Annotated in this window: 56 protein-coding genes, 2 tRNA genes and 1 pseudogene (1 of these 59 running past the window's edge); 32 read left to right on the plus strand and 27 right to left on the minus strand. The window is 71.4% G+C overall.

The features are described 5' to 3' along the window. A pseudogene (locus tag VEA98_RS08200) lies at positions 1-195 on the minus strand (cell envelope biogenesis protein OmpA); the annotation flags it as partial. 205 nt (positions 196-400) lie between these two features. After that, the gene (locus VEA98_RS08205) at positions 401-586 is read right to left on the minus strand and encodes a hypothetical protein (protein WP_324812821.1); all 186 of its coding nucleotides are present in this window, start codon (positions 584-586) and stop codon (positions 401-403) included. A 75-nt stretch (positions 587-661) separates the two neighbouring features. Here VEA98_RS08205 and argB point away from each other — a divergent pair, with 75 nt between their 5' ends. From argB to VEA98_RS08225, 4 genes are read left to right on the plus strand one after another with little or no spacing between them, the layout of a single operon-like run. Then, positions 662-1,600, plus strand: a complete 939-nt coding sequence (gene argB / locus VEA98_RS08210) for an acetylglutamate kinase (RefSeq protein WP_324812823.1) — start codon at positions 662-664, stop codon at positions 1,598-1,600. Beyond that, positions 1,597-2,292, plus strand: a complete 696-nt coding sequence (locus VEA98_RS08215; RefSeq protein WP_324812826.1) for a pyrimidine 5'-nucleotidase — start codon at positions 1,597-1,599, stop codon at positions 2,290-2,292. Before argB ends, VEA98_RS08215 begins: the two co-directional genes overlap by 4 nt. Then, complete coding sequence (dapD, locus tag VEA98_RS08220; protein ID WP_324812828.1) at positions 2,289-3,146, plus strand: 2,3,4,5-tetrahydropyridine-2,6-dicarboxylate N-succinyltransferase; 858 nt, start codon at positions 2,289-2,291, stop codon at positions 3,144-3,146. Before VEA98_RS08215 ends, dapD begins: the two co-directional genes overlap by 4 nt. A 2-nt stretch (positions 3,147-3,148) precedes the next feature. After that, positions 3,149-3,520 (plus strand): hypothetical protein, encoded by a 372-nt coding sequence (locus VEA98_RS08225; RefSeq protein WP_324812830.1) that lies wholly within the window; start codon positions 3,149-3,151, stop codon positions 3,518-3,520. Here the strand turns inward: VEA98_RS08225 and VEA98_RS08230 are convergent. Next, a complete protein-coding gene (locus VEA98_RS08230; RefSeq protein ID WP_324812832.1) occupies positions 3,517-4,746 on the minus strand; it encodes a PQQ-dependent sugar dehydrogenase in 1,230 nt (409 codons plus the stop codon). The genes VEA98_RS08225 and VEA98_RS08230 overlap by 4 nt on opposite strands. Positions 4,747-4,929: 183 nt before the next feature. Here VEA98_RS08230 and VEA98_RS08235 point away from each other — a divergent pair. Both VEA98_RS08235 and VEA98_RS08240 read left to right on the plus strand, forming a co-directional pair. Then, a tRNA-Met gene (locus VEA98_RS08235) sits at positions 4,930-5,006 on the plus strand. Between the two features lie 63 nt (positions 5,007-5,069). Further along, the gene (locus tag VEA98_RS08240; RefSeq protein ID WP_324812834.1) at positions 5,070-5,345 is read left to right on the plus strand and encodes a hypothetical protein; all 276 of its coding nucleotides are present in this window, start codon (positions 5,070-5,072) and stop codon (positions 5,343-5,345) included. Here VEA98_RS08240 and VEA98_RS08245 read toward each other — a convergent pair. Next, positions 5,342-5,980: a TlpA disulfide reductase family protein gene (locus VEA98_RS08245; protein ID WP_324812836.1), complete on the minus strand. Its 639-nt coding sequence runs from the start codon at positions 5,978-5,980 to the stop codon at positions 5,342-5,344. The genes VEA98_RS08240 and VEA98_RS08245 overlap by 4 nt on opposite strands. A 61-nt stretch (positions 5,981-6,041) precedes the next feature. On the opposite strand from VEA98_RS08245, the gene argH reads away from it, so the two are divergent. From argH to lysA, 3 genes are read left to right on the plus strand one after another with little or no spacing between them, the layout of a single operon-like run. Beyond that, positions 6,042-7,409: an argininosuccinate lyase gene (argH, locus tag VEA98_RS08250; RefSeq protein WP_324812837.1), complete on the plus strand. Its 1,368-nt coding sequence runs from the start codon at positions 6,042-6,044 to the stop codon at positions 7,407-7,409. 5 nt (positions 7,410-7,414) lie between these two features. Beyond that, positions 7,415-7,651 (plus strand): hypothetical protein, encoded by a 237-nt coding sequence (locus VEA98_RS08255; RefSeq protein ID WP_324812839.1) that lies wholly within the window; start codon positions 7,415-7,417, stop codon positions 7,649-7,651. A 4-nt stretch (positions 7,652-7,655) separates the two neighbouring features. Continuing rightward, positions 7,656-8,933 (plus strand): diaminopimelate decarboxylase, encoded by a 1,278-nt coding sequence (gene lysA / locus VEA98_RS08260; RefSeq protein ID WP_324812841.1) that lies wholly within the window; start codon positions 7,656-7,658, stop codon positions 8,931-8,933. 398 nt (positions 8,934-9,331) lie between these two features. Here lysA and VEA98_RS08265 read toward each other — a convergent pair whose 3' ends face one another. Together VEA98_RS08265 and VEA98_RS08270 are read right to left on the minus strand one after the other, a co-directional pair. Then, on the minus strand, positions 9,332-9,862 hold the full coding sequence (locus VEA98_RS08265) for a phosphoribosyltransferase (protein WP_324812843.1): 531 nt from the start codon (positions 9,860-9,862) through the stop codon (positions 9,332-9,334). Continuing rightward, positions 9,855-10,784, minus strand: coding sequence for an MJ0042-type zinc finger domain-containing protein (locus tag VEA98_RS08270; protein WP_324812844.1), 930 nt, complete (start codon positions 10,782-10,784; stop codon positions 9,855-9,857). Before VEA98_RS08270 ends, VEA98_RS08265 begins: the two co-directional genes overlap by 8 nt. A gap of 69 nt (positions 10,785-10,853) precedes the next feature. On the opposite strand from VEA98_RS08270, the gene VEA98_RS08275 reads away from it, so the two are divergent. The 5 genes from VEA98_RS08275 to VEA98_RS08295 are packed head-to-tail and all read left to right on the plus strand — an operon-like array spanning position 10,854 to position 14,411. After that, positions 10,854-11,564, plus strand: coding sequence for a cell division ATP-binding protein FtsE (locus tag VEA98_RS08275; RefSeq protein ID WP_324812846.1), 711 nt, complete (start codon positions 10,854-10,856; stop codon positions 11,562-11,564). Next, positions 11,564-12,442 carry an ABC transporter permease gene (locus VEA98_RS08280; RefSeq protein ID WP_324812849.1) on the plus strand — a complete coding sequence of 293 codons (879 nt, stop codon included), beginning with the start codon at positions 11,564-11,566 and terminating at the stop codon, positions 12,440-12,442. The genes VEA98_RS08275 and VEA98_RS08280 overlap by 1 nt, the downstream gene beginning before the upstream one ends. Before the next feature lie 9 nt (positions 12,443-12,451). Beyond that, complete coding sequence (locus VEA98_RS08285; RefSeq protein WP_324812852.1) at positions 12,452-13,078, plus strand: YdcF family protein; 627 nt, start codon at positions 12,452-12,454, stop codon at positions 13,076-13,078. Position 13,079: 1 nt separating this feature from the next. Further along, positions 13,080-13,832, plus strand: coding sequence for a lysophospholipid acyltransferase family protein (locus tag VEA98_RS08290; RefSeq protein WP_324812855.1), 753 nt, complete (start codon positions 13,080-13,082; stop codon positions 13,830-13,832). A gap of 51 nt (positions 13,833-13,883) precedes the next feature. Continuing rightward, positions 13,884-14,411 carry a hypothetical protein gene (locus VEA98_RS08295; RefSeq protein ID WP_324812858.1) on the plus strand — a complete coding sequence of 176 codons (528 nt, stop codon included), beginning with the start codon at positions 13,884-13,886 and terminating at the stop codon, positions 14,409-14,411. A gap of 8 nt (positions 14,412-14,419) precedes the next feature. Here the strand turns inward: VEA98_RS08295 and pdeM are convergent, their stop codons facing one another. Continuing rightward, positions 14,420-15,151 (minus strand): ligase-associated DNA damage response endonuclease PdeM, encoded by a 732-nt coding sequence (gene pdeM, locus VEA98_RS08300; RefSeq protein WP_324812860.1) that lies wholly within the window; start codon positions 15,149-15,151, stop codon positions 14,420-14,422. Continuing rightward, positions 15,148-17,715: a ligase-associated DNA damage response DEXH box helicase gene (locus VEA98_RS08305; protein ID WP_414642169.1), complete on the minus strand. Its 2,568-nt coding sequence runs from the start codon at positions 17,713-17,715 to the stop codon at positions 15,148-15,150. The genes pdeM and VEA98_RS08305 overlap by 4 nt, the downstream gene beginning before the upstream one ends. A 188-nt stretch (positions 17,716-17,903) precedes the next feature. Here VEA98_RS08305 and VEA98_RS08310 point away from each other — a divergent pair, with 188 nt between their 5' ends. Continuing rightward, positions 17,904-18,710 carry an MBL fold metallo-hydrolase gene (locus VEA98_RS08310; RefSeq protein WP_324812865.1) on the plus strand — a complete coding sequence of 269 codons (807 nt, stop codon included), beginning with the start codon at positions 17,904-17,906 and terminating at the stop codon, positions 18,708-18,710. A gap of 12 nt (positions 18,711-18,722) precedes the next feature. Here the strand turns inward: VEA98_RS08310 and VEA98_RS08315 are convergent, their stop codons facing one another. The 3 genes from VEA98_RS08315 to VEA98_RS08325 are packed head-to-tail and all read right to left on the minus strand — an operon-like array spanning position 18,723 to position 19,551. Beyond that, the gene (locus VEA98_RS08315; protein WP_324812869.1) at positions 18,723-18,881 is read right to left on the minus strand and encodes a hypothetical protein; all 159 of its coding nucleotides are present in this window, start codon (positions 18,879-18,881) and stop codon (positions 18,723-18,725) included. Then, positions 18,878-19,300, minus strand: coding sequence for a type II toxin-antitoxin system VapC family toxin (locus VEA98_RS08320; RefSeq protein ID WP_324812871.1), 423 nt, complete (start codon positions 19,298-19,300; stop codon positions 18,878-18,880). The genes VEA98_RS08315 and VEA98_RS08320 overlap by 4 nt, the downstream gene beginning before the upstream one ends. After that, entirely contained in the window at positions 19,300-19,551 is a 252-nt protein-coding gene (locus VEA98_RS08325) for a type II toxin-antitoxin system Phd/YefM family antitoxin (RefSeq protein WP_324812874.1), read from the minus strand. The genes VEA98_RS08320 and VEA98_RS08325 overlap by 1 nt, the downstream gene beginning before the upstream one ends. A 106-nt stretch (positions 19,552-19,657) precedes the next feature. Between VEA98_RS08325 and VEA98_RS08330 the strand changes: the two genes are divergently transcribed. Continuing rightward, positions 19,658-22,516, plus strand: a complete 2,859-nt coding sequence (locus tag VEA98_RS08330; protein ID WP_324812877.1) for an ATP-dependent DNA helicase — start codon at positions 19,658-19,660, stop codon at positions 22,514-22,516. A 4-nt stretch (positions 22,517-22,520) separates the two neighbouring features. Here VEA98_RS08330 and VEA98_RS08335 read toward each other — a convergent pair whose 3' ends face one another. Beyond that, the gene (locus tag VEA98_RS08335; protein ID WP_324812880.1) at positions 22,521-22,955 is read right to left on the minus strand and encodes a VOC family protein; all 435 of its coding nucleotides are present in this window, start codon (positions 22,953-22,955) and stop codon (positions 22,521-22,523) included. Between the two features lie 122 nt (positions 22,956-23,077). On the opposite strand from VEA98_RS08335, the gene VEA98_RS08340 reads away from it, so the two are divergent. Genes VEA98_RS08340 through hisC form a run of 3 tightly spaced genes read left to right on the plus strand, consistent with a single transcriptional unit; the run spans position 23,078 to position 25,898 of the window. Beyond that, a complete protein-coding gene (locus VEA98_RS08340) occupies positions 23,078-24,112 on the plus strand; it encodes a DUF2125 domain-containing protein (protein WP_324812884.1) in 1,035 nt (344 codons plus the stop codon). Next, positions 24,112-24,795, plus strand: a complete 684-nt coding sequence (locus tag VEA98_RS08345) for a hypothetical protein (protein WP_324812887.1) — start codon at positions 24,112-24,114, stop codon at positions 24,793-24,795. The genes VEA98_RS08340 and VEA98_RS08345 overlap by 1 nt, the downstream gene beginning before the upstream one ends. A gap of 14 nt (positions 24,796-24,809) precedes the next feature. Further along, positions 24,810-25,898 carry a histidinol-phosphate transaminase gene (gene hisC / locus VEA98_RS08350; protein WP_324812890.1) on the plus strand — a complete coding sequence of 363 codons (1,089 nt, stop codon included), beginning with the start codon at positions 24,810-24,812 and terminating at the stop codon, positions 25,896-25,898. A gap of 6 nt (positions 25,899-25,904) precedes the next feature. Here the strand turns inward: hisC and VEA98_RS08355 are convergent, their stop codons facing one another. From VEA98_RS08355 to VEA98_RS08370, 4 genes are all read right to left on the minus strand, one after another. Then, positions 25,905-26,108 (minus strand): hypothetical protein, encoded by a 204-nt coding sequence (locus tag VEA98_RS08355; RefSeq protein ID WP_324812893.1) that lies wholly within the window; start codon positions 26,106-26,108, stop codon positions 25,905-25,907. Positions 26,109-26,177: 69 nt separating this feature from the next. After that, positions 26,178-26,987: a TIGR02186 family protein gene (locus VEA98_RS08360; RefSeq protein ID WP_324812894.1), complete on the minus strand. Its 810-nt coding sequence runs from the start codon at positions 26,985-26,987 to the stop codon at positions 26,178-26,180. Next, positions 26,984-27,907 (minus strand): sulfite exporter TauE/SafE family protein, encoded by a 924-nt coding sequence (locus VEA98_RS08365; protein WP_324812898.1) that lies wholly within the window; start codon positions 27,905-27,907, stop codon positions 26,984-26,986. The genes VEA98_RS08360 and VEA98_RS08365 overlap by 4 nt, the downstream gene beginning before the upstream one ends. Before the next feature lie 116 nt (positions 27,908-28,023). Then, positions 28,024-30,882: a hypothetical protein gene (locus tag VEA98_RS08370; RefSeq protein ID WP_324812900.1), complete on the minus strand. Its 2,859-nt coding sequence runs from the start codon at positions 30,880-30,882 to the stop codon at positions 28,024-28,026. Between the two features lie 217 nt (positions 30,883-31,099). On the opposite strand from VEA98_RS08370, the gene VEA98_RS08375 reads away from it, so the two are divergent. Together VEA98_RS08375 and VEA98_RS08380 are read left to right on the plus strand one after the other, a co-directional pair. After that, positions 31,100-31,309, plus strand: coding sequence for a hypothetical protein (locus VEA98_RS08375; protein WP_324812903.1), 210 nt, complete (start codon positions 31,100-31,102; stop codon positions 31,307-31,309). Between the two features lie 61 nt (positions 31,310-31,370). After that, complete coding sequence (locus tag VEA98_RS08380; protein WP_324812906.1) at positions 31,371-31,880, plus strand: pyridoxamine 5'-phosphate oxidase family protein; 510 nt, start codon at positions 31,371-31,373, stop codon at positions 31,878-31,880. An 80-nt stretch (positions 31,881-31,960) separates the two neighbouring features. Here the strand turns inward: VEA98_RS08380 and argF are convergent, their stop codons facing one another. After that, a complete protein-coding gene (gene argF, locus VEA98_RS08385; RefSeq protein ID WP_324812909.1) occupies positions 31,961-32,875 on the minus strand; it encodes an ornithine carbamoyltransferase in 915 nt (304 codons plus the stop codon). A 17-nt stretch (positions 32,876-32,892) separates the two neighbouring features. Continuing rightward, entirely contained in the window at positions 32,893-34,089 is a 1,197-nt protein-coding gene (locus VEA98_RS08390; RefSeq protein ID WP_324812913.1) for an aspartate aminotransferase family protein, read from the minus strand. 159 nt (positions 34,090-34,248) lie between these two features. On the opposite strand from VEA98_RS08390, the gene VEA98_RS08395 reads away from it, so the two are divergent. Continuing rightward, a complete protein-coding gene (locus VEA98_RS08395) occupies positions 34,249-34,458 on the plus strand; it encodes a hypothetical protein (RefSeq protein ID WP_324812915.1) in 210 nt (69 codons plus the stop codon). Positions 34,459-34,463: 5 nt separating this feature from the next. Here the strand turns inward: VEA98_RS08395 and VEA98_RS08400 are convergent, their stop codons facing one another. Then, positions 34,464-35,285 (minus strand): ABC transporter permease, encoded by an 822-nt coding sequence (locus VEA98_RS08400; protein ID WP_324812918.1) that lies wholly within the window; start codon positions 35,283-35,285, stop codon positions 34,464-34,466. A 298-nt stretch (positions 35,286-35,583) separates the two neighbouring features. Between VEA98_RS08400 and VEA98_RS08405 the strand changes: the two genes are divergently transcribed. Further along, a complete protein-coding gene (locus VEA98_RS08405; RefSeq protein WP_168045880.1) occupies positions 35,584-36,102 on the plus strand; it encodes a GcrA family cell cycle regulator in 519 nt (172 codons plus the stop codon). Between the two features lie 389 nt (positions 36,103-36,491). On the opposite strand, the gene apaG is transcribed toward VEA98_RS08405, so the two are convergent. Next, on the minus strand, positions 36,492-36,899 hold the full coding sequence (gene apaG / locus VEA98_RS08410; protein ID WP_324774060.1) for a Co2+/Mg2+ efflux protein ApaG: 408 nt from the start codon (positions 36,897-36,899) through the stop codon (positions 36,492-36,494). A gap of 93 nt (positions 36,900-36,992) precedes the next feature. Here apaG and VEA98_RS08415 point away from each other — a divergent pair, with 93 nt between their 5' ends. Both VEA98_RS08415 and VEA98_RS08420 read left to right on the plus strand, forming a co-directional pair. Further along, positions 36,993-38,024 carry a 2'-deoxycytidine 5'-triphosphate deaminase gene (locus tag VEA98_RS08415; protein WP_324812923.1) on the plus strand — a complete coding sequence of 344 codons (1,032 nt, stop codon included), beginning with the start codon at positions 36,993-36,995 and terminating at the stop codon, positions 38,022-38,024. Positions 38,025-38,134: 110 nt separating this feature from the next. Next, complete coding sequence (locus VEA98_RS08420; RefSeq protein ID WP_324812926.1) at positions 38,135-39,007, plus strand: lipid A-modifier LpxR family protein; 873 nt, start codon at positions 38,135-38,137, stop codon at positions 39,005-39,007. An 83-nt stretch (positions 39,008-39,090) separates the two neighbouring features. Here the strand turns inward: VEA98_RS08420 and VEA98_RS08425 are convergent, their stop codons facing one another. After that, positions 39,091-40,872 carry a gamma-glutamyltransferase family protein gene (locus VEA98_RS08425; RefSeq protein ID WP_324812928.1) on the minus strand — a complete coding sequence of 594 codons (1,782 nt, stop codon included), beginning with the start codon at positions 40,870-40,872 and terminating at the stop codon, positions 39,091-39,093. Positions 40,873-41,035: 163 nt separating this feature from the next. Between VEA98_RS08425 and VEA98_RS08430 the strand changes: the two genes are divergently transcribed. Continuing rightward, positions 41,036-41,112 (plus strand) — tRNA-Arg (locus VEA98_RS08430). A 42-nt stretch (positions 41,113-41,154) separates the two neighbouring features. Here VEA98_RS08430 and VEA98_RS08435 read toward each other — a convergent pair. The 3 genes from VEA98_RS08435 to VEA98_RS08445 are packed head-to-tail and all read right to left on the minus strand — an operon-like array spanning position 41,155 to position 44,931. Then, positions 41,155-41,985 (minus strand): cyanophycinase, encoded by an 831-nt coding sequence (locus tag VEA98_RS08435; protein WP_324812931.1) that lies wholly within the window; start codon positions 41,983-41,985, stop codon positions 41,155-41,157. Then, on the minus strand, positions 41,978-44,740 hold the full coding sequence (cphA, locus tag VEA98_RS08440) for a cyanophycin synthetase (RefSeq protein ID WP_324812934.1): 2,763 nt from the start codon (positions 44,738-44,740) through the stop codon (positions 41,978-41,980). The genes VEA98_RS08435 and cphA overlap by 8 nt, the downstream gene beginning before the upstream one ends. Next, complete coding sequence (locus VEA98_RS08445) at positions 44,737-44,931, minus strand: hypothetical protein (RefSeq protein WP_324812937.1); 195 nt, start codon at positions 44,929-44,931, stop codon at positions 44,737-44,739. The genes cphA and VEA98_RS08445 overlap by 4 nt, the downstream gene beginning before the upstream one ends. 178 nt (positions 44,932-45,109) lie before the next feature. Between VEA98_RS08445 and VEA98_RS08450 the strand changes: the two genes are divergently transcribed. Both VEA98_RS08450 and VEA98_RS08455 read left to right on the plus strand, forming a co-directional pair. After that, positions 45,110-46,009, plus strand: a complete 900-nt coding sequence (locus VEA98_RS08450) for an iron-containing redox enzyme family protein (protein WP_324812940.1) — start codon at positions 45,110-45,112, stop codon at positions 46,007-46,009. Further along, positions 46,009-46,959 carry a class I SAM-dependent methyltransferase gene (locus VEA98_RS08455; protein WP_324812943.1) on the plus strand — a complete coding sequence of 317 codons (951 nt, stop codon included), beginning with the start codon at positions 46,009-46,011 and terminating at the stop codon, positions 46,957-46,959. The genes VEA98_RS08450 and VEA98_RS08455 overlap by 1 nt, the downstream gene beginning before the upstream one ends. On the opposite strand, the gene VEA98_RS08460 is transcribed toward VEA98_RS08455, so the two are convergent. Both VEA98_RS08460 and VEA98_RS08465 read right to left on the minus strand, forming a co-directional pair. Beyond that, a complete protein-coding gene (locus VEA98_RS08460) occupies positions 46,956-47,147 on the minus strand; it encodes a hypothetical protein (protein WP_324812945.1) in 192 nt (63 codons plus the stop codon). The two genes, VEA98_RS08455 and VEA98_RS08460, sit on opposite strands and share 4 nt — an antisense overlap. Positions 47,148-47,201: 54 nt before the next feature. Then, the gene (locus VEA98_RS08465) at positions 47,202-48,644 is read right to left on the minus strand and encodes an aldehyde dehydrogenase family protein (protein ID WP_324812948.1); all 1,443 of its coding nucleotides are present in this window, start codon (positions 48,642-48,644) and stop codon (positions 47,202-47,204) included. Positions 48,645-48,767: 123 nt separating this feature from the next. Between VEA98_RS08465 and VEA98_RS08470 the strand changes: the two genes are divergently transcribed. Continuing rightward, entirely contained in the window at positions 48,768-49,076 is a 309-nt protein-coding gene (locus tag VEA98_RS08470) for a hypothetical protein (protein ID WP_324812951.1), read from the plus strand. A gap of 14 nt (positions 49,077-49,090) precedes the next feature. Then, positions 49,091-50,431, plus strand: coding sequence for an erythromycin esterase family protein (locus VEA98_RS08475; protein ID WP_324812954.1), 1,341 nt, complete (start codon positions 49,091-49,093; stop codon positions 50,429-50,431). Positions 50,432-50,434: 3 nt separating this feature from the next. Here the strand turns inward: VEA98_RS08475 and VEA98_RS08480 are convergent, their stop codons facing one another. Beyond that, positions 50,435-50,821, minus strand: a complete 387-nt coding sequence (locus tag VEA98_RS08480) for a hypothetical protein (protein WP_324812957.1) — start codon at positions 50,819-50,821, stop codon at positions 50,435-50,437. 165 nt (positions 50,822-50,986) lie between these two features. Here VEA98_RS08480 and VEA98_RS08485 point away from each other — a divergent pair, with 165 nt between their 5' ends. Together VEA98_RS08485 and VEA98_RS08490 are read left to right on the plus strand one after the other, a co-directional pair. Then, positions 50,987-52,264, plus strand: a complete 1,278-nt coding sequence (locus VEA98_RS08485; RefSeq protein WP_324812960.1) for a cyclopropane-fatty-acyl-phospholipid synthase family protein — start codon at positions 50,987-50,989, stop codon at positions 52,262-52,264. A gap of 111 nt (positions 52,265-52,375) precedes the next feature. Further along, a protein-coding gene (locus VEA98_RS08490; protein ID WP_324812963.1) for an amidohydrolase family protein crosses the window boundary here: on the plus strand, positions 52,376-54,179 show its 5' portion. It continues 1,493 nt past the right edge of the window; the window shows 1,804 of its 3,297 coding nt (coding positions 1-1,804); the start codon lies at positions 52,376-52,378; its stop codon lies beyond the right edge, outside the window.

Raw genomic sequence — 54,179 nt, forward strand, 5'->3', positions numbered from 1 at the left:
GAGACGGGCGAACCCGGCCCAGTCATCGTCGACCTCGATCTCGTCGACGATCGAACGGTTGGTTTCGACTTCCGTCGTATGCCAGCCGGCGTCAATCGCGCCGTACCAGCCGTTCGGATCGGCAGACGCAGCGCCGGCCGACAGGGCCAGAGCCCCGACGGCGCTGGTCGCCAGAATGAGTGTTTTAACGCGCATGGGTGGATGCCCTCCGCAGCCCAGGTGAATTTTCTCAAGGCGGCGCACGAGCCGCCGCTTGCACCCTCATAACAGCCCCGCTGGCTCAGGTCGAGATGAAGAACCCCCGAACAGGAGCAAGCGTGGCCATTCCGCTACAGCGGCCGCTCAGCAGCGGGCTCCCAGGCGAACCGCTGCGAGGCGGCCGTCACGACGAGAATGGCGGTCATCCGCCGCCGGTGCGGTTGGTCGCCTTGCCCTTCCCCTCGCAGACCGGGCAGATCTCGCCGGAGGTCAGGGCTCCGGCGCCCAGGCATTCGGGACAGAGCGTCGGATCCGGGTGCTGCTGCGAGGCGGGATCGACCGGATCGGAAGGGGTCAGATCCCGGTCGTCGATTTCGTGCTCGTTCATCCGGACGGAACGGCCGGACGAAGGTCCGGTTTCATGATGACACGACGCTGGCTTGGCATTACGGACCCGCTGGTAATGGACGAGACACAAACCGGAGATCGCGCCGCGGATGCGCAGGGCTGGGACACGGCGAAGACGCTGGCCGAAGCCCTGCCGTACATCCAGATCTACGATCGCAAGACCGTCGTCATCAAGTACGGCGGCCACGCCATGGGCGAGAGCGCGGTGGCGAAGCAGTTCGCCGCCGACGTGGTGCTGCTGAAGCTGATGGGGGTGAACCCCGTGGTGGTTCACGGCGGCGGGCCGCAGATCAGCGCCATGCTTGAAAAGGCCGGGGTCAAGTCCAGCTTTGTCGACGGGCTGCGGGTCACCGACGCCGACACCATGCAGGTGGCCGAGATGGTCCTGTCCGGCGCGGTCAACAAGGAGATCGCCCACTGGATCACCATGGCCGGGCGCAAGGCGGACGTCCGCGGCATCGGCCTGTCCGGCAAGGACGCCGGCCTCCTGACGGTCGAGAAGACCCGCCGGACCAAGCGCGATCCCGACAGCATGATCGAGCACGAGGTCGATCTCGGCTTCGTTGGCGAACCGACCCGGGTCGATCCCAAGCTGGTCACCCGGCTGCTCGAATCCGACGCCGACTGGGTGCCGGTCATCGCCCCGATCGGGGTGGCCGAGGACGGCCAGACCTTCAATGTCAACGCCGACACCGTGGCGGGAGCGCTGGCCGGGTCGCTGAGCGCCAAGCGCATGCTGCTGCTGACCGACGTGGCCGGGGTCAGGGGGCCAGACGGCGAGATCATCCGCCAGATGACTGTCGGCGAGGCGTCGAGGCTGATCGACGACGGCGTCGCCACCGGCGGCATGATTCCCAAACTGCAGACCGCCATCGCGGCGGTGCGGGACGGCGTCGAGGCCGTGGTCATCCTCGACGGCCGGAGACCTCACGCCATGCTGGTGGAGCTATTCACCGAACACGGCGCGGGCACGCTGGTGAAGGCCGAAGGATGACCGCCGAACCGGTGCAGCCGACCGAGATCGGCGCCGATCTGCGCCATGTGCGCAGCTGGATCTTCGACCTGGACGACACCCTCTATCCGCCCGAGCGGCAGATCCTGAAGCGGGTCAGCGAGCGGATCGGCCACTTCATGGTGCGCACCACCGGCCTGCCGCTGGACGAGGCGCGGGCGCTGCAGAAACGTTATCTGATGGATCACGGCGCGGCGCTGGGCGGGCTGATGAAGGACTACACCATCGATCCGGAAGAGTTCCTGGCCGATGTGCATGACGTGCCGCTGGACGACCTGCATGCGGACGAGGGCCTCAGGGCCGGGTTGGAGCGTCTGAATGGGCCCCGATACGTCTTCACCAACGGCTCGACCCGGCACGGCGAGCGCGTGCTGGAGCAGCTGGGGATCGCCGACCTGTTCGACGGCCTGTTCGCCATCGAGCATGCAGACCTGACGCCCAAGCCGCATCCCGACACCTTCGCCCGCATGCTGGACAGGTTCGGCCTCGATCCGGCGACGGCCGCCTTCTTCGAGGACACCGTGCGCAATCTGGACCACGCCAAGCAACTGGGCATGACCACCATCCTCGTCGGCCCACACGCCTTCGACGCCGAGGCCCCGTTCGTCGACCACCGGGCGGCCGCGCTCGGCCCCTTCCTCGCCACCGCCCTTCTGCCGGGAGACCCCACATGACCGATCGCGCCGATCTGGAAGCCGTGATCGAGGCGGCATGGGAGGATCGGGCCAACATCTCGGTCTCGACCCACGGCGAGGTCCGCAAGGCGGTCGAACAGGCCGTCGGCCTGCTGGATGCGGGCGAGGCGCGGGTCGCCTCGCGCGACGCCGACGGGGTCTGGACCACGCACCAGTGGCTGAAGAAGGCGGTGCTGCTGTCCTTCCGGCTGAACGACAACGCCCTGGTCCGGGGCGGCGACCGCGGCGCAGCGAGCCACGCCCCCGGCGTGGGGCCCTGGTGGGACAAGGTTCCGAACAAGTTCGGCGACTGGACCGCCAACCACTACGAGGACGCCGGCTTCCGCTCCGTGCCCGGCGCGATCGTGCGGCGGGGCGCCTTCATCGGCCGCAACGTCGTGCTGATGCCGTCGTTCGTGAACATCGGGGCCTATGTCGACGAAGGCTCGATGGTCGACGCCTGGGCGACGGTCGGCTCCTGCGCCCAGATCGGCAGGAACGTGCACCTGTCCGGCGGGGCGGGGATCGGCGGCGTACTGGAGCCGCTGCAGGCCAATCCCACCATCATCGAGGACGGCTGTTTCATCGGGGCCCGGGCCGAGGTGGCCGAGGGGGTGATCGTCCGCGAGGGCGCGGTGCTGGCCATGGGGGTCTATCTGTCGGGCTCGACGAAGATCGTCGACCGCGCCACCGGCGAAGTGTTCCGCGGCGAGGTGCCGGCGTATTCGGTGGTGGTGCCGGGCGCCCTGCCCGACCCGAACGGCGGCCCGTCGCTGTACTGCGCGGTGATCGTCAAGCGGGTCGACGCCCAGACGCGGGCCAAGACCGGCGTCAACGAATTGCTGCGGGACTGAGGATGGGCCGCGCCGTGATCCTCGGCGCCACGAGCGCTCTTGCCACAGGCGCGGCGGCCTATGCCCTGACCTTTTTCGGCAATCCCGAGCCGATCGGGCGCGCCCTGGCGATGGCGCTCGGCCTGTGCGTGTCAGCCCTGCCGACTGGGCTGGCGACCGGTCTGTTCTCGGGCGGCTGGAGGCGAGCGGCGGCGGCGGCGATGACAAGCGGCGGCCTGCAGTTGGCCGCCTTGACCGCCTATTGCCTGCTGGTCTGGAAGGGCAGCTGGGACTTGCCCGCACTGGTTGGCTTCGCGGTGTTTCTCCAAGCGGCCGCCATGATCGGAGCCGGCTGGCTTGCCGGTCTCCGACGCCGGGGCCAGACGGCGCGCTAGCTGGCCTTCGCCAGCCGCACCAGCTTGCCGTTGCTCTCGTCGGTGATGGCCCAGACGGCGCCGTCCGGGGCCACGGCGATGTCGCGGACGCGCTCGCCGAGGTCGGTCAGCAACCGCTCCTCGCCGACGACGCGGTTTCCGTCCAGGACCAGCCGGGCGATGTGCTTTTCCTTCAGCCCCGCCACCAGCAGGTCGCCGCGCCAGCCGGGGAACATGGCTCCGTCGTAGATCGCGACGCCGCCCGGCGCGATGACCGGGTCCCAGTAGTAGACGGGCTGCTCCAGGCCCTCGCGGGCGGTGATCCCCTCGTTGATCGGGCCGCCGCGGTACTCGACGCCATAGGCGATGATTGGCCAGCCGTAGTTGATCCCGGCGCGGTCGAGGTTGACCTCGTCACCGCCGCGGGTGCCGTGCTCGACGGTCCAGACGTCGCCGTTGGGGGCGACGGCGACGCCCTGCACATTGCGGTGCCCCAGAGACCAGATTTCCGGGCGGGCGCCCTCACGGCCGACGAAGGGATTGTCCGACGGGACCGAGCCGTCGGCGTTGATGCGGATGGTCTTGCCCATGTGCGAGCCGAGGTCCTGGGCCTGCGGCCGCATCGGCGCGTCGGAGCGGTCGCCGAGGGTGATGAACAGATGGCCCGCCCCGTCGAAAGCCAGCGAGGAGCCGAAGTGGGCGCCGCCGTCGTAGGCGGGCATGGCCCGGAAGATGACCTGCACGACCTCTACGCGGGAGCCGTCGTCCGACAGGCGACCGCGCGCGACGGAGGTGGCGTTGCCGCCCTCGCGGGGTTCGGCGTAGCTCCAGTAGATCAGGCGGTCAGTCGAGAAGGTCGGGCCGACCACGACATCGAGCAGGCCGCCCTGCCCTCGCGCATCGACGGCGGGAAGGCCGGCGATCGGTTCGCCCACCCCGCCCTGGCCGGTGATGATGCGCATCCGGCCCGGGCGTTCCGTGACCAGCCAGCGGCCGTCCGGCAGCAGGGCCAGACCCCACGGCTCCTCCAGACCCGAGGCGACCACCATATGCTCCAGGGCCGCTTCGGTGCGGACGCCGGGCGCGCGGGTCTGGCCCGCGAAGGCCGGCTGCTGGCCGGCGCCGTTGGCGGGGCGGGTCTCGACAGGGGCCCCCGGACCCGTGGCGGGCCGGCTCTGGCCATCGGCCCCGCAGGCGGCGGCGAGGGCCACGGCGGACACGGAAACGGCGAGGACGAGGAGGCGCATGCGGAAACCCCTTTGAACTGGTCGATCGGGAAGCGAAGCTGGGGACCTTGCGGTTCCTTGCGCCCAGCGCAAGCCCGCGGGGGCGGGAAGGCCTCCAGGACGACTTGAAACCGCCTGCGCCCCCCTCTATAGGCACGCCTCTTCCGGCGGACAGACCAGTTCCCGCCGGACCCCGGAGCCCGGGGCTGGGTAGCTCAGCTGGTTAGAGCGGTGGATTCATAACCCACAGGTCGGCGGTTCGAGCCCGCCCCCAGCCACCATTCCGCAACCCGCCGGCATTCCCCGCGTTCACGGCAAAGGTTCAACGCCGAAGGGGACTTCCCATGCGCATCCGTATCGCCGCACTCACCGCCGTCGCCGCTCTCGCGCTGGGCGCCGCCGCCTGCACCGAAGCCGAGCAGGACAAGACCCAGACCGAAACCAACGCGGCGGCCGAAGACACCGGTTCCGCCATCCAGGAAGAAGCCGCCCAGATCGGCACCGCCGTGAAGGCGGGAGCCAGCGAGGTGGCTCAGGAGATCGACGAGGGCACCGACCGCCTCGCCCAGGAGGCCGACGAGCAGGAGGCCGAGACCAAGGCGGACACCAAGGGCAACTAGGCCGCCGGCGTTCCGGCGGGTTCGGCGAGCAGGGCGTCGATCAGGGCCCGAGCCTCGGGGCTGGCCCAGTCGGCCTCGCCGGAGAAGTGCGCCCGGATGCGGCCCTGGCGGTCCAGCAGCACGGTCTGGGGCATCTTGCCCTCGCCGGGCAGTTCGAACGGCAGCTGGAACTTCATGTCGCTGTAGAGCGGCAGGGGCTCATGGACGTCGATGAAGCTGCGCGCATCGGCGAGGCCGTCCTCGGTGGCGTCCACATTGATCGGGAGCACGACCAGGTCCGTGCCGACATAGGCTTCGGCGAGGCGGGCCAGGGTGGGCATCTCGGTGCGGCAGGGCGCGCACCACATGGCCCAGAGGTTGACCACCACCACCTTGCCTCGGAAGTCGGCGAAGCGGGCGTCGGCGCCGTCGCGGGTCTTGAAGACGTAGTCGGGAGCCGTGGCGAGGGCCGCCGGGGTCTCCAGCCGCGTCAGGGAGCCCTTGGCGAAGCGGGCCAGTTCGCTCCTGGCGGGCGGCGCGGGCGCGGCGGCTTTGAAGAAGGCGTCGCGATTGGCGTATAGCAGCCCGGCGCCGACGATCATGCCGATCACCAGGGCGCCCGCGATCGCCATCCCCGCCGCCTTCGAGCCCTTCATGACACAGCCTTTCCAACCCGGTCCCACAGTTAAGCCTTCTCCGAACGCGGAAGGTCAAGACATGTGGGGCGGGCGCTTCTCGGCGCGGCCGGCCGACATCATGCAGGCGATCAACGTCTCGATCGGCGTCGACCGGCGGCTGTGGGCGCAGGATCTGGCGGGATCGCGGGCCCACTGCCGGATGCTGGCGGCGCAGGGAATCGTGTCGCAGGCGGATGCGGAGGCGATCCTCGGCGGGCTGGAGGCGATCGAGGCGGAGATCCGCGACGGCTCCTTCCCGTTCCGCGACCAGTTCGAGGACATCCACATGAATGTGGAGGCGCGGCTGGCAGAGCTGATCGGCGAGCCGTCGGGACGGCTGCACACGGCGCGGAGCCGCAACGATCAGGTGGCGACCGACTTCCGTCTGTGGGTGCGGGACGCCTGCGACGCGGCGGCAGCGCAGCTGCAGGGGCTGCAGCGGGCGCTGCTGGCGCGAGCGGATGAGCATGCGGGGGACCTGATGCCCGGCTTCACCCATCTGCAGCCGGCCCAGCCGGTGGCGTTCGGGCATCACCTGATGGCCTATGTCGAGATGTTCGGGCGGGACGCGGGGCGGTTCGCGGATGCGCGGCGCCGGATGAACGAGAACCCGCTGGGCGCGGCGGCGCTGGCGGGGTCGCCCTTCCCCATCGACCGGCACATGACGGCGGCGGAACTGGGCTTCGACCGGCCGATGGGCAATTCGCTGGATGCGGTGTCGGACCGGGACTTCGCGCTGGAGAGCCTGGCGGCGGCGTCGATCTGCGCGGGGCACCTGTCGCGGCTGGCCGAGGAGATCGTCGTCTGGATGACGCCGCAGTTCGGTTTCGTCAGCCTGCCGGACGACCTGACCACCGGCTCTTCGATCATGCCGCAGAAGCGCAATCCCGACGCCGCCGAATTGGTGCGGGCCAAGACGGGCCGGATCATGGGCTCGCTGGTGGCCCTGTCGACGGTGATGAAGGGGCTGCCGCTGGCCTATTCGAAGGACATGCAGGAGGACAAGCCGCCGGTGTTCGAGGCCTTTGACGCCCTGACGCTGGCGCTGGGGGCGATGACGGCCATGGTGGCGGCGCTGAAGCCGGATACGGAGCGGATGGCGGCGGCGGCGGGGTCGGGCTTCTCGACGGCGACCGATCTGGCCGACTGGCTGGTGCGCGAGCTGAACCTGCCGTTCCGCAAGGCGCACCATGTCACGGGGGCGGCGGTGAAGCGGGCCGAGGCGCTGGGCGTGGATTTGTCGCAACTGCCGCTGGCGGAACTGCAATCGCTTGAGGCGGGCGTGACGGAAGCGGTTTACAAGGTGCTCACTCCCGAGGCTTCCTGCGCCAGCCGCCAGAGCTTCGGGGGCACGGCGCCGGAACAGGTCCGGGCGCGGATCGCCGAGTGGAAGGCGCGACTGGGGTAGATGGCATGAAGAAACTCATTGTCCTGGGCGCCGCCGCCCTGATCGCCGTCTCCGCCGCGGGATGCGGCCGGATGGCCGACCTCGACGCCCCGCCGGCCAAGCGCACCGAGCGCGCCCTGCCCGACGAGCGGGGCCCCGGACCGGTGGAGCCGGCGACCGTCTACCGCCCGCCCAGCCAGGCGCCGATCGACGGCGGGCCCAGCTCGAACCCGTACGGCGGTTCGGGTTCCAGCCCCCGCTAGAGCCTTGCACCATTTCGATCGGATCGACGGCGCCCTGCACGCGGAGGGGACGCCGCTCGAAGCCATTGCCGAGGCCGTGGGCACGCCGGTCTATGTCTATTCGACCGCGACCCTGACGCGGCACTACCGGCTGCTGCGCGAGGCGGTGGACGCCCATCGGCCGGCGCTGGGGGAGGCCCTGATCGCCTTTGCGGTCAAGGCCAACTCCAACCTGTCGGTGCTGGCGACGCTGGCGAAGCTGGGCTGCGGCGCGGACACCGTGTCGGAGGGCGAAATCCGGCGGGCGCTGACGGCCGGGATGCCCGCGGAGCGCATCGTCTTCTCGGGCGTGGGCAAGACCGACGCCGAGCTGGCCTTCGCCATCGAGGCCGGGGTGCGCCAGATCAACGTCGAGAGCGCGGTCGAGCTGGAGCGGCTGATCGCGGTCGCCGCGGCGAAGGGCGCGGCGCCGGAGATCGCCATCCGGGTCAATCCGAAGATCGGCGCCGGCGGCCATGCCCGGATCACCACCGGCGGGGCGACCGACAAGTTCGGGGTGCCGGCCGAGGCGGCGCCCGCGCTGTACGCCCGGGCGGCGGCCTCGCCGCATGTGACGCCGGTGGGGCTGGCCTGTCACATCGGCAGCCAGATCACCACGCTGACGCCGCTGGAGGCGGCGTTCCGGGCCCTGCGCGAGATGACGCTGGCGCTGCGGGCCGAGGGCCTGACGGTCAGCCGGCTGGACCTCGGCGGCGGACTGGCCGTGCCCTACCACGGCCAATCCGACCTGCCATCGATCGCCGACTATGTCGCCATGGCCGCCGGGGTGCTGGACGGGCTGGAGGTCGAGGCGGCGTTCGAGCCGGGGCGGCTGCTGGCGGCCAACGCCGGGGTGCTGCTGAGCCGGGTCATCCAGGTCAACGCCCGCAGCGACGGGCGGACCTTCCTGGTGCTGGACGCCGGCATGAACGACCTGATGCGGCCGGCGCTGTACGACGCCTTCCACGCGGTCGCGCCCATTCGGGAGCGGGCGGGAGGCGCCGTGGCCTACGATCTGGTCGGGCCGATCTGCGAGTCGACGGACGTGTTCGCCCGGGGCCGCGCCCTGCCGCCGCTGCAAGCGGGGGACCTGGTCGCCTTCATGAGCGCCGGCGCCTATGGCGCGGTGCTGGCCAGCGAGTACAATTCGCGGCCGCTGGTTCCCGAGGTGCTGGTCGACGGCGAGCGCTGGGCGGTGGTGCGGGCGCGGCCATCCTATGAGGAGCTTTGGGCGCGGGAGCCGAGGGCCGGCTGGCTGGGGTGAAGGGTTTCACCCGGGTAAAACCCAAAAATACAGTCCGTAGCGTCCGTAGCGTCCGTAGCGTCCGTAGCGTGGCGCGGCAGGATTCAGGTGTCAAAGACCGCGGGCGGCGAAACGAGGCATTATGCGCCCCCGGCCTTCTGCGGCGGGAAGATCGGTTCGAGAAAAGGCGATGGGCTTGATGTTGCGGGAGAGTTTCCGCGCAACCCGACTATAATTCCGCGGATCGCCAGCACAGCGTCATGACGTCTTGTCTCCTTCCTGTCGCGCGGCGACGGGGACAGGGACCGAAGCGGTGGAGGGGCGCCAGACCGAGGTGCGGTTTCGCCCCTCCACCACCCTTCGGGTGGTCCCCCTCCCCATTCGCGAAGCGAACGGGGAGGAGACGGCGCTCCGTCCCCTCAATCCAGCGCGCAGATGTCCGGCAGGCCGCGCAGGGCGCCGGCGTGGTCGAGGCCGTAGCCGACGAGGAAGCGGTTGGGGGCGTCCCAGCCGACGAAGTCGGGTTCGGGGGCGCGGGGCAGCGGCCAGGGCTTCTTGGCGAAGACGACGGTGAGGACCTCGGCGGCCCCGGCCTCGCGGGCGAGGCGCACCGCCTCGGCCAGAGACAGGCCGGTGTCGAAGACGTCGTCGACGATCAGGACCTTGCGGCCGGCGATGGGGCGCTGGAAGGGGGCGTAGACGTCGATCTTGCCGCGGCTGGACTGTTCGTCGCCGTAGGAGGCCAGCCACAGGGCGTCGAAGCGCAGGTTGCGGCCCAGGCGCGACAGGGCGCGGGTCAGGTCGGCGGCGAACCACAGGCCGCCGGTGAGAAGCACCGCCGCCACGGTCTCGTCATCGGTGACGGGGGCGATCTGACGGGCCAGGTCGGCGACGATGCGGGCGACCTCCGCCTCGGGCAGCAGGACGGTGGGTGTCGGGGTGTCAGCCATGCGAGGCGGATACCGCCTCGGAGCCTTGCGAGTCGATAGCCAGGGACGCAGGGACGGGCACGGCATCGATCGGCTGCATGTCGAGCGGGGCGGCGGGGCCGGGCGAAAGCGCCGGACGCAGGCCGCCGACGTCGGCCGTGGGCAGGGGGCGCTGGACCGCAGGCGCAGGGCGCGGCGCGGGGGCGGACGCGGCGCGACGCCGGGCCGGCGCCGCCTCATCGAGAACGAAGGCGACCCCGACGCCCTGACCCTTGCCGCCGGGATCGGCGATGACGGCGGCGAAACCCTGCACCTTGCCAGGCAGGACCGGGGCGGCGTCGATGCGGACCACGGCGTGGCCGATCTCGGCCCCCGAGTTGTCCAGCAGGGCGACGCGGACCGGCGGGGCGATGCGTTCGTCCTCGCGGACGTTGCGGAGCGCGCCCGAGACCAGCACCTTGCCGGGATCGTTGGGCGCCGCGCGGGCCTGCACGGCCTCGAATTCCAGTCCGGTCGGATTCACGGTCAGGCCGACGGCGGCGTAGGCCGCGGCTGCGCGGGGGGCCATCTCGACGACCTCGACGCGGAACAGCCAGGCCGCGCCGAGGAGGGCGGCGAAACCGGAGGCGATGCCCGCCCAGACGACGCCATGGGCGGCGGCCCGGCGCAGGCGGCGCTGCTGTTCGGCGCGGGCGCGGAAGGCCCGGGGCAGTTCGGGGGCCGGCGTCTCGGCCAGTGATTCGGCGGCTTCAGCGGAGTCGTCGCGGCGCGCGAAGGCGGACGGCTCCAGGCCCGGGGGCGAGACCGACAGTTCCAGCGGCTCTTCCAAAGTGGCGCGCCAGGTGTGTTTGCAGGTCTTGCAGCGCACCGTGCGGCCGGACGGACCGATCGCCTCGTCAGGGGTGAAATAGCTGGTGGCGCAGGACGGGCAGGTCAGTATCATGTGCGCTGACTGAGAGGCGTTCCGCCCCCTCCCGTCGCGGCTTCACGGCCGCGTCCTGACCCAAAATCGATGCCCGTTCAGCCCCGCCGCGCCGCCTTGACCGACTCCGCGTCCGAGACCGTCCGCCTTTCGGGCGTTGGCTTCGGCTATGCGGACGGCCCGGACGTGCTGAGGGACGTTAACCTCATCCTGACAGCGGGCTCTTTCCACTTCCTTACCGGCCCCTCGGGGGCGGGCAAGTCGACGCTGCTGAAGCTTCTGACCCTGGCCGAGCGGCCGACGGCGGGCGAGCTGGAGCTGTTCGGGGAGGCGGCGGGCCAGGCGCCGCGCTCGGCCCTGCCCGGCTTCCGGCGGCGCATGGGGGTGGTGTTCCAGGATTTCCGGCTGCTGGACCATCTGTCGGCCTTCGACAACGTCGCCCTGCCGCTGCGTCTGGCCGGGGCGAAGCGCGAGAGCTACGCCGCGGACGTGGAGGAGATGCTGGACTGGGTCGGGCTGGGCGAGCGCATGGACGACCGGCCGCCGACCCTGTCGGGCGGGGAGAAGCAGCGGCTGGCCATCGCCCGGGCCGTGGTCAACCGGCCGGAGCTGATCCTGGCCGACGAGCCGACCGGCAGCGTCGACGCGGCCATGGGCGAGCGGCTGCTGAAGCTGTTCCAGTCGCTGAACCGGCTGGGCACGACGGTGCTGATCGCCAGCCATGACGAAGCGCTGGCGGCGGAGTCCGGGGCGACCGTGCTGCGGCTCGAGGGCGGCCGGCTGAGCGGGGGCGGGGCGTGATGCGGCTGTTTCCATCCGGACGGACGACGATCCTGCCGCGCGACGGGGGCGGGGAGCCGTGGCTGGCGGCGGTGATCGCGGTGCTGTGCTTCCTCGCCTGCCTGTCGGCGGTCGGAGCCGTGGCGGCCGACCGGGCGGCGCATGGCTGGGCCCGGCAGCTGCGCGCCGAGGCGACCGTACAGGTGCGGCCGCGCGTCAACGAGACCGGGGCCGAGGCCGCGGCGCGGGCGGCCCAGACCCTGGCCGGCGTGGACGGCGTCGAGGAGGCCGAGGCCATGGATCGCCGGACCGCCGAGGCCCTGCTGCGGCCGTGGGTCGGGGACGCGGTGCTGCCGGACCTGCCGCTGCCCCATCTGGTCACCGTGCGTCTGGACCGGCGGGCCCCGGCCAGCGCGGTCAGCCTGAGCCGGGCCCTGGCCGAGGCGGGCGTGGACGCCACGGTGGACGACCACAGCCTGTGGCGCGGCGAGGTCGAGCGGTCGGCGGCGCTGATCACGGCCCTGGCCGTGGCCGCCTTCCTGCTGACCGCGGGCGGGGCGGGGGCGGCCATCGTCTATGCGACCCAGGCGGGGATGGCGGCGCAGCGGACCATCATCGAGACGCTGAGCCTGAACGGGGCGTCCGACGGCCGCATCGCGGGCCTGTATCAGGCGCGCTACGGCCTTCTGGCGGCGGGCGCGGGCGCGGCGGGGGCCGTGGCGGCCATGGCGCTGACGGCCGGGCTGAGGTTCCTCGGGGGCGCGGAGGGGGTGACCCCCGCCATGCCGCTGGCGTGGAGCGATGTGCTGATGCTCTCGCCATGCCCGCTGCTGGCGGCTACGGTGGCGCTTGGCGCGGCGCGGATGACCGCGCTGGCGCGATTGCGGGGCGGTCGTTAAGTTAACGCCATGAAGTTTCTCACCTTCATCGCCATCATTGTTCTGATCTGGCTGGTCGGCCTGTTCGCCTTCGCCGACCGGGTGCGCGGCTTCACCCCCGCCGCCGAGCCGGCGCGGGCCGACGCCATCGTGGCCCTGACCGGTCCCTCGGCCGAGCGGGTCAACGCCGCCATCCGCCTGCTGGAGCAGGACAAGGGCAAGCGGGTGCTGATCTCGGGCGTCAACCGCGAGGTGCGGCGCCAGGAGCTGCGGGCGCTGACGCCGGGCTCCAACAAGCTGTTCAACTGCTGCGTCGACCTCGGCTTCGAGGCCGAGGACACCGTCGGCAACGCCCAGGAGATCGCCGCCTGGGCCGACGCCAAGGGTTATGACAGCCTGATCGTGGTGACCTCGGATTACCACATGCCGCGGGCCCTGACCGAAATCCGGGCGGCGGCGCCGGAGCTGGCGCTGACGCCCTATGCGGTCGAGACGCCGTCGCTGGACAATTCGCGCTGGTGGCGGGCGGCGGTGACGGCTCGGCGGATGACGCTGGAATACATGAAATATCTCGCCGCCCTGGGCCGGGCCCTGGTCGGCGGCGGCGAATATGTGCGCCCGGCGACCGGGACGGCCCCGGCGGAAAAGGCCGCCTGAGGTGACCACCCTGCGTTCGCTGCTGTTCGTCGCCTGGCTCTATCTGTCGATGGCCCTGTTCGCGGTCGGCCTGTCGCCGGCGCTGCTGCTGCCGCACCGCTATGCGATGGGGGTGATCCGCGGCTGGTCGCGCTTCGTGCTGTTCGGCCTGCGCTGGATCGCCGGGGTGAAGGTGGAGTTCCGCGGGCTGGAGCACCGGCCGACCGGCTCGGCCCTGATCGCCGGCAAGCACCAGAGCATGCTGGACGTGATCGCGCCGTTCGCGGTGCTGCCGGACAACTGTTTCATCATGAAGAAGGAGCTGCGGCCCCTGCCCTTCTTCGGCTGGTTCGCGTGGAAGACCGGGATGATCGCGGTCGACCGCTCGGCGCATTCGAAGGCGCTGAAGGACATGGTCAAACAGGCGCGGACGCGGTTCGCCGAGGGACGGCAGATACTGATCTTCCCGGAGGGCACGCGAACGCCGGTCGGGGCGGCGCCGGATTACAAGCCGGGGATCGCGGCGCTGTACCGCGACCTGGAGTGTCCGTGCACGCCGATGGCGACGAATTCCGGCGTGCACTGGCCGGCGCACGGGTTCCGGCGGCATCCGGGGACGGTGGTGTATGAGTTTCTGCCGGCGGTGCCGGCGGGGCTGAAGCGGGCGGAGTTCATGGGGGCGCTCGAGGCGCGGATCGAGGGGGCGTCGGGGGCGTTGTTGGCGGCGGAGGTCCGGCCGGCCCTGGCTTCAGGGGCTGCCGACCTCCGTTCGTGAACGCTTCATCATCCGGAGGCATGCTGCGGCTTCTGGCGAGGGAGGCGCGGCATGCGCATCGGATGGGCGGTTGCAGCGGTGGTCCTGGCGCTTTCCGGCTGCGGAGCGCCCGAGGCGCCGCCGGTCCTGATCGAAGCCTCGCAGGTCCAGCCCCTGCTGCAGTTCTCGGACGAGCTGAACGGGCAGCGGGTCGCGGTCGACGGCTACGTCCACATCAACGACGGGCCTGAGGGCAGCGGGGGCGCGGCGATGCTCTACACCCTGACCAGCCGGCCGCGGGGACAGGGCGACGACCTGATCCTGTTCGCGGCGGAGATCGGGACGGGGCCGAACCAGATCGATCTGCCCGTCCTCGGCCGCGAGGGCATCCCCGGGTTTCCGGCCGCGGGCGAGATACTGACGGTGGATGTGACGAACGCGCGCTTCCGGGATTTGGCGGGGGCGGCGCATTCGATCCGCGACAAGGTGCGGGTCACGGGCCGGGTCGCCTCCGGCGCCGCAACGGCGGACGACCGCTCGCCGACCGGGCGGCGATTCCGGCCGCGCCTGACCGAGGTGACGTTCGAAGCCGCGCCCTAGATCACGGACTAGCGCAGCGTCTCCCACGCCAGCGCATGCACCTTGTCCCTGCCGAGGGCGGCGGCGAGGGGCGGCTCGGCGAACAGCCCCGCGATGGCCGGGTCTCTCACATCCAGTCCGCCGGTGAAGGCGCCGAAGGCGGGGAGCACCGCGCGGCGGCCGTCGGTGACGAAGGCGGGACGGCGGACGCCGCGGCCGTGGGCGGCGACGCGGGCGGCGGGGTGGAGGTGGCCGGCGATCTCGCCGGGCTGATCGCCGGGCTGCGGTTCGTGGATCAGGCGCAGGGCGCCGAGGGCGAGGGTCTCGATGACCTCGCCGGGGAGCTGGTCGAGGGCGCCGGCGAGGGCGCGGATGTCGTGGTTGCCTTCCAGCCAGATCCAGTCGCGGCCGGCGGCGAGGCGGTGCAGGCGGGCCGCGTCGTCGGGGGCCATGCGGGCGATGGATTTGGAGTCGTGGAAGCTGTCGCCGAGGAGGACGACGGTCGCCGGCTGGAGGGCGTCGATCTCGGCTTCCAGCCGGTCGAGGGTGGCGCGGCTGTCGTAGGGGGGCAGCATCTGGCCGCGGGCGGCGAAGGCGGAGCCCTTCTCGAGGTGCAGGTCGGCGGCGATCAGGGTGCGGTGCTCGAGCACCCACAGGGCGCCGGAGCAGCGCAGCACGCAGGGCTCGCCCTCGATGGAGACGCGCAGGCCGCCGCTGGGGCAGCGGGCGGGGGACAGGGCCTGACGCAGGGCGGCGTTCATTGGGCCGCTCCGGCGAGGGCGGCGGGCGCGTCACCCATGACCTCGGCGATCAGGTCGGCCTCGTCGAATCCGTAGGCGCTGGCGTCGAGGATCATCTCGGCCGCCTGGCCGCCGCCGACGCGCTCGCGGCCGATCTGGACCAGCACGGGGACGCAGAAGGGCGAGGGGCGCTCCAGATGGACGTGGCGGATCTGGCCGTGGATGCGCTGCAGCAGCTGGCCGAGACGGGCGACGTCGAGCAGGCCGGCGGCCGCGTCGGCGCGCGCGGTCTTGAGCAGCAGATGATCGGGCTGATGGCGGCGGAGCACGTCGTAGATCAGGTCGGTCGAGAAGGTCACCTGCCGGCCGGTCTTCTCGTTGCCCGGCTGGCGTTTCTCGATCAAGCCGGAGATCAGGGCGCAATTGCGGAAGCTGCGCTTCATCATGAAGCTCTCCTCCAGCCAGGATTCGAGGTCGTCGCCCAGCATGTCGGGCTCGAACAGGGCGTCGAGGTCGAGGCCGTCCATCGGCTTGATCGACCAGATGGCCAGCGAATAGTCGGTGCAGACGAAGCCGAGCGGACCGACGCCGAGCCGGTCGAGCCGGCGGGTCAGCAGCATGCACAGCGTCCCGTGGGCCAGCCCGCCGGCGAAGGGGTAGGCGACGAGGAAGTGGCGGCTGCCGCGCGGGAAGGTCTCGACCAGCATGGCAGCCGCAGTCGGGATGGCGGATTTTTCCGCCTGCAGCTCCAGCCACTCCTGCACGTCGGGGGGCAGGACGCGCCAGTGGTCGCGATCCTCGATCATGGCGCGGACGCGGTCGGCCAGCGAGCGCGACATGGGGAATTTCGAGCCGCCCCAGGAGGGGATCTTCGGATCGCTGTGCTGGGCGGGGGTGACCAGGGCGTCCATGCCGGCGATGGCCTGGAAGGCCCAGACCTGGCCGGCGAAGACGAAGGTGTCGCCGGGGACCATCGGCTCGAAATAGCTCTCCTCGGCCTCGCCGACCTTGCGGCCGCCGATCAGGCGCTGGCCCCGGCGCGAGGCGATGCGGACATTCAGGGTGGCGGCGGTGACGATAGCGCCGACGTTCATGCGGTGGCGCTGGGCCGTCTGGGCGTTGCGCACCTTCCAGCGGCCCTGGCGGTCACGGACGATGCGGGCGAAGCGCTCGTAGGTGCGCAGCGCATAGCCGCCGGTGGCGACCAGATCGACCACCTCCTCGAACTGTTCGTACGTCAGGCCGCGGTAGGGACCGCAGGCGGTGATCTCGGCGTAGAGGTCCTCCATGGTGAAGGGCTCGGAACAGGCCACGCCCATGATGTGCTGGGCCAGGGTGTCGAGGGTGCCGGTGTGGACCGGCTCCCAGTCGAAGGCGTTCTCGGCCACCGCCTCGCGGGCGGCCTGGCACTCCAGCATCTCGAAGCGGCTGGCGGGGACCATCAGGGCGCGGGACGGCTCGTCGAGCCGGTGGTTGGCGCGGCCGATGCGCTGCACGAGGCGGCTGGCGCCCTTGGGGGCGGCGAGCTGGATGACGAGGTCGACGTCGCCCCAGTCGATGCCGAGGTCGAGCGTCGAGGTGCAGACCACGGCGCGCAGGTCGCCCCGCGCCATGGCCGCTTCGACCTTGCGGCGCTGTTCGGCGGCGAGGGAGCCGTGATGGAGGCCGATAGCGAGGTTGTCGTCGTTGATGGCCCACAGCTGCTGGAAGACGAACTCGGCCTGCCAGCGGGTGTTGACGAAGATCAGGCTCATGCCCGAGCGGCGCAGGGCGTCGTAGACCTCGGGGATGGCGTGCTGGCCGGTGTGGCCCGCCCACGGGACGTGGCCTTCGGAGATCAGGACATCGACGACGGGCGGGGCGCCGGGGTCGCCGCGGACGATGGTGACCGGGCTTGAGGCCGGGCACCCCTCCACCGCTTCGCGGTCCCCCTCCCCATCGCTGCGCGACAGGGAGGAGACGCCGGACACATCCGTCTCCTCCCCATGCAATGGGGAGGGGGACCCCGAAGGGGTGGAGGGGTCCGACGCGCTCACAATCCCGGGCCTCAGCCAGTCCGCGATCATGTCCGGGTCGTCGACAGTGGCCGACAGGGCCACGCGGCGCATCTGCGGCGCATATTTCTGCAGCCGGCCCAGACCGAGGCTGAGCAGGTCCCCCCGCTTGCCGCTCCAGATGGCGTGGACCTCGTCGAGGACGACGCATTTCAGGTCGGCGAAATAGCTCCGCGCGCCGTCCCAGGCGCAGAACAGGGCGAGCTGTTCGGGGGTGGTGAGGAGGATGTCGGGCGGGAAGTCGCGCTGGCGCTGGCGTTTGGACTGTTTGGTGTCGCCGGTGCGGCTTTCGACGTGGATGTTGAGGCCGATCTCGCGGATCGGGGTCATCAGGTTGCGCTCGACGTCGGTGGTCAGGGCCTTGAGCGGCGACAGGTAGAGGGTGTGGACGCCGGAGCCGGGGCCGGTCTCCGGCCTGGGGCCGCGCTCGGCGAGGTCGATAAGCGAGGGCAGGAAGCCGGCCAGGGTCTTGCCGCCGCCGGTCGGGGCGACGAGCAGGGCGTGGGAACCGGCCTCGGCGGCCGAGATCATCTCCAGCTGGTGACGGCGCGGAGCCCAGCCCCGGCTGGCGAACCAGTCGGCGAAGAGGGGCGGAAGCGTTGCGGGAGCGGGCGGCGGCGTCACAGCGCGCCTATAGCATGTTCCCCTTCCGTTTCACCTCCCGAGGTGTGCTGGTCCGCGTCCGGCGCGGCCGGTATGGTCCCGGCCGGAGGTGAGCGATGAACCCGACCGTGCAGGCCTTCTTCGACGACGCCACCAACACGGTGACCTATCTGGTCAGCGATCCGGCGACGCGGGCGGCGGCGATCATCGATCCGGTGCTGGACTATGACGCCGGGAGCGGGCGAGCCACGACGGAGTCCGCCGACGCCGTGCTGGCCGAGGCGCGGGCGCGGGGGCTGGAGGTGGTCTGGCTGCTGGAGACCCACGCCCACGCCGATCACCTGTCGGCGGGAAATTACCTGCGCGAGCTGACCGGAGCGCCGATCGGCGTCGGCGACCGGATTGTCGAGACCCAGAAGACGTTCGCCGAACGGTTCGGGATGGCGACGCCGCCGCTCACGGTGTTCGATCAGCTGTTCGAAGACGGCGACCGGTTCCGGCTGGGCGAGCTGGAGGTGGAGGTGCTGCACACGCCGGGCCACACCCCGGCCTGCGTCAGCTACAGGATCGGCGACGCGGTATTCGTCGGCGACACCCTGTTCATGCCGGACTTCGGCACGGCGCGGGCGGACTTTCCGGGCGGGGACGCGACGACGCTGTACCGCTCGATCCAGCGGCTGTTGAGCCTGCCGCCGGAGACGCGGGTGTTCGTCGGTCACGACTATCTGCCGAAGGATGGACGGGGGGACTTCTGCTGGGAGACGACCGTGGCGGCGGAGCGGGAGGGGAATGTCCATGTCGGCGGCGGGGCGACGGAGGCGGCGTTCGTGGCCATGCGGCAGGCCCGCGACGCGACGCTGCCGCCGCCGAAGCTGCTGGAGCCGGCGCTGAGAGCGAACATCCGGGCGGGGGCGATGAACTGACGTCGCAAGGTGTCAGCCGCCCGGCCGCGCGCCCTCGCATTCGCCGTCAGCCCACCGACCGCCGGCATCCAGACAATCATCCCGGGCGACGAAATCGCTCCGCGCAATGAGCCAGACGGCCATAACCACGCCGAGAATGACGAGACCGATCAGTCCGCCCGTTCGCTTCATGCCGCCGCGCTCCACGGCGACAGCACCCGGCAACCGCTGGGTTCGAAATGCCGGACATTGCGGGTCACCACCGTCAGCCCATGGACGTGGGCCGTAGCGGCGATCAGTTCGTCGGCCATTTCCGAGGCCCGGCCCGCCGCGCGATTGGCTTCGGCCAGCGCCGCCCAGCGTTCGGTGACCTCCAGGTCGACGGGCAGGATGCGGTCTCCGTATTGCAGCAGCAGATCGGCAAGCCAGAAGTCGAGATCATCCCGCCGCCGGCCGGGTTCGAGCCGCACGATCCCACGTCGCAACTCGCCTACGGTGAGGACGCTCAGATGCAGGTCGGATAGCAGCTGATCGCCCAGCCAGCCCATGACGCCGGCGTCCGGGCGGGACCGCTTCGGCTCGCTGATCACATTGGTATCCAGCAGAAACATCAGAACGGATCGATTTCTCTCGCGGGACGCCGGTCGCGCTCCAGATCGACACCTTCAAGCGACGGCCCCCGGAGAAGCCACTCGCGGAAATCCCGGGACGCCCGGGAATCCTTCAGACGCCGGAAGTCCTCGGCCGACAGAACCACCGCCGCCGCTTCGCCGTGAAGGGAGATTTCCTGCGGTCCCTCGGTTCGCGAGCGCCGGATCACCTCCGAAAGGTTGTCCCTGGCCTTGGCAACGCTCCAGCTCATGATCGGTGACCTTTATGGCTATCAGTAATGGCTATATCTCCAGCAGCGGCGCGCGTCAAGGAATGTTCCCGTTCCGTTTCCGCCCCGGAACCGCTATCTACAACCCGTGTCCACCACCACCCTCCCCTCCTCCGCAGGCCTGACCGGGGCCGAGCCGTGGCTGGCGCTGCCGGCGGCGCTGGCCGTGCCGCCGGGAGCGGGCGCGATCTGCGATGACGAGGGTCCGAGGAAGATCGGGCGGGGGGCGGCCGAGGGGGCGTTCACGACCGGGCCGGTGCTGGTCGCGCATGCGTCGCTGACGGCGCGGCGGCTGGGGCTGGCGCCGCCGCCGCGGTCGAACGATCTGCTGGATGTGCTGGAGCTGTTCGCCTTCGTGCGGCCGGCGCGGTTCTGCGCGCCGTCGCCGAGCGGGCTGGCGCTGGCCATGGGACAGAGCGAGCCGAAGGGGGCCGAGGCGCAGGCGGAGGCGTTGCGCAAGGCGGCGGACGGGCTGCTGCGGGAACTGGCGGACCCGGGCTATCCGCACCGGGAGGACGCCTTCACCCTGGCCGAGACGCTCGGGCGCGCGGGCTGGGCGTGGGGCTGGCGGGTGCTGGGGGCGCTGCAGCATCAGCCGGTGCGGGAGCGGCAGCATCGCGGCTCCGGACTGGACGCTTGGTCGCGTCTGCCGGAGTGGGAGGAAGAGGCGCCGCGGGGCGAGGCGGGGTCGGCCCCCGTGGATTCCGAGAGCGCGCGCATCCGGCTGGAGAAACTGTTGCAGGCGTCCGGGCTGGACGAGACGCGGCCGACGCAGAGCGACTACGCCGCCGAGGCCGCCTTCGCCTTTTCGCCGCGCAACGAGGAGGGGCGGCCGCGGGTGCTGCTGGCCGAGGCGGGCACCGGAACGGGCAAGACGCTGGGCTATCTGGCGCCGGCGTCGCTATGGGCCGAGCGCAATGCGGGGGCGGCGTGGGTGTCGACCTACACCCGGGCCCTGCAGCGGCAGATCGACCGCGAGAGCGCGGCGCTGTGGCCCGATCCGGTCGAGCGCAAACGCAAGACGGTCGTGCGCAAGGGGCGGGAGAACTACCTGTGCCTGCTGAACCTGCAGGACATGGTGCAGGCGGCGCAGCTGGGGAACGGCGACCTGGTCGGCATGGCCCTGGCCAGCCGCTGGGCGATGCACACGCGCGACGGCGACATGACCGGCGGCGACTATCCCGGCTGGCTGCCCGGGCTGTTCGCGGTGGGGTCGAGCCAGCAGGCCAGCGCGGCCAATCTGGTGGACCGGCGCGGCGAATGCGTCCACGCCGCCTGCCCGCACTACCGCACCTGTTTCGTCGAGAAGACCATCCGGGCCAGCCGCCGGGCCGATCTGGTGGTGGCCAACCATGCGCTGGTGATGACCCAGGCGGCCTTCGACGGGGCGCGGTCGGCGCGCGGGCTGAAGCAGGACGGCGAGACGGCGGCGCTGAAGCGGATCGTCTTCGACGAGGGCCACCATCTGTTCGACGCGGCGGACAGCGCCTTCTCGGCCTGTCTGTCGGGACAGGAGGCGGCGGAGCTGCGGCGCTGGATCCGGGGGCCGGAGGGACGCGGGCGGCGCGGGCGCGGGCTGGAGCAGCGACTGGGCGACCTGTGCGCCGACAACGAGGCGGCGACAAAGGCGCTGCAGGACGCGGTGCGGGCGGCGGCCCAGCTGCCGGGCGAAGGGGTGTCGGGGCGGATCGCACCGGCCTCGGGCGAGGTCAATCCGGTGGGGCCGATCGAGCGATTCCTGCTGGCGGGGCTGGAGCAGCTGCGGGCGCGGACATCGGAGAACGCCTCCGGGTCGGGCGTCGAGTTCGGCATGGAGTGCGCCCTCAGGCCGGTGACCGATCCGGTGCTGGAGACGGCGCGGGAGGCGGCCCAGGCGCTGGCCGCGGTCGAGGCGCCGCTGCTGGCGCTGGCGCGGCATCTGGAGGACATCCTCGACGACGAGGCGGCGGAGCTGGACGGGTCGCAGCGGTCGCGGATCGAGGGGGCGCTGCGCGGGCTGGACCGGCGGGCGCGGATGACCCTGCCCGGCTGGCGATCGATGCTGGCGGCGCTGGAGGTTTCGTCGGACGAGCCGGACCCGGACTTCGTCGACTGGCTGTCGGCCGAGGCGGCGTTCGGGCGGATCATGGACGTGGCGCTGCGGCGCCACTGGATCGATCCGACGGTGCCGCTGGAGGCGGCGGTGATCATGCCGGCGCACGGCGTGCTGGTGACCAGCGCGACCCTGTCCGATCCGAACAGCGACGACCCGTTCGACATGGCCCGGCTGAGGACCGGCTCGGCGCGGCTGATCGAGCCGGCGCGGACGCTGAAGGTCGAGAGCCCGTTCGACTATGCGGCCAATGCGCGGGTCATCGTGGTCAACGATCTGGTCAAGGACGATGCGCGCCAGACGGCGGCGGCGATGCGCGAGCTGTTCCTGGCGGCGGGCGGCGGCGGGCTGGGGCTGTTCACGGCCATCCGGCGGCTGAAGGCGGTCTATGAGCGGCTGGGCCCTGATTTGGCGAAGGCGGGAATTCCGCTCTACGCCCAGCACGTCGATCCGCTGGAGGTCGGGGCGCTGGTCGATGTGTTCCGGGCCGAGCAGGACTCTTGTCTGCTGGGCACCGATGCGGTGCGCGACGGCGTCGACGTGCCGGGACGGAGCTTGCGCATCCTGGCCTTCGACCGCGTGCCGTGGCCGCGGCCGGACCTGCTGCACAAGGCGCGGCGGGCGCGGTTCGGCGGCGAGGGCGCGGGCGGCCGCAATTTCGACGACGCGCTGGCGCGGGCGCGGATGGCGCAGGCGTTCGGGCGGCTGATCCGGCGGGCCGACGACAAGGGGGTGTTCGTGATGCTGGATGCGGCGGCGCCGACCCGGCTGTTCGCCAGCCTGCCGCCGGGGACCGAGGTGCAGCGGATGGGGCTGGCCGAGGCCGTGGAACTGGTGCGCGAGTTTCTGGGCTGAGGCGTCAGGCCTCGAAGGTGATCTCGACGCTGTCGGCGCTCCTGCGGCCCTCGCCGTGATAGACCGCCTCGACGTTGTTGCCGTCGGGATCGAGCATGAAGGCGGCGTAGTAGCCGGGGTGGTAGGGCCGTTCGCCCGGGGCGCCGTTGTCGACGCCGCCGGCCCGCAGACCCGCCTTGTGCCAAGCGTCGACCGTGGCGCGGTCGCGAGCCTGGAAGGCGAGGTGATGGCGGCCGGTCAGCTTGCCCACCGCCGCCTCGCTGTCGGCGGTGGAAATGAACAGCTCGTCGATCCAGAAATAGTCGTCGCCCTCGCCGCCGAGGGGGAGTTGGAGCACCTCGAACAGGGCGGTGTAGAACGTGCGGCTGGCCTGAAGGTCGCGGACCACCAGCTGGATGTGGTCGATCAGGCGGCCGCGGTGCAGGCGTTGGGCTTCCATGCGGGCTCTCCCGTGCGCAGGACTCGAACGAACCGGTTGCGCAGGCGTTCCGGGCGGGCGATCGGCTTGACGCGGCCGGCCTTCGCCGCTTCACAGCCTCAGGCCAACTCTCCGGAGCCTCGATGACCTCTCCCCGCCACTCCCGACGCGGCCTCCTGATCCCGTTCCTGATCGTTGGCCTTGCGCTGGCGCTGTGGACCGGATGGTGGTTCTACCTGGCGGATCAGGTCGAGACCCGGATCGCGGCGCAGGAGCAGGTCCTGCGGGACGACGGCTGGCGCATCGCCCATCAGCCAGTGTCCGTCGGGGGCTGGCCTTTCCGCACCCGGGTCGCCTTCCCGCAGGCGGAGATCATCGCGCCGTCCGGACACGGGGTGTCGGCGCCGGAGCTGGTCGCCGAGGCCAATGCCTGGAACCCGGGCCACTGGGTGGTGATCGCCGCCGACGGCCTGACCCTGACCCGCGCCGGCAAGGGCCGGATCGACATCGGCGGCGATGGGGCGCGGATGAGCGTCAACCGGCTGCGCGACCGGTTTCCCGACCTGAGGGCCGAGCTGATCCGGCCGACCTTCACCCCGCGCGAGGGGGCCGAGCCCTTCCCGATCGCCTCGGCCGAGCATGTCCAGTTCGAGATGCGGCCGCACCTGACGGATGGCGTCGCCGCGACCGACGAGCTGGACGTGCTGTTCGCCCTGATCGAGGCGCGCGGGCGGCCCGGCGGTCCGGTCGAGGGGGCGGCCCGGTCCGGCCATCTGAGCGTGGAGATCGAGGCGACCATCGAGCAGGCCAGCCGGCTGCGCGGCGTCGACAGCGCGGGGGTGTTCTCCAACTGGAGCGCCGCGGGCGGACGGTTCACCGCCGTGCGCGGACGGCTGAGGGCGGGCGAGAGCAGCGCGCGCCTCTCCAGCGAGGCCCTGTCGGCGCGCGAGGACGGCCGGCTGGAGGGCCGGCTCGCCCTGACCGCCGAGCGGCCGGGCGAGGCCATGGCCGGGCTGGCGGGCTCGCGCTCGGGGGCGGTCAACCGGGTCGCCGCCGCCGGGGCCGCCGCCGCCGCGCGGGCCCAGGGCGACCGGCCGATGGATCTGGTGCTGCGCTTCAGCGACGGCCGCACCTGGCTGGGGCCCTTCGCCCTGGCGCCGGCGCCGAAGCTGTTCTGATGCTGGTCGAGCCCCCCGAGGACCCGGCCCGGCTGGCGCAGGACCGGGCGCTGATCAAGGCCGTCAGGACCCGGATGGCGGGCGGACGCCGCGCCACGCCGGATGCGGAGGCGATCGCCCTGCGGGCGCTGCTGAAGGGCCTGTCGCCGGCCGAGACCGCCGCGGTCCGTTCGGTGCTGGGGCGGATCGACGTGGCCCAGGGCGCGCCGCTGATCGTCTGGGGCCCCGCCAGCCAGGTGCTGGCCGCGGACCGGTACGGGCTGGTGGCCCGGATGGCGGCGAAGCCGGAGGCCGGGCTGGCGGCGGCGCGGGAGGGGGCGCGGGCGCTGATGGACCTGACCGCGGCCTCCGCCTGGTGGGGACGGCTGCTGGCCGAGCCGGAGCTGCGGGTGACGGCCGCCCTGCCCGACCACGGCGCCGGCCAGCCGCGGGCCCTGCTGGTCGAGCGCGCGACGTCCGGGCCGACCGGGGACGACCGGACCTTCTGGGTCACCGACGCGGCGCTGGCGCCGGGGAAGATCGTCGCGGCCCTGGGCGCGGCCGGGCTGGCGGCGAGTCCGCTGATCGAGGCGGGCGGGTTGAAGCTGTTCGCCCTGGCGGGCTATGTGCAGGCCCGGGACGGGCGGCTGGACGACGCCCCCGGCTCGCTGAAGGGCGTCATCGGCGCCGCGCCCGTATTCTGATCTCGAGGATATCCATGACCGACGCCCCCGCGCCCAAGCCCGGCATCCTCGATATCGCGCCCTACGTCGGCGGCAAGTCGCGCATCGAGGGCGTGGCCGAGCCGATGAAGCTGTCGTCGAACGAGAACATGCTGGGCGCCGGTCCGAAAGCGCGCGAGGCGTTCGAGGCGGCGGTGCGCAACATCCACATTTACCCGGACGGGCGGGCGAGCAAGCTGCGCCAGGCGGTGGCCGACCACCACGGGCTGGAGCCGGAGCGGCTGATCTTCGGCAACGGCTCGGACGAGGTCTTCGCCCTGCTGAACCAGACCTATCTGACCCCGGGCGACAACATCGTCACCGGCCAGTACGGCTTCCTCGCCTACCGCATCTCGGCCCGGGCCAACCAGGCCGAGGTCAGGCTGGCCCCGGAGCCGCAGTTCAAGGCGACGCCGGAGGCGCTGCTGGAGCAGGTCGATGAGCGCACCCGGATCGTCTATGTGTCGAGCCCGTCGAACCCGACCGGCAGCTACAACACCGGCGAGGAAATCCGCCGGCTGCACGAGGGGCTGCGCCCGGACATCCTGCTGGTGATCGACGAGGCCTACGCCGAATATGTCGCGGAGCCGGACTGGGAGACCAGCCTGGGGCTCGCGCGCGACAGCCAGAACATCGTGGTCACCCGCACCTTCTCGAAGATCCACGGCCTGGGCGGGCTGCGCATCGGCTTCGGCTATGCGCCGTTGAAGGTGGCCGAGGCGGTCGACCGCATCCGCCTGCCGTTCAACGTCTCCGTGCCGGCCATCGAGGCGGCGGTGGCGGCGCTGGGCGACGAGGCGCACCAGCAGGCCTCGCGGGAGCTGATCCACACCTGGCGGCCGCGCCTGACCCAGGCCATCCGCGGCTTCGGCTTCGAGGTCCTGCCCAGCGCCGGCAATTTCGTGCTGGTGCGGTTCCGCGACGCGGAGCAGGCGCAGGGCGCCAACGACTATCTGAACTCGAAGGGCGTGATCGTGCGGCCGGTCGGCGGCTACGGCCTGCCGGAATGCCTGCGCATCACCATCGGCACCGAGGACCAGAACCGCGCGGTGCTGGACGCCCTGAGCGAGTTCGCCGCGACCTGAGCCGCCTCAGCCGGACTGGCAGTTGGTCTGGCCGCAGGTGACGTAGCACTGGGTCCAGGCCGGTCCGCCGCCGGGGTGCTGGTAGAAGCAACGGTACTGGCATTCCAGGTAGCAGAGGTCGCTCCGCTGGAGCGGCCCGCCGGGACCCTGGGCCGCGGAAGCCGTCGCCATGGCGGCGGCGGCGAGTGTGACGCTGAACAGCTTGCGCATTCGAAAACCCTCCATGCCTGGCTGTAAGCCAAGCTTCGGCCAACGGGTTCCCGGACAAAGGTGGTTAACTCACTCGCGGCGGAAAATCCGGCTGGCCAGCAGGCCGGTGAAGGCCGCCAGGATCACGCACAGCACGCCGTAGCTCCACGGGCGGTTGTGGGCGAACTCGAAGATGTCGCGCTCGATGCCGACCTTTTCGACGGTCAGGGTGAGGTTGGAGACCGAGACCGGCTCACCGTCCTGGAACAGCCAGACCTCGGCGAAATACTGGCCCGTGGGAGCGACCGCGGGCAGGTCGATCTCGGCCCGGAACAGGCCGCGGTCGACGAACTCGACGCCGTCGGAGTCGGTGTCGTAGAGGGCGGCCGCCTCGCGCAGCCGGATGACGGCGCGGCGCCAGTCGAGATAGTCCTCGCCCAGCCGGCTGACGACGACGTCCCGCACCCCGTAGCGGGTCACGGTGCGGCTTTCCTGCGGCGCGTTGATGCGCAGGTGATCGACGCCGACGCCCAACCGCCGCAGCTGGCCGAAGTCCGCGATGTCCCCCAGCGGACGGGTCGAGGCGGTCATGTAGAAGCCGGGAGCGCCCTCGAACAGCACCGGCCGGCTGTTCAGCCAGACGCCCATGTTGCGGGTCTTCTTGACCAGGCGGACGGGACTGTCGGGTCCGCGCACGACGACCACGACGTCGGTGGGGGCGTCGGTGGGATTGAACACGGCGCCGTACAGCACGATGGAGGCGCCGCGGAAGCTCGAGTCGACCCGTACGCGGGCGTCGGTCATGGCGGCGGCGACGCGCACCTGTTCGGTGGTCGCGGTCGAGCGTTCCGGCGCCGGGGCCTCGATCGGCGGCGGCGGCGGCGGCAGGGCGGCGATCATTCCGCCACCCCCGGCGCGAAGGCGAACAGGTCGGACGGCCGCACGAACAGCTCAAGCCCCATCTGGATGCCGACCAGCAGGACGATGAGACCAAGCACGGCGCGGAGCTCCTCGGCCCGGAAGCGGCCGGACCAGCGGGCGCCGTACTGGGCGCCGACGACGCCGCCGAGCAGCAGGATGGTCGACAGGACGATGTCGACGGTCTGGTTGCGTCCCGACTGCAGTATGGTGGTGATGGCGGTGGTGATGATGATCTGGAACAGGCTGGTGCCGACCACCACGCTGGCCCGCATGCGCAGCACATAGAGCATGGCGGGGACGAGGATGAAGCCGCCGCCGACGCCCATGATCGCCGACAGCACCCCCGCGAACGTCCCGAGCGCGAAGGGCGGAATGGCGCTGATGTAGAGCCCCGAGCGCGGGAATTTCATCCTCAGCGGCAGGCCGTACAGCCACAGCGGACGGCGGCGGTCCTTGTGCGGTGTGATCTCGCCCCGGACCCGGCGCAGGATCTGGCCGAGGCTCTCGTAGAGCATCAGGGTGCCGATGACGCCGAGGAAGACGAGGTAGGACAGGGCGACGGCGAGGTCGGCCTGGCCGAGCAGGCGCAGGTAGCGGAACAGTTCGACGCCGAGCAGCGCCCCGAGCACGCCGCCGAGCGCCATGACCCCGCCGATGCGGTAGTCGACGGCCTTCTGGCGGGTGTAGCTGATCACGCCGGAGGTGGAGGAGGCCACGACGTGGCTGGCCTGGCTGGCCACCGCGACCGCGGGCGGAATGCCGAGGAAGATCAGGATCGGGGCCATCAGGAAGCCGCCGCCGATGCCGAACAGTCCGGACACGAATCCGACCGTCGCTCCCAGCAGGACCAGGAGCGGCCAGTTCACCGAAACCTCGGCGATCGGCAGATAGATATCCAAAGGACGCGCCTTCGGCTGGAACTGAGGCTAGGCGCCGGAAAGGCGACGGTGAGAGTGTCCTAGACGCAAGCCGCGGCCACCGCCACCGCATGCGCCAGAAAGGCTAGCCTCGCGCCTCAGGCGAGCGGCTCGACCTGGAAAGCGTCGGCCGCCGCCCGGGCGGAGCCGCGCTCCGAGGCCGGCAGGCCGCCGCGCAGCCGCTCGACCGCCGCCTGGGCGTCGCCGTCGCCGGCGCGCGCCGCGATCAGGTACCATTTGTAGGCCTCGGCCGCGTCGCGCGCGATGCCCTCGTCGCCGCTCTCGTACAGCTTGGCGACGTTGAACTGGCTGTCGACCAGGCCGCGCTCGGCCGCCTTGCGCAGCCAGGTCAGGGCCTCGGCCCGATCCTGCGGTCCGCCGACGCCGTCGAACAGATACATGCCGTAGGCGTGCATGCCGCGCGCGTCGCCGGCGTCTGCGGCCCGGCGCGCCCAGGCGCGGGCGGCGGCCGGATCGGCGGTCAGTCCCGCCGAGCCTTCCTGGTAGAGGCCGGCCAGATGCAGCTGGGCCTGGGCGCTGCCGAGGTCGGCCGCCTGCCTGAGCACCTCGAGGCCCGTCGCGTCGCTGGCGTCGATCAGTTCGATTGCCTGGCCGTACAGCTGGGCCGCGCGCTCCGGATCGGCCGGAACCGCGTCCATCGGCGTCGTCGCCAGGGCCGCGATCGGCTGGGCCGCGGCGCCCGACGCGGGGCCGCCCAGACCCGGAATGTCGAGGCCCGGAATCTTCACGCCGGCGCCGGTCAGTTCGCCGAAGGCGGCGGCTCCCCCGGCCGTCAGCAGGACCGCCACGGCGGAGGCGCCGAGCGCCTTGCGCACGGTGTCGCCGCCCTTGGAGGCCTGTTTGTCGAGACGTTCCTGCAGCTTCGACTTGCCGCCGCGCTTGAGGCCGAAGCCCGAACGGGTCGGGGCTTCCTCGGGCGCGGCCATGGCGGCGCGGGCGGCGTCGATGGCCTGGCGGGTCGAGGAGGCCCGGCCCTGGGCGGCGGCGGCGCGCAACGCCCGCGGATCGACGAAATCGGTCTCCGCGGCGAACTCGTCCGGACCGGCGTCGAACGCCTCGGGCGCCGTCGCGGCCAGGGCATCCGACACGTCGGCGCCGCCAAAGCCCTGGCCGAAGGAGGCCGGGGCGGCGGGCGCGGGCTGCGGCGCCAAGGCCTGCGGCTGAACCGGCTGGGCCGCCGCTGGAGCGGCCTGGGCCTGCGGCGCGAGGCCGGCGGCCTCGGTCACCGGCGGCTCCGGCGCACGGCTGCCGAAGGGCGCGGACGGAGCGGGTTCGGCGATCGGGCCGCGCATGACGGCGTCGAAGACGGTGTCGGCGGTCAGCACTTCGCCGCCGGCGCGGCCTGTGCGTCCGGCGTCGGGTTCGGGCGGGGCGAGATCGGCGGACCAGGCCTGCTGCTCGGCGAAGACGGGATCGTCATAGCCGGCGTCGGCGAACGGAGCGTCGGGGAAGGCGGCGTCGGGGAAGGCCGCGTCAGGGAAGGCCGCGGCGCGCCAGTCGGGCTGGGCGAGGTCGGCGCTCGCCTCGGGGGCCGGTTCGGCGCGACGGCCGATGTTCTGGCGGGCTTCGGCGATCAGGGCGGCGGTGCGCTCCTCCGACAGGCGCATGCGCTCGGCCAGTTCGCCCGAGGCGCGGTCGTAGTGCTGCTCGATCCGGCTGGAGCTGTCGACGAGGCGGCGGCCGATGTCTTCCAGCGCCTGCTGCGAGCGGCGCTCGGACTGGGCGATGCGCTCGCTGAGCCGGTCGGAGATGCGGGTGATCTCGCCGCCCAGCTTCTCGAGCGCGAGGGCATGCCGGTCGTCGGCGGCGACGAGGCGCTGCTCCAGCCCCTGGGCGAAGCGGCCCATGTCGGTCTCGACCTTGCGGGTCAGGGTCTCGCCGAGCTTCTCGAGACGGGCCGGGCCCTCGGTCTCGATCTGGGCGACGCGGCCGTTGAGGTTCTGGGCGATGCGCAGGACCTCGCGGCCCATGGCCTCGACGGCGCGGGCGGAGCGTTCCTCCGAGGCCTTGACCTGGTCGCCGATGGCGAGAACGGCGCGCTCGATGCGGTCCATCCGGCCTTCGGTCTCGGCCGTGTCCATCCGGCGCATCATCTCGGCGCGATTGGCCTCGACCTGGCGGCTGAGGGTCTCGGCCAGCTTCTCGAACCGCGCCGCCTCGCGCACGCTCTCGGGCTCGACCCGGGATTCCGCGGCGCGCAGCCGCTGGTCGAGATCGGCGAAGGAGCGTTCGAGACCGCGCAGCGCCTCGGTGGTGCGGCCCTGCGCCTGGTCGAGCCTCTGACCCACCTGGGCCAGCAGGTCGGCCCCGGCGCCGGGACCGGCGATCTTCTCGACCGCGTCCATGCGCTGGCGCAGTTCGTTGACGCTGCCGCGCTGGCGCTCCTCGATGTCGTAGAGGCGGCCGGCGAGCGCGCCGAGCGTGGTCTCGACCTTGCCGAAGGTCTCGGCCGTCTTCGGGCCGACCTCCTGCTCGAATTTGCGCAGGCGGCGATGGCCCTCGCGCAGCTCCTCGGAGATGTCGTCGATGCGGCGGCCGTATGAGCGGCCCGCCTCGTCCTGGCCGTCGAGGCGGCGGACGAGGCCGGAGACGGCCTGGTCGACCCCCTGGATGGCGACGGTCGAGCGGCGCTCGGCGGCCTCGAGGCGGCCGGCGATGGCGTCGATCGAGGCGCTCAGCCGCTGCCACGGCTCGTCGCCGCCGCCGCCGCCGTAGGCGTCATCGACGCGGCGGCTGCGCGAGCGGCGGTCGAAGCTTTCGGCGGCATGGGCCCGGCGCGACAGGGGCACCACGCCCTCCTCGTCGTCGCCGTCCTCCATGATCATGGTGTTCAGCCACTCGCCCAGCGTCATGCCGGAGCGGCGGGCGAGGTCCTTGGCGATCTCGCGCGCCCGGGGCTCGATGCCCTTTACGCTCCACGGCGCGGCTGCGCTCACTGATTCGCCTCCCGACCTTTGACTCAAGGCTACTCATCCAGATCAGGGGTGTAAACGCGCGTTAACCCCAAGATGTAGGGGCCGACCATCTTCCTGTGGAAAGCCCGAACACCGGCGCAGACTGTCGGGCCGGAGCCGTTAACACCTCGTGAAGATTAACGGCTCGGAAAGGAGTTGGGCGCTTGCGCGGGAGGGCCTGCCGGGCCACTTGGCGCGAATGAGTCTGACCGTCACCCTCGCCCTGCTCGCCGCGGTTCTCGCCCTGGCGGTCTTCGCCGGCTGGCGCGGCAGCCGGCCGTCGCAGCCGCACCGGGGCGTCCGCATGGTCCCGTGGCGCTTCATCATGATCCTGGCCGCGGCCGCGGGCTTCCTGCTGATCGTCCACCTCGCCGCCCTGCTCGGCCTGCCGCAGCGGCCGGCGGTCTAGGGAACCGCGCCGGCCGGCGAGCCTTTCCTGATCGACCCCGCAATGATCAGGAGACGCCGCCATGGCCGACAAGACTCTGACCGCCGCCGAAGCCGAAGAGGCTTTCTGGGACAGCCTGAAAAAGTCCAACACCGGCATGCTGGGCCTCGACCAGCCCGGCTACCACGCCCAGCCGATGACGGCCTTCCGGGACGAGGAGAGCGGGACGATCTGGTTCTTCACCCGCGACGACACCGATCTGGCGAAGGATGCGGCCGTCGGGTCCGGGCAGAGCGCCATGTTCCACTACGGCTCGAAGGACCAGAAGGTCTGGGCCTGCATCGCCGGCGAGCTGTCGGTGCACGGGCACGATCGCGAGATCATCGACCGCTACTGGAACCCGGTGCTGGCGGCCTGGTATCCGGACGGCAAGGACGACCCCAGGCTGACCATCCTTCGCTTCGACGCGGGGGACGGCCGGATCTGGGTCAGCGATGGCGGCCTCATGAAGTTCGCCTTCGAGATCGCCAAGGCCAACGCCACCAAGACCCTGCCGGATGCGGGCGGGGTGGCGGATGTGAATCTGCAGTAGGGACCAGGCAGCAGGCAACAGGCAACAGGCAGCAGGAAGAGCGAGTTCGGCGGCCACGGGCAGCCCCTGCTGCCTGCTGCCTACCCCGCGAAACACCAGGCCAGCACCGCCTTCTGGGCGTGGATGCGGTTTTCGGCCTCGTCCCAGACGAGGGAGCGGGGGCCGTCGATGACGGCGTCGGTGACTTCCTCGCCGCGGTGGGCGGGGAGGCAGTGCAGGAAGACGGCGTCGGAGGCGGCGACGTCCATCAGGCCCTCGTCGACGCCGTAGCCCTCGAAGGCCTCCAGCCGCTCCTCGTAGTCCTGGTCACCCATCGACACCCAGGTGTCGGTGACCACGACGTCGGCGCCGGCCACGGCCTCGCGCGGGTCGCCGGTCAGGCTGACGTGGTCGCCGCCGCGGGCGAGGTCGTGCAGGTCGGGATGGTAGTCGGCCGGGCAGGCGACGTTGAGGTGGAAGCCGAACTTCGGCGCCGCGTGCATGAAGCTGTGGCAGACGTTGTTGCCGTCGCCGACCCAGGCGATCGTCTTGCCGGCGACCGGGCCGCGATGCTCCTCGATGGTCAGCAGGTCGGCGAGGATCTGGCACGGGTGCGACCGGTCGGTCAGGCCGTTGATCACCGGCACCGTCGAGACGCGGGCGAAGCGCTCGACGTCCTCGTGGTCGTTGGCGCGGATCATCACGGCGTCGACCATGCGCGACAGGACGCGGGCGGTGTCCTCGACCGGCTCGCCGCGGCCCAGCTGCATGTCGCCGGCGTTGGCGATGATCGAGGCCCCGCCGAGCTGGCGGATGGCGGCGTCGAAGCTGAAGCGGGTGCGGGTCGAGTTCTTCTCGAACACCATGGCCAGGACGCGGTCCTTCGCCGGGGCGTCGGCGTCGGGGCGGCCCTGCGGCCAGCCCTTGCGGGCCTGTTTGCGGGCGTGGGCGTCGTCGAGGATGGCGCGCAGCTCGGCCGCTTCGAGACGATGGATGTCGAGGAACTGGCGGACCATCGGCCCCTCCGGAGAAATCAGGCCGCGGCCAGCTTGCCGCGCGCGAACTCGCAGGTCTTTTCCAACCGTTCGACGGCCTCGCGGGCCTCTTCGAGGGTGAGGTTGAGGGGCGGCAGGATGCGGACCAGATTGTCGCCGCCGCCGGCGACCAGCAGGCGAGCCTCGTCGCGGGCCCAGCCCATGAATTCGCGGTTGTTGGGGATCAGCTTCATGCCCATCAGCAGGCCCTTGCCGCGGACCTCGACGATGACGTCCGGGAAGCGCTGGGCGAGGCCGTGCAGCTGCTGCTTCAGATAGCCGGCGATCTCGTTGACGTTGGCCAGGGTCTCCGGCTTCGAGATCTCGGCGAAGGCGGCCTGGCCGACGGCCATGGCCAGCGGGTTGCCGCCGAAGGTGGAGCCGTGCACGCCCACCGTCATGCCCGAGGCCGCCTTCGAGGTGGCGAGGCAGGCGCCGATGGGGAAGCCGCCGCCCAGCGCCTTGGCGATGGCCATGATGTCAGGGGTCATGCCGGCCCATTCGTGGGCCCACAGCTTGCCGGTCCGGCCCATGCCGCACTGGACCTCGTCGAAGATGATCAGCACGCCGTTGTCGTCGGCCATCTGGCGCATCCAGCGCAGGTCCTCGTCCGGCGTGGCGCGGCAGCCGCCCTCGCCCTGCACCGGCTCGAGGATGACGGCGGCGGTGTTGGGGTTCTGGAAGGCGGCGGTCAGGGCCTCGCGGTCGCCCCAGATCAGCTGGTGGAAGCCTTCCATCGGCGGGCCGAAGCCGTTGGTGTAGTTCGGGTTGGCGGCGGCGTTGATGGCGCCGTAGGTGCGGCCGTGGAAGGAGCCGTCGAAGCCGTAGATGTCGATCCGCTCCGGCTGGCCGTTGGCCGAGTGGTATTTGCGCGCCGTCTTCAGGGCGCACTCGACGGCTTCGGTGCCGGAGTTGGTGAAGAAGACGACGTCGGCGAACGACTTCTCGCACAGCGCGTCGGCGAGGGCTTCCTGGCCGGGAATCTTGAAGATGTTGGAGACGTGCCAGAGCTTTTCGGCCTGATCCTTAACCGCCTGGACGAGGATCGGATTGGCGTGTCCGAGGGCGTTGGTCGAGATGCCCATGACGCAGTCGAGGTATTCGGTCCCGTCCTTGCCCCACAGACGCGCGCCCTGACCACGATCCACCTCCAGCGGCGCGCGGTTGTAGACACCCATCAGATGGTCAGTGGACACGGCGAAGGCCTCCAAAAGCGAGACGGCCCCGGCGCCGGAGAGCGTCGGGACCGCTTGAAAAAGGGTCAGGCCTTGTCGGACGGGGGGCGGGGTTAGTCAACACCGGGGCCGGAACCCGCCGCCGGGCCGCCGGTTGACCCGGCACGAAAGGAGTTCGCCATGTCCCATCACCCCGACCCGCAGCACCAACCGGTCAAGGGCCCGGACGACCTGAAGCGGAATCCCGGCATCGGTCAGTCGGCGGGGCTGAACCGCCGCGAGGGGCTCGACGAGATCGAGGGCGACAGCACCGTTGAGGGCGACGTCGAGAACAACGCCGGACCCGGCGGCGCGATCGATCCCGACGACCGGGGCCGTCACAACGCCTGACGCCGCTAGCTCTTCAGCCGCCAGCCCGAGCGGAACACGCGCCAGCAGGCCCAGGCCATGACCAGGGTCAGGACAGCGCTCATCGTCACGCCGATGCGCAGGTCGCCCTCGGCCTGGCCGATGAAGCCGTAACGGAAGCCGTCGATCAGGTAGAAGATCGGGTTGAAGTGGCTGATGGTCGCGAACGGCTCGGGCAGGTTGTCGACCAGGTAGAAGGTGCCGCTGAGGAACGTCATCGGCATGATGAGGAAGTTCTGCACCGCCGCCAGCTGATCGAATTTCTCGGCCCAGAGGCCGGCGAAGACGCCGATCATGCCCATCATCAGCGAGGCGGTCAGGCTGAACCAGACGATGGCCGCGAGGTTGGCGACGCCGAGCCGCGCGAACGGCAGCACGCAGACCGCCGTCACCAGGCCGACGACGATGCCGCGCGTCGCGGCGCCCAGCGAGAAGCCGATGGTCAGCTCCAGCGGGCTGAGCGGCGGGGTCAGGAAGTCGGTGGAGGTGCCCATGATCTTGGCCTGGATCAGGCTGGACGAGGCGTTGGCGAAGGCGTTGTTCAGCACCGCCATCATGATCAGGCCGGGGGCCACGAACTCGGCGAAGGGCGTGCCGTGCAGCGGCGGCCGAGCGCCCTGCAGGGCGACCACGAAAACCAGCATGTAGAGCAGGGTGGTGACCACCGGGGCGGCGACGGTCTGGGCCCCGACCTTCCAGAAGCGGCGCACCTCGCGCAGGTAGAGGGTCTTCACCCCGACCCAGTTGACGCCGTCGTAACGGCGCGGCTGCGGCAGGCCGGAGGGGCGGGTGGAGGCGAGGTCGGTCATGGGCGGGGAGATGCGCTGGCGGGGGCGACCGCGCAAGGGCTGAGGAGTGACAGTGCTGGTGAGCAAGGGGTGAGCTGAGGGCGCGGCGGCCGTGGCGGCTCACCTCTCGCTCACTAGCACTGTCACCCAGAACCAAATCGCGCCTCCGCAGATTACCCCCCCACATCTGGTTTCTGTGGACGGACTGATTCGCACATCTTGCGTCCGTTAGGGCCTCGTTTACGATTAGTGGTAGGTCGAGAGCCCGGGAGGGACCTCTGGACCCCATATATTGAATCCGAGACCCCGGAGGGTGGCTATGACCGCAGGCTGGACTGAAGACCGCGTCGGCGCGCTGAAGAAGCTCTGGCTTGAAGGACAGTCGGCGAGCCAGATCGCCAAACAGCTCGGCGGCGGCGTCACCCGCAACGCCGTCATCGGCAAGGTGCACCGCCTCGGCCTGTCGGGCCGGGCCGCGCCGTCGCAACCCGCCCGCGCCACCTTCCGCCCGTCGCGTCCGCGCCCGGCGGCCCAGCCGACCCAGGCGCCGTCGGCCCCGCGCCGCATCGAGGCGGTGCAGCCGCGTCCGGTCCAGGCCTCGGTTCCGGCGCCGATGCCCGACCTGCCCGGCACGGCCACGGTCATGACCCTCGGCGCCCACATGTGCAAATGGCCGATCGGCGACCCGTCCTCGAACGAGTTCAGCTTCTGCGGCCGCCGCTCGTCGGAAGGCGTCTACTGCGTCGAGCACGCCCGCGTCGCCTACCAGCCGCAGGTCCGCAAGGGCGGCAAGGACGGCGCGTCGGAGCTGGCCCGGTCGCTGCGGCGGTACATCTAGGAAGGGCGCTCGCTCGCCGCGCGGCGGCTCGCTGCTTGAGCGCGGTTTTGGGCGCGTGGACATTGTTTCGCGCGCCCGTCGCTTTTCGGTCGAACGACCGACACGAATGGCTCCTAGTGGAGCCGCCGTCCGCCTCCCGCCGCACCCGCACGCGGCGGTGAGTCAGGGGCGGGGCTGCGGTTCTCCGGGTTGACGCAGCCCCCTCGCCTCCTCGCACCACCGTCATCCTCGGGCTTGACCCGAGGATCAGAGGCAAAGCTTGGCTGTGCCGCCGCGACGGCGCTGCGACCAGGACCGTGATCCGCACCACCGAGCACCGGACGGTCTGATCCTCGAGTCACGCCCGAGGATGACGGAGACAAGGACGGCCCAACAGGACGGGGCCGCGCCTAGTTCAGCACCCGCCGCTCGCCCGGCACGTCGAGGCTGAAGGCCGGGATGGCCGCCTCGAACGAGCGGCCCGAGGCGTCGGTCATGTAGTAGCCGCCGACCATGGAGCCGGTCGGGGTGCCGAGCGGGCAGCCCGAGGCGTAGGAATAGCTGTCGCCCGGCTTGATCACCGGCTGCTCGCCGACGACGCCGGCGCCGCGCACTTCCTCGACCCGGCCCTGTCCGTCGGTGATGACCCAGCGGCGGGCCATCAGCTGCACCGGCTCCGTCCCCAGGTTGACGATTTCGACCTGGTAGGCCCAGACCCAGCGCCCGCCGTCGGGATCCGACTGGCCGGCCAGATAGCTGGGGCGGACGCGGACGAGGACGCCTTCTGTCTCGGCTTCATAGGCGGGCGTGTCGTGCATCCGGCCATGGTCGCGGAAGCAGGCGACAGGTCAAGCGGGTTCGCCGCCGACACTATGCAGGAGACGGGACGTGGAATCGTGTAATCGGAAGCGATGCAGAGCTTTTCGACCTCCCTTCCCGGCATTCTGCCGTCGCAGTCCATCGAGGCGCTGATCGCCGGCGGCGCGATCGCTTCGGAGACGCCGTTCGACGCCGACCAGGTGCAGCCGGCCAGCCTCGACCTGCGGCTGTCGGACCGGGCCTGGCGGGTTCGGGCCTCCTTCCTGCCCGGCCAGCGCAAGGTCGAGGATCGCATCGCCGACGTGGCCATGCATTCGATCGACCTGTCGGCCGGCTATGTGATGGAGAAGGGCTGCGTCTACATCGCCCGGCTGCAGGAGCGGCTGACGCTGCCGAAGGGGCTGATCGCGCGGGCCAACCCCAAGAGTTCCACCGGCCGGGTGGACGTGTTCGTGCGCCTGCTGACCGACCGCGGCGCCAGCTTCGACGACGTCGACGAGAACTACGACGGGCCGCTGTACCTCGAGATCGCGCCGCAGACCTTCTCCATCCTGGTGCGGCCGGGCACGCGGCTGAACCAGCTGCGGCTCAAGGCCGGCGAGCCGCCCAAGCTGGAGACCCGCAGCGTCGGCGTCGATCTGGAAGGCGCCGACGGCACCATCGTCGGCTTCCGCGGGCGGCGGCATGCCGGCGTGGTCGATCTCGACCGCATCGACGGCCATGATCCGCGCGACTTCTGGGAGCCGCTGAGCGTGCGGCGCGGCGAACTGCTGCTCGATCCGGGCGAATTCTACATCCTGGCCTCGCGCGAGGCGGTCGAGATCCCGGTCATGCAGGCCGCCGAAATGACCCCGATCGATCCCTCCGTGGGCGAGTTCCGGGTCCATTACGCCGGCTTCTTCGACCCGGGCTTCGGCACCCACGAGGCGCACGGCAAGGGCTCGAAGGGAGTGCTGGAGGTGCGCACCCACGACACGCCCTTCCTGCTGGAGCACGGCCAGATCGTCGCCCGGCTGGTCTATGAGCCGCTGACCGAACGGCCCTCGCGCCTCTACGGCGAGGGCGGCAGCCACTACCAGCGGCAGGGGCTGAAGCTGTCCAAGCATTTCCGCCCCTGGGGCTGAAGCGGAACCGCGCCACCGGGGCGGACGTTCGACGGACAGGAAAATGTCAGTTGGCGTTCGGGCTTTGATCGTGCAGGCTCAGGGACGTTAACGGACTGAGGGGACCGTTGATGCGTCTTGTGGCGTTCAGTGCGGGAGTGGTGGCGGCGGCCCTTGCGGGCCCCGGCCTGGCCATGGAATCGCCGGCGCCCCGGCAGGCCGTCGCCGACCCCTGGCGAGTCGAGCGCGAGCCGCCCGTCACCGTCTCAGACCTTTTGACCCGCCTCGACCGCGACGCCCGATTCGACGCCGGCGAGACGTCGTTCGCAGGCGGCGAGGGCTGGATGGGCTACGACCCGGCGCGGAACGTCTCCTCGAGCTGGGCCGCCTCGAACCGCGACATCTGGTATGAGGGCGAAGCCTACAGCGACCGGCTGCGGCTGCGGACGGAAGGGCGCCTTCGCCGCGCCGACGGTTCGCCGCTGCCGCCCGGGCCGCACGATCCGGCCGCACTGGACGCCGAACACTACGACCTGACCTATACCCGGGGCTGGACCGAGACCCTGGGCCAGACCGAGAACGGCCTCGACGTCACCCTGACGCCGCATGTCGGCGTCGGCGTCGGCAGCCGGGGCGACGTCACCGAGGCGGGCGCCACCCTGAGGATCGGCCGCAATCTCGGCCGCCTGGTGCCCGACGGCGAGGACGAGTTCGGCGACCGGGCGCGCTGGTATGTCTACGCGGCGGGCTCGGGCCGGGCGGTGGGCTACAACTGGGCCCGCAACCGCGACGGCGACTACGCCCGGTCGGGCGTCAGCCACGACTCCGGGGCCTTCCTCGGCGACGCCTCGCTGGGCGTGGCCATGCGCCGCGGGGCGGTGCACAGCTCGATCGGCCTGGTCTACCGCGAGATCGAGGCGGAGGGGCTGCGGGCCGGAAACGGCATCGACACGGACGTGTCGGAGGGGCTGCTGGCCTTCCAGCTGTCGATCAAGCCGGAGTAGGACTCAGGCGGCAGGCAGCAGGCAGCAGGCAGCAGGGGGGCCTGCGCCGAAGCCGCTTCTGCTGCCCGCTGCGTGCTGCCTGATCACTGCGTCCGCGCCACGCCCTCGCGGCGGTCGTCCGCGGCGCCGTCCCAGGCCCAGACTCCGTCCGCGCCCCGCCGCCAGATCGCGCCGTGCAGGCCCGAGTTCTCGCTCGCATTGGGCCGCAGCGGGACGCCGCGGGCGGCGAGGGCGGTCCGCAGCGCCTCGGAGAAGCGCTCCGTGTCCGCACCGAAGCCGTCGCCCTTGGCGACGAGATTGGGCAGGGCGAAGGCGTCGGCCATCGGCAGATCCCAGTCGAGCACGGCGATCAGGGCCTTGGCGTTGTAGGCCAGGATCGAGGGCCCGCCGGGCGAGCCGAGCGCGCCGACCAGCCGGCCCTGACGGTCGAGGATGATGATCGGCGACATCGACGAGCGCGGCCGCTTGCCGGGAGCGACGGCGTTGGCGGCCGGCCGGCCGTCCGCGCGCAGGGGCTCGAACGAGAAGTCGGTCAGCTGGTTGTTGAGGAAGAAGCCCGCGGCCATCCGGCCCGAGCCGAACACGCTCTCGACCGTGGTGGTCATGCTGACGGCGTTTCCTTCGGCGTCGACGACGACGAAGTGGGAGGTGCCGGCCGGCTCCAGCGTCGCGTCGGGGCCGGCGAAGACCCCGCCGGGCGGAAAGCCGGGCTCGGCCGCCCCGATCAGGGTCGGGGCCTGGGCCGCGCGGGCCGCCACGTATTCGGGATCGAGCAGGCCCTGCACCGGCACGCCGACGAAGGCCGGGTCGCCGACGTAGCGGTCCCGGTCGGCGTACATCAGCCGCTGCAGCTGGGCGAAGGCCGTCCAGGCGCCGGCGCTGGCCGGCCCCTGGAGGATGTCGGGGGTCAGCTCGGCCATGGCCAGCAGCTGCAGCACCGCCACGCCGCTGGAGGGCGGCGGCGGCACGCAGACGACATAGAGGCGATAGGGGCGGCACAGGGCGCCGCGTTCGATCGCCTCGTAGCCGGCGATGTCCGCCTCGCTCAGGGCGCCGGGCCGCGGCCCCTCGGCGACGGTCGCGGCGATCTCGCGGGCGATCCGGCCCCGGTAGAAGGCGTCGGCGCCGCCCGCCGCGATTTCGGCGAGGCTGTCGGCGTAGGCCGGATTGCGCAGCCGGTCGCCAGCGGCGTAGCGGGTCCCGTCGGCCTTCGTGAAATAGGCTTCGGCCCAGCGGGTGCGGGCCTGACCGGAGCGGCCGGCGATATAGCCGGCCAGCCGCGGACTGACCAGGAAGCCGTCGCGGGCCAGCCGCTCGGCGTCGCCGAACAGGTCGCGCCAGGCCAGCCGCCCGTGTTCCGCCTGGACCATGGCCAGCAGGGCCACCGCCCCGGGCGCGCCGGTCGAGCGGCCGCTCAGCACGGCCTCGTTGAAGGGCAGCGGCCGGCCGTTCTCGTAGAACAGCTCGGGGGTCGCCGCGGCCGGCGCGGTCTCGCGCCCGTCGTAGCTGGTGACCTCGCCGGTCGAGGCGTCGTAGAGCATCATGAAGGCCCCGCCGCCGAGGCCGGACGACTGCGGCTCGACCAGCCCCAGCACCGCCTGCACGGCGACGGCGGCGTCGGCGGCCGAGCCGCCCGCGCGCAGCACCTTCAGGCCGGCCTCGACCGCCAGCGGATTGGCCGCCGCCACGAACGGGCCGCGCGCCGGCGGGGCGGCGACGGGCGAGGGCGCCGGTTCAGGCGGGGCGCTTCCGGCTCCGCCCGCGCATCCGGCCAGGACCAGGCTCGCGCCGACGGCGAGGGCGATCAACGGCCGCAGCGCCCCCCACCGGAGGGTCGGCGCGAGGAGCGGGAAGCGTGGGCGCATGAGGGGTCCGGAGCGGCGGGAGCGGGGAGGTCTGCAACTTGGCGCGCCCTTGGCCGCGGCGAAACCCCCGGGTCGCGAAATCACCCCAGGAAAGCCGCCAACCGGGTCTTGCCCCCCTGCCCCTCGTCCGCTAAAGACCCGCCCTCGCCGTTCGCGGCCAAGCGCGCCCGTAGCTCAGCTGGATAGAGCATCAGACTACGAATCTGAGGGTCGGACGTTCGAATCGTTCCGGGCGCGCCATTTTCTTTCCTGACATCGCCGACAGCCGCATGCCCCCCGGCGCTAGTCGCGGTCCCTGCGGGCGGCGGCGCCTTCCTCGTGCTTGCCGGCGGTCGGCGAGCGGGCGTCGAGGTCGAAGCGGTCGCCGCTGGACAGGACGTGCATGCGCACGTTGAACATCGACAGGGCGCGTTCGGCCCGGGCCTCGGCGATGTTGGAGTGGGTCGCCTCCTCGCCGTCCACGACATAGGCCGCGCCGCTGCCGATGACGCGGAACCGCCGGCCCTCGACGACGATCGCGGTGTCCTCGTCGATGCCGACGCCGAGCAGGCGCGGATTGTGCGCCACCGCGCCGAGCAGCCGGCCGTAGCGGCCGCGCTCGGCGAAATGCTGGTCGATGATCAGGTCGCGGATCAGGCCGAGGCCCGGGGCCATGTGAAGGTCGCCGATCCGGTACGACTCGGAACTCGCGCCCTTGACCAGCATGGTCTCGCTCATCACCGAGGCGCCGGCGGAGGTGCCGGCGATGACCGCCCCGGCTTCGTGCAACTCGCGGATGCGGCGCTCTATGGGCGTGTCGCCGATCTGGCTGGAGATGCGCAGCTGGTCGCCGCCGCTGAAGAACACCCCGCCGGCGCCGTCGAGCGCCTCGAGAGCCGGGCCCTCCAGGCTCTGGGACCGTTCCTCGACATAGAGCTCGACCAGGTTATCGACGCCGATGCCGGAGAAGGCCTTCTGGTAGCTTTCGAAATAGCCGTCGGGCTCGTGGGAGGCGACGGTGGCGATGACGAGCTTTCCGCCCTTCAGCCGGCGGGCGACCTCCTTGAGGATGACGCGGTCGTGCTCCTTGTCCTCGTGGCCGCCGATGACGATCAGGGGACCGGGCTCAGCCATGCGGCGGCTCCAGAATCGCGCCGGCGGGGGCGCCGTCGGCCGCCGGAGCGGGGCGGAAGTCCAGCATCTGGCGCCACACGGCCTCGACGCGGGTGGGGAGAAGGACGACGAGATCGCCCGGTCGCGCCATCCGCAGGCAGGCTTCGACGGCGTCCTCCTCGCGATGATAGCCGTGAATCCGCGCCGGGTCGGCGCCGGCGGCCGTGGCCCCTTCGGTCATCAGGCGAATGACGTCGCCGGCGGGGCGCCCGCGGTTGTCGGGAGTCTCGCGGAAGACCAGCTGGTCGAAATATTCGGCGCCGATCTCGCCGACGGCGAGGATCTCCTCCTCGCGCCGGTCGCCCGGGACGCTGAGCATGCCGATGGTCCGTCCCGAGATGGGCCGGATGGCGGAGACCAGACGGCCGAGGGCGCGAACCCCCTCCGGATTATGGGCGTAGTCGAGGATCACCCGGAAGCCGTGGCCGTCGTGGACGTTGAGGCGGCCGGGGTTCTGCTCGAAGGTCGAGGCGAAGCCGGACAGGGCCGCGCCGATCGTCGCCGGCTCGACCCCGGCCCCATAGGCCATGCCGGCGGCGGCGAGGGCGTTCTGGACGTTGAACAGGGCGGCCCCGTCCAGCGTCGCCGGGATGGCCCGGGCGTTGCAGACCGGCCTGGCCACGCCGCCGTCGTGCAGGGTGATCTCGCCGCCGGCGGGATCGTGCAGCACGGCCAGGCCGCCCTCGCCGATGTGCTTGAGCAGGAAGCCGGGCGTCTCGTGGCCGCCGCGCATCGAGAACCAGCACACCCGTCCGCCGGCGTGGCGGGCCATGCGCAGGGTCAGGGGGTCGTCGGCGTTGAGGACGCTGACGCCACGACGCGACACGCTCTCGGCCACGACGGATTTGACGGCGGCGAGATCCTCGAGGGTGTCGATGCCCTTGAGGCCGAGGTGGTCGGGCTGGACGTTGAGCACCGCGCCGACGTCGCAGGAGTCGAAGGCCAGACCTTCACGCAGGATGCCGCCGCGGGCGCACTCCAGCACCGCCACCTCGACCGTCGGGTCGCGCAGCAGCATGCGGGCGCTCTTCGGACCGCTGGCGTCGGCGGCGAGGATGCGTTCGTCGTTGATATAGACGCCGCTGGTGTTGGTCAGGCCGACGGTGCGGCCGGTGTAGCGGAACACATGAGCCACCATCCGGCCGACGGTCGACTTGCCGTTGGTGCCCGTGACGGCGAGGATCGGGATGCGGGCGCGGGAGCCGCGCGGGAACATCATCCGCACGATCGGTTCGGCGACGTCGCGCGGCCGGCCCTCCGAGGGGGCCAGATGCATGCGCAGGCCGGGCGCGGCGTTGACTTCCACGATGCCGCCGCCGGTCTCGCGCACCGATCGGCTGATGTCCGGGGCCAGCAGGTCGATGCCGGCGACGTCCAGTCCGACGGCGAGGGCGGCGCGGCGGGCGATGGCGGCGTTGTCCGGATGGATGACGTCCGTGCGGTCGATGGCGACGCCGCCCGACGACAGGTTGGCGGTCGTGCGCAGGGCCACGACCTGGCCGGCCGCTGGCACGCTGTCGACGGTCAGTCCCTGTCGTTCAAGGATGTCACGCGCCGCCTGGTCGTCCAGCCGGATGCGGGTGAGCAGGTTCTCGTGCCCGTCGCCGCGCCGCGGATCGGCGTTGGCTTCGGCGACAAGCTCGGTGATCGTGCGGACGCCGTCGCCGATCACCTGGGCCGGCACCCGCTCGGCGACGGCGACGACCTGGCCGTCGACGACCAGAATCCGATGATCGCGGCCGGGCAGCTCCTCCTCGACGATGACATGGCGGCTGTGCCGGACGGCGAGCTCGAACGCGGCCGTAATCTCGGCGTCGCTGCGCAGGCCGGTGGTGACGCCGCGCCCGTGGTTGCCGTCCAGCGGCTTGACCACCAGCGGGCGCTTGAGACCCTTGGCGCCGGCCACGGCCTGTTCCGCCGTCCTGACCACAGTCCCGCGGGCGACGGGGCAGCCGATCGCCGCCAGCAGCGCCTTGGCCTCGGCCTTGTCGCCGGCCAGCTCGGAGGCGATCAGGCCGGTGCGGCCGGTGACGCTGGCGCGCAGCCGTCGCTGGTTGGCGCCCCAGCCGAGCTGAACCAGGCTGTGACCGTTGAGCCGCGTCACCGGGATGCCGCGACGGCGCGCGGCGTCGACCAGGGCCTGGGTGCTCGGCCCGAACTGAGCGCGCCGGCGCGAGTCTTTCAGCAAGGGCAGCGCCGCCTCGACCGTGGTGACCTGCGACAGGTCGGGGCCGCCGCGCGTCAGGGTCTCCAGCCCTTCCACCCCGCGATGCTCCGGCGGCAGAAGGGCGTCGACGATCTGGAAGGCGAGCCGGCCCGCGAGCAGGCCGGTGTCCTCGTCCTCATAGGCGAACATGACGTTGTAGACGCCGGGCCTGCCCTTGACCGAGCGGGTCTTGCCACGCGTCGTCGCCGCCCCCGCCAGCGACTGGAGCTCGAGGGCCACATGTTCGACCACATGGCCCAGCCAGGTGCCTTCGTCGAGGCGCTTGAGGAAACCGCCCGCCTCGCCGTAGCAGCAGCCATGGCTGCGCAGGGTCGGGATGGCCCCGACCAGCGCTTCGCGAAAGCCGGGCAGCCGGTCCGTCGGCCAGGCCTCGAGATCGCCCAGATCGGCCTGGATCCGGACCATGGGTCGGGCGCTGTACAGGTGCGGGCCGCGGTAGACGCCGTGTTCGAGGATGCGCATCGGCCGGGGTGCGGTCGCCACACTCATGCGGCGAGGTCCTGGAGCCGGACCGGCTCGCTGACGCCGCGCGCCAGGGCGCGGATGACCAGGGCGGCCGCGACGGCGCGCGAGGGCGCAAGGCCTTCGAGCACGAGACCGCCGTCGTCGTGGTCGCGTATCTCCCACACCCAGTCCTCGCCCGAGGGCCGTATGGTCCAGTGATAACCGCTGTGCTGCATCGTCCTTCCTCGGATCAGGGACTCGGGAAATGCCAAGCCGAACAACGGGTTCCAAAGTCCAAAACCCGACAGATTGTGCCGCACAAACAACCCGTTGCGGATGGAACCGCTGCGATACCGGCGCGTATTCCTGACCCGTGTCCCTTCCCGAGGGAGTCTTGTCGTGAGTGTCGAGTCCTTGACCAGTCTGCCCGTCCACGAGGTCGCCGATCCGGCCGCCTTCCACCGGAAACTGTCGCGCTGGAACAACCGGCGTCTGGCTCCGGGCGTGCCCCATGCCGGCTGGATCGCCGACGCGCGCGAGGACGCCGAGATGATCCTGCTGGAGGGCGGCTTCGTGGAGCGGATGCGCGCCGACGCCGCGCCTTACCTGCGCGACCTGCCTGAGGACGTGGAGGGTTTCATCGCCTGGTTCGAGGCCCTGAAGGGTTCGGGGCCTGGCGAGAACGACCCGCTGTTCCCTTGGCTGGCCGAACAGGCGACGCTGGACGAAATGCGCTGGTTCCTGCTGCAGGAGGTCGCCGGCGAGGCGGGCTTCGAGGACCTCGTCGCCTATGCCCAGGTCAAGATGCCGACCCGGCCCAAGCTCGAACTGGCGCGCAACTACTGGGACGAGATGGGCCGCGGCAACGAGGGCGGCATGCACGGGCCGATGCTGGAAAAACTGGCCCTGGCCCTGGACCTTCACCCGACGATCGAAGGCACGGTGTGGCCGTCGCTGGCGCTGGGCAACACCCTGGTCGCCTTCTCCACCACACGGCGGTACGCCTATCACGCCCTGGGCGCGCTGGGGGCCGTGGAGCTGACGGCGCCCTGGCGCGCGGCCCATGTGGCGGCGGGGCTGAAGCGGCTGGGCGTCGGCGCCGAGCGGAAATATTTCGCCCTGCACGCCACGCTCGACGTCGAACACTCCCGCACGTGGAACGAGGAGGTGCTGCGCCCCCTCGCCGCCCAACGGCCGGAGGTGATCCGCAGTCTGGCCGAGGGCGCGGTGATGCGGCTTCGGGCCGGCGAGCGCTGCTTCGCCGCCTACCGCGAGCACCTGTGGGAGCCGGAGCAGGTCCTGCAGTCCGCCTGATGGACGCGATCACCTCTCACCACGCCGGGGCGGACGCCGCGGGCGCCCTCATGGCGCTGCTGTCGCACCTCGAGGCCGCGGGCTACGCCTTCGTCATGCCGACGCCGGGCACGCACACGCGGGTCAGGAAGCGTAGGCCGGCGACGCCGGACAACGCCCTGCGCGACATCTTCGGCTGGTCGCGCCCGTTCTCGCCCGAGCTTCTCGATTCCGCGCTTCTCGACCTGGTGTGGCTGGCGGGCGTGGTGCGGCGGGGGCCGGAGGGCCTGACGCTCACCATCCGGGTCAGCACGGTCGGGGCGCGGCTGTTCGTACACTCGGCCCCGACGGACGACCGGGACGCCGTCTTCCTCGGCCCGGACAGCTATCGCTACGTGCGGTTCCTGCGCCAGCAGCTGACCGGGACAGTCGGCTGGGGAACGGCGCTGGACATCGGAACCGGCGCGGGCGTGGGCGCCGTGGCGCTGGCCGACATCAACCCGGCCGCGCGGGTCCTCGGCAGCGACATCAACGACAAGGCCCTGGCCTTCGCCCGCATCAACGTCGCCCACGCCGGCGCGGGAGTCGAACTCGCCCAATGCAGCGGTCTTCCCGCCCGGCCGGAGCGGTTCGACGTCGTCGCGGCCAATCCGCCCTACATCGCCGGCGAGGGGGACCGGGTCTACCGCGACGGCGGCGACCAGCTGGGCGCGGCGGTGGCGCTTGAGTGGGTGCGCGAGGGCGTGCGGCGGCTCGCCCCCGGCGGGCGGTTCCTGCTCTACACCGGCAGCGCCATCGTCCGGGGACGCGACGGCGTGCGCGAGGCCCTGGCCCGGGTCGCGGAAGAGCGCGGCCTCGCCCTGTTCTACGAGGAGATCGATCCCGACGTGTTCGGCGGCACCTTGGGTCAGAACGCCTACAAGGACGTCGAGCGTATCGCCGCGGTCGGAGCGGTGCTGACCGCGTCCTAGCCCCAGGACTTCTGGTAGATTTCGATCGGGTCGCGGCGGCGCACGATGCGATCGATGTCCTCGAACGCCTCGTTCTCGGTCAGGTCGCCGGCGCGGGCGCGGCGAATGATCAGTTCGACATCGGCGAGGTCGTCGTCCTGCCGCGTCGTTCCTTCGACGTCGCGGGTCACCTGTTCTGTCATGCCCATGGCGGTCTCCTTTCCCGTTCAACGCCGCGGGCGCCGAGCGGTTCACGGCGCAGTTCAGCCGGCGGAGTAGGAGGTCTTGGTCTGGGTGAAGAACTCCACGGCCGCAAAGCCCTGTTCGCGGGCGCCGTAGCTGGACGACTTCGTGCCTCCGAACGGCACGTGATAGTCGACCCCGGCGGTGGGCAGGTTGACCATGGTCATTCCCGCCCTGGCGCGGCGCTGGAAGTCGCGGGCGTGCTTCAGTGAGCTGGTCACCAGGCCCGCTGACAGGCCGAACTCGACCCCGTTGGCGATCGCCAGCGCCTCCTCGTAGTCCTTGACGCGGATGGTCGAGGCCACGGGGCCGAAGACCTCCTCGTTATTGATCCGGCCGGCCGGATCGGTGTCGGCGATCAGGGTCGGCTGGACGTACCAGCCGGGCGTCTCCAGCGACAGCCGCTCGCCGCCGGCGACGACGCGGCCGCCCTCGCCCTTCGCGATGTCGATGTAGCGGTAGGAGGTCTCGCGCTGGTCCTCGCTGACCGCCGGGCCGATCTGGGTATTGGGGTCGAGCGCCGCGCCGACGCGCAGGGCCGCGACCCTCTCGCCCAGCGCCTGCACGAAGCGGTCGTGGATGCCGTCCTGCACGATCAGCCGGCTGGAGGCGGTGCAGCGCTGGCCGGTGGCGTAGTAGGAGCCGTCCAGCGCGATCATCACAGCCCGCTCCAGATCGGCGTCATCCAGCACGATCAGCGGATTCTTGCCGCCCATCTCGAGCTGCACCCGGGCCTGCCGCTTGACGGCGCCCGCCGCCACGCCCGCGCCGACGCCCTGCGAGCCGGTGAAGGAGACGCCGTCGACGTCGCGATGGTCGACGATCGCCTGGCCGACGCGGCCGCGGCCGATCACCAGGTTCAGCACGCCCTTGGGCAGGCCCGCCTCGTGCAGTATGGCCACCAGCGCCTCCGCCGTCGCCGGGGTCGGCCCCGCGGGCTTCATCACCACCGTATTGCCGAAGGCCAGCGCGGGCGCCGCCTTCCACGCCGGGATGGCGATGGGGAAGTTCCATGGGGTGATCAGGCCGAAGACGCCGACCGCCTGGCGATAGGTCTGGATCTCCACCCCCGGCCGCACCGAGGCGAGGTTCTGGCCATGGACGCGCAGCGCCTCGCCGGCGAAATATTTGAGGATGCGTCCGGCCCGCACCGTCTCGCCGACGCCCTCGGCCAGGGTCTTGCCCTCCTCGCGCGACAGCAGACGGCCCAGATGGTCTCGCCGCTCCATGACCAGCGTCCCCGCGCGGTCGAGGATGTCCGAGCGCACCTCGGGCGAGGCCTCGGACCAGGCCGGATAAGCCGTCTTCGCCGCCGTCACCGCCGCATCGACCTCGGCCTCGCCGCCGTCGGGGATGCGGGCCACCAGATCGCGGGTGTCGGACGGGTTGAGGCTCTCCGACGGACGCGCGGCGGCGACCTTGTCGCCGTTGATCCAGTGGGACAGTTCGAGCGTGTCGGTCATGGCCGGTCCTGAAGCGATGGTTCGCACCAGATAGCCGGGCCCGCGCCGGAATGCACGGCGCAGCCGGCGGAACCAGCGGCCAGGCCGCCGGTTGATCGGGAACCCGGGGCGCAGGAGACGATCATGCGAACGATGACGGGTGTGCTGTCCGTGCTTTTCGCCGGAGCCGCGCTGGCGGGCTGCCACGGAACGGTGGATCGGACGACCGACGCCGCCGCCCTCTCCGATCAGGCGCCGGAGCCGCCGGACGAAGCCACGCCGCCGGAACCAGCCGCGCCGGAGGAAGCGCCGGAGTCGGCGTCACCGCCCATCCCGCCCGAGGACACGCCGCCCGACTCCGGCCCGCCCGACACCCGGCCGGACCCGCCGGGACAGCCCACGCCTGACGAAACCCCGCCGGACTCGCCGCCGCCGCCGACCTTCGGACGATAGGCCGGGAAGCCGTCATGCCCGAACAGGCCCAGGCCCGGGAACAGACGTTCGCCGACGTTTCGATCGCCACCCTGATCCGCGACGCCGCCGAGCCGCTTCCGGGGCTGGACGATCCGGCCTTCGGAGCCCTGTTCGACCGGTTCGCGGGCGCCCGGGTGGTGCTGCTGGGCGAGGCCAGCCACGGGACGTCGGAATTCTACCAGGCCAGGGCGGCCATCACCCGCCGGCTGATCGAGCAGCACGGATTCACCCTCGTGGCGGTGGAGGCCGACTGGCCCGACGCCGCCAGCCTCGACCGCTACGTCCGCCGGCGGCCGTCCCCCGCCCACGCCGAGCCGCCGTTCCGCCGCTTCCCGACCTGGATGTGGCGCAACACCGATGTCGAGACCTTCATCGAATGGCTGCGCGGCTGGAACGAGGATCGGCCGACCCACGCCCGCGTGAGCTTCCACGGGCTCGACCTCTACAACCTGTCGGCGTCGATCCGGGGCGTGCTCGACTACCTCGACCGGGTCGATCCGGAGGCGGCGGCGGTGGCGCGCGAGCGCTACGGCTGCCTGACACCGTGGGCCAGCGAGCCGCAGGCCTATGGCCGGATGGCGCTGACCCGGGGCTATTCGCGCTGCGAACGGGCCGTGGTGAAGACGCTGACCGACCTGCTGGAAAAGCAACTCGAATACGCGGCGGACGACGGCGACAGCTTCCTCGACGCCAGCGCCAACGCCCGCCTGGTGAAGAGCGCCGAAGCCTACTATCGCGCCGTCTACTACGGCGCCGCGGAAAGCTGGAACCGGCGCGACACGCACATGTTCGAAACCCTCTGCGCCGTGCTGGAGGCGCGCGGACCCGAAGCTAAGGCCGTGGTCTGGGCCCACAATTCGCACATCGGCGACGCCTCCAAGACCGAGATGGGTCTGGTCCGCGAAGAGCTGAACATCGGGCAGCTGTGTCGCGAACGCTTCGGGCGGGACGCCGCCCTGATCGGCTTCGGCACGCACGGCGGCACGGTCGCCTGCGCCTCCGACTGGGACGAACCGATGCAGGTCAAGCGCATCAATCCCTCACGGCCCGACAGCTATGAGCGGCTGGCCCACGACAGCGGCGTCGGGCGCTTCCTGCTGGACCTGCGCGAGGGCGTGCATGAGCCGCTGAGGACGCGGCTGCTCGATCCGAAACTGGAGCGGTTCATCGGCGTCATCTACCGGCCCGAGACCGAGCGCTGGAGCCACTATTCCGGCTGCTCCCTGCCCCAGCAGTTCGACGCCTGGGTGTGGTTCGACGAGACCACGGCGGTCACGCCCCTGCCGACGGCCCGGCGGGAGGGCGTCGACGACACCTGGCCGTTCGGGCTGTGAACCTCAGCTCAGGGGCGGGGCCGGCGCGGCCGAAGCGGACTCAGCCGTGGGCGTCGCGGCCGAGGCCTCGAACTCGGACCGGGTCCAGTCGAGCACGACGGCGCGCTCGCCGCGCGAGGCGACGCTGGCCGGCGCGGCGGTCATCGAGCCGTCGGGCCGGCGGATATGCAGGATACGTTCGCCGGCGGGCCGGGTCTCCACCCGGGTCAGCACGCCCAGCGGCTCGCCCTCGACGCTCAGCACCTCCGCGCCCGGCGGGAAGACCTGCCCCGCCGGTTGCACCGCCGCCGGAACATGGATCGGCGGCGGCGGGCTGGTCGGATCCTGCGCTGCGGGCGAACCGCTGAACGCTGCGGCGGAGGCGAACACAAGAAGGACGGGGCCGAACATGGGAGCTCCTGCGTCAGACGAGATGATCCCTGCCGGAGCGAACCGCCGACGCCCGACCCGGGTTCCGGCGCCGCGGCCTGGCGCCGAACACAAGCTCGGGAACCGACCGGCCATGGCTCAGGTTAACCCAGACCGGGGCCCCTCGACCTCACCGCAGAGACCGACATGAGCTCACAGGCTTCATTCGTCCTCGATCACCCGGAGCCGCCCCGCGCCCGCGCGGGCCGGGCGGCCAACCCGGTCGCGGTGCTGGCCAAGGCCGCGCTCGGCCGGCTGCTCAACCGTCTGATCCGTGTCGGATCGCTGAGCGTGGTCCTGCCCTCGGGCGAGATTCTGAGAGCGGGAGACGCGGACGCCCCGGACGCGGTCCGCATCCGGATCGGCGACTATCGGACTATGTGGCGGCTCGCGACCTACCCCGGCCTGGCGCTGGGCGAGGCCTATATGGACGGCGGCGTGACCCTGGAGCGGGGGACGCTGTGGGATCTGCTGGACCTGGCCGGGCGCAACCTGTCGCTGCGGCCGCCGCCGCGGCGAGGACGGCTGGCGCGGCTTTGGCGGCGCGTCGAACAGGCCAACGACAGGGCCGCCGCCCGTCGCAATGTGGCGCATCACTACGACCTCTCGGTGGACCTCTACCGGCGCTTCCTCGACGCCGACATGCAGTATTCCTGCGCCTATTTCGGGCGGCCGGACATGAGTCTGGACGAAGCCCAGGCCGCCAAGAAGCGCCACCTCGCCGCCAAACTGCTGCTGCAGCCGGGGCACAGCGTGCTCGACATCGGCTGCGGCTGGGGCGGTCTGGGGATGACGCTGGCGGAAGACGCCGGCGCCCGGGTCACCGGCATCACCCTGTCGGACGAACAGCTCGCGGTCGCGCAATCCCGGGCGAAGGCCCGGGACCTGGCCGATCGGGTGGAGTTCCGCAAACAGGACTACCGCGACGTCGAGGGGACCTTCGACCGGATCGTATCCGTCGGCATGTTCGAGCACGTCGGCGTGCCGAACTACCAGGCCTTCTTCGACACCGTCGCGCGGCTGCTCAAGGACGACGGCGTCGCCGTCCTCCATGCCATCGGCCAGAACCACGTTTCGGTCAGCAACCAGCCGTGGATCGGCAAATACATCTTTCCCGGCGGCTACACACCGGCCCTGTCGGAGATCCTGCCGGCCATCGAGCGGGCCGGGCTGTGGGTCACCGACATCGAGATCCTGCGCCTGCACTACGCCGAGACGCTGCGGGCGTGGCGCGAACGATTCCTGGCCAATCGCGCCGAGATCGCCGCCCTCTACGACGAACGCTTCTGCCGGATGTGGGAGTTCTACCTATGCCTCAGCGAGGTGGCCTTCCGCCATCGCGGCTGCATGGTGTTTCAGATCCAGCTGTCGAAGCGGGTCGACGCCCTGCCCCTGACCCGCGACTACATCCACGAGGCGGCCTGACGCACCCCCGCCGTCTGGACTTCCGGCCGCCGACGAGGCTCATTGGGCGCTCGGGAAGGGCGCAACAGCCGACGGTCGGCGCAAGACGCCCGGATATCGGGGATCAGAAACATGAAGCGCGAACTCCTGGCCACGGCCGCCCTGCTGGCGCTCGCCTGCCCCGCGGCCGCCCAGACCTCACAGCCGGCGCCGCTCGAGACCCAGGAGATCGCCGCCGCCCCGGCCGCGCCGGAAGAGCCCAAGTGGGACGTCCAGAACCCGCCCGGCCCCTCACATGACATCCCGATCGACGTCACCCGCGGCACCTGGATGTCGCTGGATGTCAGCCCGGACGGCCAGACCCTCGTCTTCGACATGCTGGGCGACATCTATGTCATGCCGATCTCCGGCGGCGAGGCGCGCGCCATCGCCTCGGGCGTCGCCTGGGACATGCAGCCCAAATGGTCCCCCGACGGCCGCCAGATCGCCTTCACCTCGGACCGCGCCGGCGGCGACAACCTCTGGGTGATGGACGCCGACGGCTCCAACCCGATCCAGATATCGAAGGAGTCGTTCCGGCTGCTGAACCAGCCGGAGTGGACCCCGGACGGCCAGTTCATCGTCGGGCGCAAACATTTCACCTCGTCCCGCTCGCTCGGGGCCGGAGAGCTGTGGATGTATCACCGCTCGGGCGGCGGCGGCGGCGTGCAGATGACAGAGCGGCGCACGCCCCAGAAGGACACCGGCGAACCGGCCTTCTCGCCCGACGGCCGCTATCTGTATTTCAGCGATGACGCGACGCCGGGGAACACCTTCGAATACTCCAAGGACGTCAACGACCAGATCTACATCATCCGCCGGCTGGACCGCGAGACGGGCGAGATCGATCCCTATGTCACCGGGCCGGGCGGTTCGATCCGGCCGACCCCGTCGCCGGACGGCAAGTCGCTCGCCTTCATCCGGCGGGTCCGCTACCAGTCGGTGCTCTATGTGCTGGACATCGAATCCGGCCGCGAGACGCCGATCTTCTCCGGCCTCGACCGCGATCTGCAGGAAACCTGGGCCATTCACGGCGTCTATCCGGCGATCAGCTGGACGCCCGACAACCGCTCGATCGTGTTCTGGGCCGACGGCCGCATCCAGACGGTCGAGGTCGCGACCGGAACCGTCTCCGACATCCCGTTCCACGTCGCCGACACCCGGCGGGTGACCGACGCGGTGCGCTTCCCGGTCGAGGTCGCGCCGGACGCCGTCGACGTGAAGATGATCCGCTGGGCCCGGCCCTCGCCCGATGGCTCCAGGGTCGTGTTCGAGGCGCTGGGCAGCCTGTGGATCCGCGACCTGCCGACCGGGACGGCGCGCCGCCTGACCCGCCAGAGCGACCATTTCGAACTGTATCCGGCCTGGTCGCGGGACGGCCGTTCGATCGTCTACACCACCTGGGACGACCAGGAGCTGGGGACGATCCGCGTCGTCCCCGCCTCGGGAGGCGTGGGACGCGTGGTGACCCCGCACCCCGGCCACTACATCGAGCCGACCTTCTCGCCGGACGGCCGGACCATCGTCTACCGCACCGTCAGCGACGGCTTCCTGACCACCGCCCTGTGGAGCCGCGACCCCGGCGTCTACCGCATCCCCGCGGCGGGCGGAGAGCCGGTGCTGATCACAGACGAGGGCGGCCAGCCCCAGTTCGGCGCCGACGGCGAGCGCCTGTTCCTGACCGGCCAGGACGGCGACAAGCGCACCCTGATCTCGGTCGATATGAACGGCCAGGACGAACGCACTCACCTGACCTCGGAGTGGGCCAGCGAGTTCGCCGTCTCGCCCGACGGCCGCTGGATCGGCTGGACCGAGCGGTTCAACGCCTATGTCGCGCCGTTCGTGGCGGCGGGGCGGCCGATCACCGTCAGCGCCGACGGCAAGTCCCTGCCGCAGG

The organism is Brevundimonas sp. (assembly GCF_035627055.1).
In the GTDB taxonomy this organism is placed as follows: domain Bacteria; phylum Pseudomonadota; class Alphaproteobacteria; order Caulobacterales; family Caulobacteraceae; genus Brevundimonas.

Coding starts and splice junctions, on each gene's coding strand:
- VEA98_RS08205 (WP_324812821.1), bottom strand. CDS start 586: ATGAACGAGCACGAAATCGACGACCGGGATCTGACCCCTTCCGATCCG.
- argB (WP_324812823.1), top strand. CDS start 662: ATGGACGAGACACAAACCGGAGATCGCGCCGCGGATGCGCAGGGCTGG.
- VEA98_RS08215 (WP_324812826.1), top strand. CDS start 1,597: ATGACCGCCGAACCGGTGCAGCCGACCGAGATCGGCGCCGATCTGCGC.
- dapD (WP_324812828.1), top strand. CDS start 2,289: ATGACCGATCGCGCCGATCTGGAAGCCGTGATCGAGGCGGCATGGGAG.
- VEA98_RS08225 (WP_324812830.1), top strand. CDS start 3,149: ATGGGCCGCGCCGTGATCCTCGGCGCCACGAGCGCTCTTGCCACAGGC.
- VEA98_RS08230 (WP_324812832.1), bottom strand. CDS start 4,746: ATGCGCCTCCTCGTCCTCGCCGTTTCCGTGTCCGCCGTGGCCCTCGCC.
- VEA98_RS08240 (WP_324812834.1), top strand. CDS start 5,070: ATGCGCATCCGTATCGCCGCACTCACCGCCGTCGCCGCTCTCGCGCTG.
- VEA98_RS08245 (WP_324812836.1), bottom strand. CDS start 5,980: ATGAAGGGCTCGAAGGCGGCGGGGATGGCGATCGCGGGCGCCCTGGTG.
- argH (WP_324812837.1), top strand. CDS start 6,042: ATGTGGGGCGGGCGCTTCTCGGCGCGGCCGGCCGACATCATGCAGGCG.
- VEA98_RS08255 (WP_324812839.1), top strand. CDS start 7,415: ATGAAGAAACTCATTGTCCTGGGCGCCGCCGCCCTGATCGCCGTCTCC.
- VEA98_RS08265 (WP_324812843.1), bottom strand. CDS start 9,862: ATGGCTGACACCCCGACACCCACCGTCCTGCTGCCCGAGGCGGAGGTC.
- VEA98_RS08270 (WP_324812844.1), bottom strand. CDS start 10,784: ATGATACTGACCTGCCCGTCCTGCGCCACCAGCTATTTCACCCCTGAC.
- VEA98_RS08275 (WP_324812846.1), top strand. CDS start 10,854: ATGCCCGTTCAGCCCCGCCGCGCCGCCTTGACCGACTCCGCGTCCGAG.
- VEA98_RS08280 (WP_324812849.1), top strand. CDS start 11,564: ATGCGGCTGTTTCCATCCGGACGGACGACGATCCTGCCGCGCGACGGG.
- VEA98_RS08285 (WP_324812852.1), top strand. CDS start 12,452: ATGAAGTTTCTCACCTTCATCGCCATCATTGTTCTGATCTGGCTGGTC.
- VEA98_RS08295 (WP_324812858.1), top strand. CDS start 13,884: ATGCGCATCGGATGGGCGGTTGCAGCGGTGGTCCTGGCGCTTTCCGGC.
- pdeM (WP_324812860.1), bottom strand. CDS start 15,151: ATGAACGCCGCCCTGCGTCAGGCCCTGTCCCCCGCCCGCTGCCCCAGC.
- VEA98_RS08305 (WP_414642169.1), bottom strand. CDS start 17,715: ATGATCTCGGCCGCCGAGGCCGGTTCCCACGCCCTGCTCGTCGCCCCG.
- VEA98_RS08310 (WP_324812865.1), top strand. CDS start 17,904: ATGAACCCGACCGTGCAGGCCTTCTTCGACGACGCCACCAACACGGTG.
- VEA98_RS08315 (WP_324812869.1), bottom strand. CDS start 18,881: ATGAAGCGAACGGGCGGACTGATCGGTCTCGTCATTCTCGGCGTGGTT.
- VEA98_RS08320 (WP_324812871.1), bottom strand. CDS start 19,300: ATGTTTCTGCTGGATACCAATGTGATCAGCGAGCCGAAGCGGTCCCGC.
- VEA98_RS08325 (WP_324812874.1), bottom strand. CDS start 19,551: ATGAGCTGGAGCGTTGCCAAGGCCAGGGACAACCTTTCGGAGGTGATC.
- VEA98_RS08335 (WP_324812880.1), bottom strand. CDS start 22,955: ATGGAAGCCCAACGCCTGCACCGCGGCCGCCTGATCGACCACATCCAG.
- VEA98_RS08340 (WP_324812884.1), top strand. CDS start 23,078: ATGACCTCTCCCCGCCACTCCCGACGCGGCCTCCTGATCCCGTTCCTG.
- VEA98_RS08345 (WP_324812887.1), top strand. CDS start 24,112: ATGCTGGTCGAGCCCCCCGAGGACCCGGCCCGGCTGGCGCAGGACCGG.
- hisC (WP_324812890.1), top strand. CDS start 24,810: ATGACCGACGCCCCCGCGCCCAAGCCCGGCATCCTCGATATCGCGCCC.
- VEA98_RS08355 (WP_324812893.1), bottom strand. CDS start 26,108: ATGCGCAAGCTGTTCAGCGTCACACTCGCCGCCGCCGCCATGGCGACG.
- VEA98_RS08360 (WP_324812894.1), bottom strand. CDS start 26,987: ATGATCGCCGCCCTGCCGCCGCCGCCGCCGCCGATCGAGGCCCCGGCG.
- VEA98_RS08375 (WP_324812903.1), top strand. CDS start 31,100: ATGAGTCTGACCGTCACCCTCGCCCTGCTCGCCGCGGTTCTCGCCCTG.
- VEA98_RS08380 (WP_324812906.1), top strand. CDS start 31,371: ATGGCCGACAAGACTCTGACCGCCGCCGAAGCCGAAGAGGCTTTCTGG.
- argF (WP_324812909.1), bottom strand. CDS start 32,875: ATGGTCCGCCAGTTCCTCGACATCCATCGTCTCGAAGCGGCCGAGCTG.
- VEA98_RS08395 (WP_324812915.1), top strand. CDS start 34,249: ATGTCCCATCACCCCGACCCGCAGCACCAACCGGTCAAGGGCCCGGAC.
- VEA98_RS08400 (WP_324812918.1), bottom strand. CDS start 35,285: ATGACCGACCTCGCCTCCACCCGCCCCTCCGGCCTGCCGCAGCCGCGC.
- VEA98_RS08405 (WP_168045880.1), top strand. CDS start 35,584: ATGACCGCAGGCTGGACTGAAGACCGCGTCGGCGCGCTGAAGAAGCTC.
- apaG (WP_324774060.1), bottom strand. CDS start 36,899: ATGCACGACACGCCCGCCTATGAAGCCGAGACAGAAGGCGTCCTCGTC.
- VEA98_RS08415 (WP_324812923.1), top strand. CDS start 36,993: ATGCAGAGCTTTTCGACCTCCCTTCCCGGCATTCTGCCGTCGCAGTCC.
- VEA98_RS08420 (WP_324812926.1), top strand. CDS start 38,135: ATGCGTCTTGTGGCGTTCAGTGCGGGAGTGGTGGCGGCGGCCCTTGCG.
- VEA98_RS08425 (WP_324812928.1), bottom strand. CDS start 40,872: ATGCGCCCACGCTTCCCGCTCCTCGCGCCGACCCTCCGGTGGGGGGCG.
- VEA98_RS08435 (WP_324812931.1), bottom strand. CDS start 41,985: ATGGCTGAGCCCGGTCCCCTGATCGTCATCGGCGGCCACGAGGACAAG.
- cphA (WP_324812934.1), bottom strand. CDS start 44,740: ATGAGTGTGGCGACCGCACCCCGGCCGATGCGCATCCTCGAACACGGC.
- VEA98_RS08445 (WP_324812937.1), bottom strand. CDS start 44,931: ATGCAGCACAGCGGTTATCACTGGACCATACGGCCCTCGGGCGAGGAC.
- VEA98_RS08455 (WP_324812943.1), top strand. CDS start 46,009: ATGGACGCGATCACCTCTCACCACGCCGGGGCGGACGCCGCGGGCGCC.
- VEA98_RS08460 (WP_324812945.1), bottom strand. CDS start 47,147: ATGGGCATGACAGAACAGGTGACCCGCGACGTCGAAGGAACGACGCGG.
- VEA98_RS08465 (WP_324812948.1), bottom strand. CDS start 48,644: ATGACCGACACGCTCGAACTGTCCCACTGGATCAACGGCGACAAGGTC.
- VEA98_RS08470 (WP_324812951.1), top strand. CDS start 48,768: ATGCGAACGATGACGGGTGTGCTGTCCGTGCTTTTCGCCGGAGCCGCG.
- VEA98_RS08475 (WP_324812954.1), top strand. CDS start 49,091: ATGCCCGAACAGGCCCAGGCCCGGGAACAGACGTTCGCCGACGTTTCG.
- VEA98_RS08480 (WP_324812957.1), bottom strand. CDS start 50,821: ATGTTCGGCCCCGTCCTTCTTGTGTTCGCCTCCGCCGCAGCGTTCAGC.
- VEA98_RS08485 (WP_324812960.1), top strand. CDS start 50,987: ATGAGCTCACAGGCTTCATTCGTCCTCGATCACCCGGAGCCGCCCCGC.